We start from the raw sequence: 57,006 nt of genomic DNA on the forward strand, positions 1-57,006 counted from the left end.
GGGTGAGGGCCAAGCACCAGCGCTTCAAGACCCGCCTCGAGGCGATCAGCGCGCAATACGGCATCTTCAGTCAGGTGCGCGGCATGGGCATGCTGATCGGCAGCGTGCTGAGCGAGCCCTGGAAGGGCAGGGCCCGTGACGTGCTGGTCGCCGCCGAGCAGGAAGCCCTGATGGTGCTGCAGGCCGGCACCGACGTGGTGCGTTTCGCGCCGAGCCTGGTGATCGAGGATGCCGACATCGACGAGGGTATGGCGCGTTTCGAGCGGGCCATCGCCCGGCTGGTCCGCGGCTGATTGGCGAAAGGCACGGGCCGGGTTCCCGGCCCACCCCGAGGAGTGACGTCTCATGCTGGTGATGCGCCCTGCGCAAATGGCCGATCTGGCTGAGGTTCAGCGTCTGGCCGCGGACAGCCCGGTCGGCGTCACTTCGTTGCCCGACGACCGTGAGCGCCTGGCCGAGAAGATCGCCGTATCCGAGTCCTCGCTCGCTGCGGAGGTCAGCTTCAATGGCGAGGAGCGTTATTTCTTCGTGCTCGAAGAGGCGGGCAGCGGGCGGCTGCTCGGCTGTTCCGGGATCGTCGCCTCGGCCGGCTATTCCGAGGCCTTCTACAGTTTTCGCAACGAGACCTTCGTGCACGCCTCGCGCGAGCTGAAGATCCACAACAAGATCCATGTGCTATCGATCTGCCATGATCTGACCGGCAGCAGCCTGCTGAGCAGTTTCTACATCGAGCCGACACTGGTGCACACGTCCTGGGCCGAACTGATCTCCCGCGGCCGCCTGCTGTTCATGGCCAGCCATCCCGAGCGCTTTGCCGAGGCCGTGGTGGTGGAGATTCTCGGGCCGAGCGACGAGCAGGGCGACTCGCCGTTCTGGGACGCGGTCGGCCGGCATTTCTTCGACATGAGCTACGCGGCGGCCGAGCGCCTGTCCAGCCTGCGTAGCCGCACTTTCCTCGCTGAACTGATGCCGCATTATCCGATCTATGTGCCGCTGCTGCCGGATGCTGCCCAGGAAGCCATGGGCCAGGTCCACCCGCGCGCGCAGATCAGTTTCGACATCATGACCCGCGAGGGTTTCGAGACCGAGCACTACATCGATATCTTCGACGGCGGGCCGATCCTGCATGCGCGCACCTCCAGCGTCCGCTCGATCGCCCGCAGCGCCGTGGCGCCGGTGGCCATCGGTGCCGGTGCTGGAAGGGGGCGGCTCCATCTGCTCAGCAACGGCGGCCTGCAGGACTTTCGCGCCGTCTTGGTCGAGCTGGACTGGACGCCTGGCCAGCCGCTGCTGCTGAGTGCCGAGACGGCGGCGGCCCTCGGTGTCGGGGAAGGCGGCAGCCTGCGTCTGGTGGCCCTGTGAGCAGCCTTGCGTTCGTGATCCTTGTGGAGAAAGCATGATCGTCCGTCCCGTGCGCACCGCCGACCTGCCTGCGCTGATCGACCTAGCCCGCAGCGCCGGCGCCGGTAGTGGTCTGACTTCGCTGCCCTCCAACGAGGAGCGCCTGGCGCAGCGCGTCGCAATGGCGGAGCGGAGCTTTCGCGGCGAAGCCGAGAAGGCCGATGCCGATTACCTCTTCGTGCTGGAAACCGACCAGGGACGGATTGTCGGCATCGCCGGGCTGACCGCCGCCGTGGGCCTGCGCGAGCCCTGGTACAACTACCGGGTTGGCTTGACCGTCAGCGCTTCGCGGGAGCTGGAGCTGTACCGGGAGATTCCCACGCTGTTCCTCGCCAACGACCTGACCGGCAATTCCGAACTCTGCTCGCTGTTTCTCCAGGCCGAGCATCGCAATGGGCTGAATGGCCGCCTGCTGGCAAGGTCGCGCCTGCTGTTTCTCGCCGAGTTCCGCACGCTGTTCGCCGACAAGGTAATCGCCGAGTTGCGCGGCATGTCCGACGCCAACGCCCGTTCGCCGTTCTGGGAAAGCCTGGGGCGGCACTTCTTCCGTATGGAGTTCCGCCAGGCCGACTACCTCACCGGCGTCGGCAACCGTGCCTTCATCGCCCAGCTGATGCCGAGATTTCCGCTCTACAGCTGTTTCCTCTCCGAGGAGGCCCGCGCGGCGATCGGCCGCGTGCATCCGCACAGCGAACCGGCACTGGCGATGCTCCGGGCGGAGGGTTTCAGCTATCAAGGCTATGTCGATATCTTCGACGCCGGCCCGGTGGTCGAATGCGAAACGGCGAAGATCCGTGTCGTGCGCGATAGCCAGACTCTGGTGCTGGCGGTCGGCACGCCGGGAGACGAAGCAGAACCCTATCTGATCCACAACCGCCAGCGTCAGGACTGCCGCATTGCCGCCGCCCCGGCCCGGGTGGCGGCCGGTACTTTGGTGGTCGATCCGTTGACCGCCAGGCGCCTGCAGCTCTGCGCTGGCGCCCAGGTGCGTGCAGTGCCGCTCGCCGGTGGACGATGACCGCGCCCGATAGGCGCTGGCGCCAGGCCGGCGCGTGGAGAGCCTCCACGCCGAAGGCGCTGCATGGTCCGTCCCCGATGACTCGACAAGTGCCGGATGGCCCTCGACAGCCTGACGAAACTGCTGGCATTGGACCCCGTCTATCCTTTTCGAACCGACTGAATCTGCCGCCTGTGGCGGTCTACCCCTGGAGCTGAGCAATGACCGACGCCCTGCAACTTGTTCTCGAAGACACCGATGGCACCCAGCTGGAGACTTCCTGCACCCGTTTTGCGGTGATCTGGCAGGGACGTGAACTCTGGATCCAGCAAGCCAATGGCCAGCTGCTGATCGGCGTGGATGTGGAGGAGGGCGATACCGAGTATGCAAACCTTCTGCTGCGTCCGATGGCCACCAATCTGGTCAGTCTGCAGCTGGAAATGGAGTCGGCTGAGGCAGGCGATGACGACCATGTGCATGGTCCCGAGTGCAATCACTGACCGTTCCTGCATTGCCGGGGCTCCCGTAGTCCGAGTCCGCTGGCAAGGTCCTCCGTACCGGTCGTGGGCAGGCTGTCCGCGCCGTCCGGAGCTCCGGACGGCGCGGACAGCCTGCTGCATCGTCCTCCCCGCGGCACGGAGCGGAGGGCTGCGGGGCCGGTATGGAAGAAAGCTCTACCGTGGCCGTCCGGGGCCGATATAATGCGTCCCTTTGCCAATCTTGCCGTGGCCGCAGTTTTATCGGGATCCATCCATTTATGAAAAGCGCAGAAATCCGTGAAGCCTTCCTCCGCTTCTTCGAAGAGAAGGGGCACACCCGTGTGGCCTCCAGTTCGCTGATCCCGGCGAACGATCCGACCCTGCTGTTCACCAACGCCGGCATGAACCAGTTCAAGGACTGCTTCCTCGGCTTGGAGAAGCGTGCCTACACCCGCGCCACTACTAGCCAGAAGTGCGTGCGTGCTGGCGGCAAGCACAACGATCTGGAGAACGTCGGCTATACCGCGCGCCATCACACCTTCTTCGAGATGCTGGGCAACTTCAGCTTCGGCGACTATTTCAAGCGCGACGCCATTACCTATGCCTGGGAGTTCCTCACTTCGCCGAAGTGGCTGAACCTGCCGGCCGAGAAACTGTGGGTCACCGTCTACGCCAGCGACGATGAGGCCTACGACATCTGGACCAAGGAGGTCGGCGTGCCGGCCGAGCGCATGGTGCGCATCGGCGACAACAAGGGTGCTCCTTACGCCTCCGACAACTTCTGGGCGATGGGCGACACCGGTCCCTGCGGTCCGTGTACCGAGATCTTCTACGACCACGGCGAAGGTATCTGGGGCGGCCCACCCGGCTCGCCCGAAGAGGACGGCGACCGCTATATCGAGATCTGGAACAATGTGTTCATGCAGTTCAACCGTACTGCCGACGGTGTGCTGCACCCGCTGCCGGCGCCCTCGGTGGACACCGGCATGGGCCTGGAGCGGATCAGCGCGGTACTGCAGCATGTCCACTCCAACTACGAGATCGACCTGTTCCAGAACCTGCTGGCCGCTTCTGCGCAGGCCATCGGCTGCGCCAACGACGGCGCACCGTCGCTCAAGGTGGTGGCCGACCACATTCGCTCCTGCGGCTTCCTGGTCGCCGACGGGGTGACTCCGTCCAACGAAGGGCGCGGCTACGTGCTGCGCCGCATCATTCGTCGCGCTTGCCGCCACGGCAACAAGCTGGGCGCCAAGGGCACCTTCTTCCACAGGATCGTCGCCGCGCTGGTCGCCGAGATGGGCGATGCCTATCCGGAGCTCAAGCAGCAGCAGGCGCAGATCGAGCGCGTGCTGAAGAACGAGGAAGAGCAGTTCGCCAAGACCCTGGAGCAGGGCCTGAAAATCCTCGAGCAGGATCTGAGCGAGCTGAAGGGCAGCGTCATTCCGGGCGACGTGGTGTTCAAACTGTACGACACCTACGGCTTCCCGGTCGACCTGACCGCCGACATCGCTCGCGAGCGCGAGCTGTCCGTCGACGAGGCGGGCTTCGAGCGCGAGATGCAGGCCCAGCGCGAGCGTGCCCGTTCGGCCAGCGCCTTCGGTCTCGACTACAACAGTCTGGTCAAGGTCGACGCCGATACCCTGTTCACTGGCTACGACGGCACCTTCGGCCAGGGTCAGGTACTCGCCTTGTTCAAGGACGGCGGCGCTGTCGAACAGCTGCGCGAAGGCGAGGAGGGCATGGTGGTCCTTGATCGTACCCCGTTCTACGCCGAGTCCGGCGGCCAGGTCGGCGACTGCGGCTACCTGAGCGATGCCCATGGCGTGCGCTTCGACGTGCGCGACACCACCAAGGCCGGCGGCGCTCACCTGCATCACGGTGTGGTCGCCGCCGGCAGCCTGCGTGTCGGGCAGGCCCTGGAGGCCCAGGTCGACGGCTCGGTGCGCGGTGCCACCGCACTCAACCACTCGGCCACCCACCTGCTACACGCCGCGTTGCGTCAGGTGCTCGGCGAACACGTGCAGCAGAAGGGCTCGCTGGTCGACAGCCAGCGTCTGCGCTTCGACTTCAGCCACTTCGAGGCGGTGACCCCGGCGCAGCTGAAAGCCTTGGAGGGATTGGTCAATACCGAGATTCGCAAGAACAGTGCGGTGGAAACTGAAGTTACCGATATCGATTCGGCGAAGAAGAAGGGTGCCATGGCCCTCTTTGGCGAGAAATACGGCGACAACGTGCGTGTGCTGAGCATGGGCGACTTTTCTATCGAGCTGTGCGGTGGCATCCATGCCAAGCGCACCGGTGACATCGGTCTGTTCAAGATCGCCGGCGAGGGTGGCGTGGCCGCTGGCGTGCGGCGCATCGAGGCGCTGACCGGCGCCGGGGCGCTGGACTATCTGAACGGCGCCGAAGAGCAGCTCAAGGAAGCCGCGAGCCTGGTCAAGGGCAGTCGCGACAACCTGCTGGACAAGTTGGCCGGTCTGCTGGAGCGCAATCGTCAGTTGGAGAAGGAGCTCGAGCAGCTCAAGGCCAAGGCTGCCAGCGCCGCCGGCGACGACTTGGCCGGCACTGCCGTCGAGGTGGCTGGGGTCAGGGTGCTATCCGCCCGTCTCGATGGCCTGGACGGCAAGGCCCTACTAGCGCTGGTCGATCAGCTGAAGAACAAGTTGGGCAGTGCGGTGATCCTGCTCGGCGGTGAGTCCGACGGCAAAGTGGTGCTAGTGGCCGGCGTGACCCAGGATCTGACTGGCAAGCTCAAGGCTGGCGAGCTGATGAAGCAGGCGGCGGCTGTGGTTGGTGGCAAGGGTGGTGGCCGCCCGGACATGGCCCAAGGCGGCGGTACCGACGCCGGCAAGTTGGGCGAGGCGCTTGCGCTGGTCGCGCCGTTCGTCGAGCGAGCTCTGTAACGGCCTGCCTCTTGCCCTCGGGCAGCGCCGGCCGGCCTTGGCAGTCGGCGCGCTGGAAATGTTTAATGGCGCCCTTCACGGGCTTAGGTAGCTTTTCAAATGGCGTTGATCGTACAGAAATTCGGAGGCACCTCCGTCGGCTCCATCGATCGGATTGAGCAGGTAGCCGAGAAGGTCAAGAAGTTCCGCGAAAATGGCGATGACATCGTGGTCGTGGTGTCCGCCATGAGCGGCGAGACCAATCGCCTGATCGGTCTGGCCACGCAGATCAGCGAGCAGCCCGTACCGCGTGAGCTGGATGTGATGGTATCGACCGGCGAGCAGGTGACCATTGCCTTGCTGGCCATGGCGCTGATCAAGCGCGGCGTGCCGGCGGTCTCCTACACCGGCAATCAGGTGAGAATTCTTACCGACAGTGCTTTTACTAAGGCACGAATCCTGCAGATCGATGATCAGAAGTTGCGCGCCGACCTCAAGGCTGGTCGCGTAGTGGTGGTCGCCGGTTTTCAGGGCGTCGACGAGCACGGCAATATCACCACCCTCGGGCGTGGGGGCTCCGACACTACAGGGGTTGCCTTGGCTGCGGCCCTCAAGGCCGACGAATGTCAGATCTATACCGATGTCGATGGCGTTTACACCACCGATCCGCGTGTAGTGCCCAAGGCTCGGCGCCTGGACAAGATCACCTTTGAGGAAATGCTGGAAATGGCCAGCTTGGGCTCCAAGGTGCTACAGATTCGCTCGGTGGAGTTCGCCGGTAAATACAATGTCCCGCTGCGCGTGCTGCACAGTTTTCAGGAGGGTCCGGGTACCCTCATTACCATCGATGAAGAGGAATCCATGGAACAGCCGATCATTTCCGGCATCGCCTTCAATCGCGACGAAGCCAAGCTGACCATTCGCGGTGTGCCGGATAATCCCGGTGTGGCGTTCAAGATCCTCGGGCCGATCAGTGGGCTAATATCGAAGTGGACATGATCGTGCAGAACATTGCGCACGATAACACCACCGATTTCACCTTTACCGTGCACCGCAATGATTACCTGAACGCCATGCGCGTATTGGAGAATACTGCGCGCGAAATTGGTGCGCGCGAGGTCATCGGTGATACCAATATCGCCAAGCTTTCCATCGTCGGTGTCGGCATGCGTTCCCATGCGGGTGTCGCCAGTCGTATGTTCGAGGCCTTGGCCAAGGAAGGGATCAATATCCAGATGATCTCGACTTCGGAAATCAAGGTTTCCGTGGTCATCGAGGAAAAGTATCTGGAATTGGCGGTTCGTGCTCTGCACACCGCGTTCGAGCTGGACGCTCCTGCCCGCCAGGGCGAGTAAGGAGTGATTGGCGAAGGCGCGGAATACCCGCGCCTTCGTCGTTTTACCTGGGTGAAGAGAGCTTTCCTTTCGCCGGCCCTGGTCAATACTTGGGTGTATATTCCTGGAGTTAGGCTGGGAATATCACCATTTTATTTTTTTGCAGACTGTTGTCCTGTTGACTTCCCATAAAAGGAGAAAGGAATGCTGATTCTGACTCGTCGGGTCGGAGAGACCCTGATGGTGGGTGATGATGTGACGGTCACCGTGCTGGGCGTGAAAGGTAATCAAGTACGTATTGGCGTCAATGCACCGAAAGAGGTCGCTGTGCATCGCGAAGAAATTTACCAGCGCATCCAGAAAGAAAAAGATCAAGAGCCAAGCCACTAATTTTTCTCAATTTTTGGCTTTGCAAACGGGGCAAAGGTGGGTATGATTCGCCCCGTATTGCGGAGGGGTGGCCGAGAGGCCGAAGGCGCTCCCCTGCTAAGGGAGTACACCTCAAAAGGGTGTCGGGGGTTCGAATCCCCCCTCCTCCGCCATTAATGTGTTGTAGGGTGTTTTGCGGTATTCGGCAGGCTTTTAAGAGTGGTCGAATGTTCCGCTTGAACATAGAGTAAAGATCCCTATAATGCGCACGCTTAGCGCACTCATAGCTCAGCTGGATAGAGTACCCGGCTACGAACCGGGCGGTCGGAGGTTCGAATCCTCCTGAGTGCGCCATAAAAAGAGGCTGTGCCGAGAGGCATGCTTCAAAACCAGAGGTGATCTGGTCGACCAAGCACCAAATGCACTCATAGCTCAGCTGGATAGAGTACCCGGCTACGAACCGGGCGGTCGGAGGTTCGAATCCTCCTGAGTGCGCCATAAAAAAGGGCCTGCAGAAATGCAGGCCCTTTTCATTTTCGGCTCTTGATGCTGACGCAGTTATGTTCATCGAAGTCGATCTGGCGCGTATGGCCTGCGTTATTCCGATAGTAGTAGCTGGTGCGGCCGTTACGGCTGGAAATCCTGTCCGGCTTGCCGAGAGCACTTTCAACGTCTGCGCGAGGCATGCCTGAGCGTATTTCTTTTCTGACCATCGCCTTGCGGCGATCCCGGCCGGTGATATGGTTGCCACAGCCATCGTCTTGCTGGCCGATAACGACCACCTCCTGAAGATTACCCTGTTTTTCGGTGCGGGATGTGCGGCTTGGAGGTTCTCTCGCCATGAGGGTTGGGGCCCCATTGCTGGGGGTGGCGTTGAGGGCGTTTTGCAGGTGTTGTTGCTGGCCTGCAGGGCAGTCGTGATGAGTAAAGGTGATGTGGCCTTCTGAGTTTGCGCAGCGATATATGGGGGAGGCGGCGATTTGGGGGGAGAGATAGGCGAGAAGCGCTGCTGCTGAGGCGCGCATCAGTAATCCGTGCATCTGGAGGTCCTCCTTGGTCTGGGGTGTCAGGCTAGCGCTTGGCAGAAGGTGTCGATGTGTTTCGTGTCTCCTTGCGGGCGTGAGATCATGCAGAGATTCGTATCGCAAACGCTTGTTCTAGCCAGTATTCCAGCGAGTGCAAAGCCATCGAGCGGTGTTATCATTACGCCTGTCAGCCCCGCCGGGGCTCGTGGAAACCCACCATGGACTTACCCAGTAGTTATTTCAAAATCCGATCCGTGCAATCGCGTATTGACTGATTGATGCCCTTGGCGTGCTCCGCTGCTGGGGGTGGAGCTTGCCATGACTGAAGTTGAAGCCAAGAAACAGCAGGAAAGTCTGCAGGAGCGTCTCGCCCAAGTTGTAGATCTGCTGCACCGGCACAGGCTGGTTGAAAACCTGACGCACCGTCAGGAGGGGGTGCACCATGATCTTGTCGAGGATCTGGTGCATCGGCAAAACTTGGTGGAACTGCAGCGCAAGCTCGACGAACTGCATCCAGCGGATATCGCCTATATCCTCGAAGCCCTGCCTCTTGGTGACCGCCTGAGTATCTGGCAACTGGTCAAGGCGGAGCGCGACGGCGACATTCTTCTCGAAGTATCCGATGCGGTTCGCGAGACTCTGATTGCCGATATGGACGATCATGAGCTGATTGCTGCTGCCAAGGAGATGGGCGCCGACGAGCTTGCCGACCTGGCGCCTGAGTTGCCGCGCGATGTAATTCACGAGCTGATGGAGTCTCTCGATGCCCAGCGGCGCGAGCGGGTGCGTTCGGCGCTCTCCTACGAAGAGGATCAAGTCGGTGCGCTGATGGACTTCGAGATGGTTACCATCCGTGAAGATGTCAGTCTGGAAGTTGTATTGCGCTATCTGCGCCGCTTGAAGGAGCTGCCCGGGCATACCGACAAGTTGTTCGTGGTGGATTATGACGGGATGCTGAAGGGGGTGCTGCCGATCAAGCGCTTGCTGGTCAGCGATCCAGAGCGGCAGGTCGCCGAAGTCATGGCCCTCGATCCGGTGCGCTTTCAGCCTGAGGAGGATGCCTACGATGCTGCCCAGGCCTTCGAACGCTATGATTTGGTTTCTGCACCTGTAGTGAACAAAGATGGCAAGCTGATTGGTCGCCTGACCATCGATGCCATGGTTGATCTGATTCGCGAGGAGGGCGAAAGTGAAGTATTGAATATGGCCGGCTTACGCGAGGAGGAAGATATCTTCGCCTCGGTGTGGAAGTCGGTTGGCAACCGCTGGGCATGGCTCGCGGTAAACCTGGTGACCGCTTTCATTGCCTCTCGAGTGATCGGCCTGTTCGAAGGGGCTATCGAGAAGCTCGTGGCTCTGGCAGCTCTGATGCCGATCGTTGCCGGTATCGGTGGCAACTCCGGCAATCAGACAATCACCATGATTGTTCGTGCCATGGCTTTGGGGCAGATCAGTACGGGCAACACGGCCCGTCTGTTGATTAAGGAGTTGGGAGTGGCGCTGATCAATGGCCTGATCTGGGGCGGGGTGATCGGCATGGTGGCAGGCGTCCTGTACGACAGCTGGTCGCTAGCTGCGGTGATGACGGGCGCGATGACCCTAAATCTGCTGATGGCTGCTCTGATGGGAGTGTTAATCCCCATGACGTTAGCCAAGTTGGGGCGTGATCCGGCTATGGGGGCTAGTGTGATGATCACTGCCATGACCGACAGTGGAGGTTTTTTCATCTTTCTAGGATTGGCCACATTCTTTTTGCTTTGACGCAACGCTGATGCGAGACGGAGGTGGGTCGCGTTCGGTATCTGCCAAGGCTACCTGCGGATTAGATTGCCGGGGGTAACTTGGGAGGTTGGCAAGGGGGGCGGGGCTTCGGGTCTTGAGGTGAGGTTGGGATTTGGAGTCGAAGTTTTGTAAGACGAAGCACACGCTGCGCCCAATCAAAACAGGCCTATGGATATAGGCCTGTTCCCTGCATCAGATTCCGACGACTCAGCCAAAACCTTCGAGTGAAGGCAGCGGATGTCGATCATGTGGCTACTGCTCGGCAGCCAAGCCTTCAGTCGCGAGTTCGCTGTCTTGTGCGATCAGGGCGACCAAAGCATTCTGCTGGCGTCGGGTCAGTTGCCGGAAGCGCTGCAGAAGCTCCCGTTCATGCAGGGAGAGTTCGGGGCTATCCAGTCGCAGGCTCAGATCGTCGCCCAGAGCGTCTTCCTGAAGCAGGCTTTGCTCCAAGCGTGCAATGATCTCCGAGTTCATGCTGCGATGGTGATTGCGTGCCACATCCGCGATGCGCTCACGCATGCCGTCGGGTAGACGAACGACGAATTTGTCTGCTGTGCGGCTGGAGTAGATTGCCTGTTTCATAGGTTGCATAGTTTCGACCGGTGAGTTGTTATAGAGTGCTGGCAATTAGCTTGCAAGGATGTTTTCGGTATGACCCTGGCTCGCTGAAGTGGTTCACTCTTTTCAATATTTGAGTCAATGGATTGAGATGAGCCGATTTGCATCTTTCATTGGCATCAGATTTCCTTCCATGACCACGCTGTGCCAAGCCCAAGAGTCGACTGCGCGAATGGCCGGTTGTTCCGTGGCTCTTTCCGTTTTTATGCAGCATGCATGACAAAAGGTACTTTCGTGGCTAAAATGGCGGCCCAAAGCCCTTGGGTTTATTGCGCAATGTCCTTGAGGCTGTATTTGTGAGTGGTAAAGCAGCTAGCGAGCACAGATACGCAAAGTTCGATGATTTTTTTGTCCCCTTAGTTCAATGGATAGAATAAGCCCCTCCTAAGGGCTAGATGCTGGTTCGACTCCAGCAGGGGGCACCACTTCTCGTTTTCTCAAACTCCTAATTTCTCGAGTGTTGTATTACTCGTGCTTGGTTCTTGGATGTCGCGCTAACCCAATAGCGTCTGGCCTTAGGATGTCATCGCCGATGGATGTGGCGCTTGTGCCCAAGTCTTGCAGCCTTGTGGCTGGGTTGAACTCCTTGACATGTGAGGCCAAGTAGACAGCTTGAACTCCTCGGTAGTGCCTGCGTACTGTGTACGGACTGCTGTAGAAGGGGAAGTCTGTCATGATCAAGCCTCAGCAGGCTCTCGCCGAGCGTCTGACTGGTGTCGAAGAGGTCGCGTGCGTCACCCCGATCTTAATGGAGTGCCGCGCGGCAAGGTAATGACCTCCGCGGGCTTTCTTGGGGGGCAGCGCCTGCAGTTGGCCCGCGGGGTGCTATTGCAGTGTGTCATGGGGGATATCCGCCAACCCGTTTCTATGGCAGTGACGATGGCGATCTACTCTTGGTTCCCGACCTACAGCGGATTTATTTGCTGCCTTGGTGCGAACGGCCTCGGGCGCTGGCGATTTGCGATGCCGAGGAGCTCGAGGGGGGTGGTTCGCCGCTGTCTACTCGTGCCCTGCTCAAACGAATATTGGCAGCCTATGCTTGCCTGGGCTGGCAACCGGTAGTGGCCACCGAGCTGGAGTTCTTCGTCTTCGCTCCGCATGGCGACTCGCATTTGCCATTCCAGCCACCGATCGGACTCGATGGCCGGCGCGAGGCCGGCTTTTCGGCCTTCAGCATTTCCTCCAGCAACGGTCTGCAGCCGTTCTTCGACGATGTCTATCGCTGCATGGCGGCGCTCGAGCTACCACGCGACACTTTCATGCACGAAATGGGTGTCAGCCAGTTCGAGATCAACTTGTTACATGGCGATCCCCTGCGTCTGGCCGACCAGACCTTCCTTTTCAAGCACCTTCTCAAGGAGGTGGCACTCAGGCACGGGCTGATGGCGGTATGCATGGCCAAGCCGCTGGCCGGGGTTCCCGGCAGCTCAATGCATATCCATCAGAGCCTGGTGGAGCAGGACAGCGGAAAGAGCCTGTTCAGTGACGACTGTGGAGAGCCGACACCGGCTTTCCATCACTTTATCGGCGGCCTGCAGCGGGCGCTCGCCGAATTCACCTTGCTGTTCGCTCCGCATGTCAATTCCTATCAGCGGCTATGCCATCCCTATGCTTCGCCGAACAATGCCTGCTGGTCCTACGACAATCGTGCGGCAGGCTTACGCATTCCGGCCAGCTCGCCGGCAGCACGGCGGGTGGAGAACCGTCTGCCGGGTGCCGATGCCAATCCCTACCTGGCCATTGCTGCCAGCCTGGCTGCCGGCCTGTTCGGACTGCAGCAGCAGGTGGAGCCGAGTGCGCCGCTGCAGGGCGAGTTTCAAGTGCCGGAGGCCCTGATTCTGCCGAGCAGCATGCCGGTCGCGCTGGCCCGTCTCGAGCGTAGCCAGTTGGCACGAGAAATATTTGGCGATGAGTTCATCGAAGGTTATGTTGCCAGCAAGAGCCTGGAGCTGATGAGTTTTCTTGAGGAAATTACCCCTTGGGAACGCCGTATTCTGGCAGGCCAGGCCTGAGTTTCTTGATCGGCCTCTTCGTTGCTCCTCCTGTGCAGGGGAGAATGCCGTCGATCAGTGCCGAGCGACCTCAAGCTGTGAAGGGCGTTCAATCAGGCGTAGTGTATGGGGCGATACGGCATTTGCGCCTGGCCTGGTGATATGTCCGGTGGCTGGCGGCGGGCGCGTGCGAAGGGGAGGCTGGCATGAGCCTGTCGATTTCCTTGCATCTCTTGGCCCATGCCTTGGCCCCTGGTCAGGTGAAGCCTCGGCTGATTCCGGCGTTGGGCGAAGATGGAGCGTGCGACCTGCAGCGCCTGCTGGTGGAGCGTGCCTTGAATCTGCCGGTGAACGACTTCCAAGATCGCTTTCTCTGGCTCGACGAGGGGCCTGACGATGCCTTGGGCTCGATGGCCGAAGCCTGCGGTTGGGCAGTCGTCGAGCAGCCGGCGGGGGATCTGGGTGAGCGGATGCGCCGCATCGCCACTCTTGGCCTCTGTACCACCGATGCAGTAATTCTGATTGGCAATGATTGTCCCGCGTTGGACAGTGACTACCTGCATGCCGCTTGTACGGCTTTGCGCGAGCGGGATGTCGTGCTCGGGCCGGCCGAGCACGGCGACTATGTCCTGCTCGGCTTGCGGCGAGTCGATCCGTTGTTGTTCGAGGCGATCCCCTGGGGCTGTGAGGACGTATTGCCAATCACCTGCGAGCGCCTGCGTCAACTTGGGTGGAAACACTGCTTGTTGCCGCGGCTGTGGGAAGTGGAGGGACCTGAGGATTTGTTGCGTCTGGCCGAGTTGGGCATTCGTCTGGATTAGGCTGTAGGTATGTGTCAGTGTCCCGCCAGTGCAGCTATCGAGCCGGGTGCATCCTTTGTAGAATGCGGACCCTCACTCAAGCATATCTGTGCGGACGGACCGGAATTTTTTCCTGACACTTGCCTCAGATATCCAGAACCACCTGCGTTCCGCTCGCCTGTTCGCGCTGTCGGAGTTCCTCCATCGTGATTACTGCATACGCTTTCCGTTCGACTCGACGCCGGAGCGGTTTCGATACGAGCGCTGCGATTCTCGATGGCGCTTCCAGTAGTCTTTTCAGTTCAGACACCCGATAACATGTGGCGCAATATAAAAATTTTATTGATCGATGATAATCCCGGCCGACGTCGGGATATGTCGGTCATCCTCGACTTTCTCGACGAGCAGTATCTGGCGTGTTCCAGTACGGAGTGGCAAGAGCGGGTCGGAGCACTGGCCTCCAGCCGGGAATTGCTGTGCGTGCTGTTGGGCGCGGTCGAGGCCCTGGGCGGGGGGGCGAACTGCTCAAGACGCTTCGTAATTGGGACGAGACCCTGCCTGTGCTACTGCTCGGCCAGCATCTGCCGGGGAATTGGTCGCAGGAAGTACGGCGCCAAGTGCTGGCCAGCCTGGAAATGCCGCCCTCCTACAACAAACTGCTCGACTCCCTGCATCGTGCCCAAGTTTACCGTGCGATGCCTGGCCAGGGGCGCGGGCTGTCGCGCGAGCCCAATCTCTTTCGCAGCCTGATCGGCACTAGCCGGGCGATCCAGCAGGTGCGTCAACTGCTGCAGCAGGTAGCCGATACCGATGCCTGCGTGCTGCTGTTGGGCGAGTCCGGGACCGGCAAGGAGGTGGTGGCGCGTAACCTGCATTATCACTCGCGGCGCCGTGAAGCGCCCTTCGTTCCAGTCAACTGCAGTGCCATCGCCGGGGAAATGCTGGAAAGCGAGCTGTACGGGCATGAGAAGGGCGCTTTCAGCGGTGCCTTGAGCACTCATGTCGGGCGTCTCGAGCTGGCCCATGGCGGTGTCCTGTTCCTCGAAGAAATCGATGCCATGCCGCTGGCGGTACAGGCGCGATTGCTGCGCGTGCTGAAGGAGGGCGTCTTCGAACGCCTGGGCAGCCCACAGACGCAGACCGTCGATGTGCGTATCATCGCCGCAAGCCACAAGAATCTCGAGGCGATGGTCGGCGAGGGCAGTTTCCGCGAGGACCTCTACTATCGACTCAGCGTCTTTCCTATCGAGATGCCACCCTTGCGCGAGCGAGTAGAAGATCTGCCATTGCTGCTGAACGAGCTGATTGCGCGGTTGGAGCATGACAAGCTGGGGTCCATTCGCTTCAACTCGGCGGCGATCATGTCGTTGTGTCGGCACGACTGGCCAGGCAATCTGCGTGAGCTGGCCAATCTGGTGGAGCGCATGGCGATCATGCATCCCTACGGTGTCATCGGTGTTCCGGAATTGCCGAAGAAATACCGCCATATCGAAGGTGAGGACGAGCAGGACGACGAGGGCAGAGCGTTCGCGGTCGGGCTGCCTGATCCGGCCACTCTTGCTCTGCTGCCACCGGAGGGGCTGGATCTGAAGGATTATCTGGCTGCCCTCGAGCAGACGCTCATCCAGCAAGCGCTGGACGATTCTGCCGGCGTAGTGGCGCGTGCCGCCGAGCGCCTGCGTATCCGCCGTACCACACTGGTGGAGAAGATGCGCAAGTACGGCATGACCCGGCGCGAGGACGGCGAAGATCAACTGGCTCTGGAGAGTGCCGCAGCCTCCGGCCACCGCTCGGCGGTTGCTCCGCCGGGAGCCGAGTGTTAAATCTCGCTGCAGCGACGACACATATCTGAGGAGCACCGCATGGCTATCACTTCGCAGCCTTCGGCAGATGGACAAGAACTGACCATTTTCATCCAGGGACGCTTCGATTTTGGCGCCCACCAGGAATTCCGGGATGCCTACGAGCGGGTGAACGTCACGCCGAAGCGCTATGTCGTCGATCTGCAGGGCGCAACCTATCTGGACAGCTCGGCGCTCGGCATGCTGCTGCTGCTGCGTGATCATGCCGGCGGCGAGCGGGCGCAGATCCGCTTGATCCATTGCAGTCCGGATGTGCGCAAGATCCTGTCGATTTCCAATTTCGAACAGCTCTTCCATATTGCCTAGGGCCGTCCCGTGCAGTCGCCCTTGTGCATCCTGATCGCCGAGGACAGTCCTGCGGACCGGATGCTGCTGGCGACCATCGTCGGCCGTCAGGGCTATCGCGTGTTGACTGCCGGCAACGGTCTCGAGGCGGTCATGATGTTCGCCCGCGAGCGTCCGCACATGGTTCTGATGGACGCCCTGATGCCGGTGATGGATGGCTTCGAGGCGGCTCGACGGATCAAGCAGATGGCCGGCGAGGAGTTGGTGCCGATCATCTTTCTCACCTCGCTGACCGAGAGCGAGGCGCTGGTTCGGTGCCTGGAGGTCGGTGGCGACGACTTTATCGCCAAGCCCTATAACAGCGTCATTCTGGATGCCAAGATCAAAGCCATGGACCGCCTGCGCCGGCTGCAGGCCACGGTGCTGGAGCAGCGCGACCTGATTGCCCGGCACAACGAGCATCTGGTCAACGAGCAGCGCGTGGCCAAGGCGGTGTTCGACAAGGTGGCCCATTCCGGCTGTCTCGATGCGCCGAACATCCGCTACTTGCAGTCCCCTTATGCACTGTTCAACGGCGACCTGATGCTGGCGGCTTTCAAGCCCTCCGGCGGCATGCATGTGCTGCTCGGCGACTTCACCGGACACGGCCTGCCGGCGGCGATCGGCGCCATGCCTTTGGCCGAGGTGTTCTACGGCATGACCGCCAAGGGCTATTCGCTGGCGGAGATCCTTCGCGAGATGAACGCCAAGCTCAAGCGCATCCTGCCGGTGGGGGTGTTCTGCTGTGCCGTCATGCTCAATCTGAGTTTCCAGCGGCGGGTCGTGGAGATCTGGAACGGCGGCCTGCCTGACGGCTATCTCAGGCGGGGCGGCAACGGCGAGCGGATTCCCCTGCGTTCCCGCCATCTGCCGTTGGGTATCCTCGACGCCTCGTGTTTCGACGACCGCTACGAGATCTACCCCATGGAGGCGGGCGACAGGATCTTCCTGCTGTCCGACGGGGTGCTCGAAACCTGCAACCTGGGCGGCGAGTGTTTCGGCGAGGAGCGGCTGCTCGAGGTGTTCGTCGCCAATCAGCAGCCGGATTTGTTGTTCGGTGAGATCCAGCAGGCGCTCAACGCCTTCCGCGGCGAGGCACAGGATGATGTCAGCCTGATCGAGGTCAGCCTGATGGAGGAGGGGCAGTTGCCGCATTCGCCGCTGATCTTCTCCGACTCGGGGCAGAATGCCCCGCTGGACTGGTCGATCAGCTTCGAATTCCGCGCCGAAACCCTTAAGCGCTTCAACCCACTGCCCTACCTGCTGCAACTGCTGCTCGAGGTGCAGGAGTTGCGTGCCCAGGGTAGCGTGCTCTACACGGTGCTCGCCGAGCTCTATTCCAATGCCCTGGAGCACGGCGTGATGGGCCTCGACTCGTCGCTCAAACGCGATGCTCAGGGCTTCGCCGAATATTACCGCGAGCGCCGCACACGACTGGCGAACTTGGCGGATGGCTATGTGCGCTTTCATCTCGATCTGCGCCCGGAGGATGCAGGCGGACGTCTGAGCATTCGCGTCGAGGACAGCGGGCCGGGTTTCGATGTACAGCGCATGCTGGAGCGGCACGGTTCCATGGAGCATCTGAGCGGGCGCGGCCTGAAGCTGGTGCGCCAGTTGGCCGACCGATGCAGTTGGGCGCCGGACGGGCGCAGTGTGTGCGTGGAGTTTTCCTGGCCCGCTCGGCATAATCCAGCGGAATGCCCACTGGTTCAGGAGTGACTTGGCGTGTCCGAGCATCTCGACCATAGCGTTCAGGCAATGCTGCAGGAGGTCATGGAGGATGAGTATCCGGTCCTGCTGGATACCTTCCTGAGCGACTCCGAGGCGCGCCTGCAGGCCCTGCGCCAGGCCTATGCGGTTCAGGATGCCGAGGCCCTGCGTCGGGCTGCGCACAGCTTCAAGGGCAGTTGCGGCAACATGGGCGTGCCGTTGCTGGCCGAACTGTGCCGGCAGCTCGAGGAGCGGGCCCGGGCCCGAGACCTGGCTCCCATGCTTGCACTGCTGACCCAAGCGGAGCAGGAGTTTGCCCTCATCCGCCCCCTGATCGAGTCCGAACGACAGCGTCGTCGCTGACGCCCAAGCTCAAGCTGGAGAAAGAACATGCCCATGACGATGGATGCGGTGTTGCAGCGAGCACGCCCCGTGCTTCCGGTGCTGGTGATCGAGGATGTCGCGCTGGCGGTGGACCTGGCGCAAGCGCTGCATGCCGGTGGTATCCAGGTACTGGAGGTGACGCTGCGCACTCCGCGCGCCCTGGATGCGTTGGCGGCGATCCGCCAGGCGCTGCCGGACCTGTTGGTCGGTGCCGGGACCCTGATCCACAGCGAGCAGTTTCTCGAGGCGCGCGACGCCGGCGCGCAGTTCGTCGTCAGCCCCGGCTGCACCGAGCGCTTGGCAGCGGCCGCAGACGACTGCCGGCTGCCCTACCTGCCGGGGGTGATGACGCCCTCGGAAGTCCTGCAGGCTCTGGAGTTCGGCTATCGCTCGCTGAAGCTGTTCCCGGCCAACGGCACTACCAGCGTGAAGATGCTGAAGAGCTTCAAAGAGCCGTTCAGCGGCATCCGCTTCTGTCCCACCGGCGGGGTGACCCCGGATAATCTGCTGAGCTTCCTGGGCCTGCCCAACGTCGCCTGCGTGGGCGGCACCTGGGTCGCGCCTGCCAGCCTGATTCGTGCCCGTGCCTGGGATCAGATCAGCCAATTGGCCCGCGAGGCCTGCGAACAGGCGGCCAGCCTGGAGCAGCATTCTTGAGCTGGCAGTGGCCTGCGCCCTTCGTCGTTGACATCGAAGTGTTGTCCGAACACATCGATGGGCTCGGCCATGTCAACAACGTGGTCTACGTCGGCTGGCTGGAGGAGTGCGCCTGGCGCCATTCGCAGAGCCTGGGCCTGGGGCTGGACGAGTACCGGCGCCTGGACCGGGCGATGGCGGTGTTGCGTCATGAGATCGACTACCTGGCCAGCGCCCGCCTGGGCGAGCGCCTGCAGATGGGGACCTGGATCGTTGACGCCGGCCGTGGCTTGAAGATGACCCGCCGTTTCCAGCTGTTGCGCCCGCTCGACGGTGTCACCCTGCTGAGCGCGCAGACCACCTTCGCCTGCATCGAGTTGTCCAGCGGCCGGCCTCGGCGGATGCCGGAGGCCTTTGCCGAGCGCTATGGTCGGGCCCTGGTCGACGCCTAGCTTTCCACCCTCTTGTTTGTCTGAAACGTGCCGGAATCCCTTCCATGCAAATCGCCCTGGCTCCCATGGAGGGATTGGTCGACGAACTGCTTCGCGACCTGTTGACCCGCGTCGGAGGCATCGACTGGTGCGTGACCGAGTTTGTCCGGATCTGCGACCGTCTGCTGCCGTTCACCCAATTCGAGAAGCTGGCCCCGGAGATGCAGCGTGGGTGGCGGACCCGTACGGGCACGCCGGTGCATCTGCAGTTGCTCGGTTCCGACCCTGTGTGCCTGGCCGAGAACGCCGCTTTCGCCGCCGAACTGGGCGCACCGGTGATCGACCTCAACTTCGGTTGCCCGGCGAAGACGGTGAACCGCTCGCGGGGGGGGCGGTGCTGCTCGACGAGCCGGAACTGCTGCATGCCATCGTTCGCGAGGTGCGCCGGGCGGTGCCGGCACAGGTGCCGGTGACCGCCAAAATGCGCCTGGGTTACACCCGTCCGGAGGGCGCCTTGGACTGTGCCCGGGCGCTGGTCGAAGGCGGGGCGGCGCAACTGGTGGTGCATGCGCGGACCAAGGTCGAGGGTTATCGGCCGCCAGCCCATTGGGAATGGGTGGCGCGAGTGCAGGAGGCTGTCGCCGTGCCAGTCTATGCCAATGGCGAGATCTGGACGGTAGAAGACTGGCGGCGCTGCCGGCAGGTCAGCGGGGTGGAGGATGTCATGCTCGGCCGCGGACTGGTTTCCTGCCCCGACCTGGCCCGGCAGATCGCTGCGGTCCGGGTCGGATGCACGCCCGAGCCGCTGCAGTGGAGCGAGGTGCGCTCTCTGGTGAACGAGTTCTGGCGGCGTGCCCGGCAAAGGATCGCGCCGCGCTATGCCCCGGGCCGGCTCAAGCAGTGGCTGGGCATGCTGACCCGCAGCTATCCGGAGGCGGCCGCGCTGTTCGCCGAACTGCGTCGGGAGAACGATTGCGCCCGCTTGGATGCCCTGCTGGGCGTGGATTTGCACGGCGACCTTGCGCTTGTGGCGGAGTTTTGCCCAGCCTTGTAATTACGTGGTCATGCCGGCAGCCCGCATGATCAGGCGCAGCCCGTAGGCGAGTATGGCCAGGCAGGACACACTGGCCGTCCAGATCAGCACGAGCCAGAGGATACGGCGCGGCCATTTCGAGTCCTGACGGCGACTTCGGCATTTCATTGCGAATCACTCCTTGCCATATGGATCTTGCTTCTGGAGTGACCAGTATGGTCGGGCGACGGTGCTGGCTTTTCCTGCAGGGCACAGTCTGAAAAAAGCGCTTCTGCCTCTTGAAATCCTCCTGGCGGACTCCATCTAGGGAAGTGTGGGATGCCGAAGTCGGGTCCCGCCACGCAACACTCGCTGATTAATCGGGAGACGAATGATGACTACTCTTTCCATGGCCCCCTTGTTCCGCCAATCCATTGGTTTCGACCGCTTCAACGACCTGTTCGAGTCCGCCCTGCGCAACGAGGCAGGCAGTTCCTATCCGCCCTACAACATCGAGAAGCACGGCGACGACCAGTACCGCATCGTGATCGCCGCGGCCGGCTTCCAGGAAGCTGATCTGGAACTGCAGGTGGAGCGCGGAGTGCTGACTGTCAGCGGCGGCAAGCGCGAAAGCCAGTCCAAGGAGGTCACCTACCTGCACCAGGGCATCGCCCAGCGAGCCTTCAAGCTGTCGTTCCGCTTGGTCGACCATATCGAGGTCAAGGGCGCCGAGCTGCGCAATGGCCTGCTGAGCATCGAACTGGTCCGTATCGTACCGGAGGAGGCCAAGCCCAAGCGTATTCCGATCGGTGCCGAGCGGCCGGCGCTGGAAGGCTGACCGCTGCTGAGCAACGAAAAAGGGCGCCATCGGCGCCCTTTTTCGTTGCTCAGGAAGAAGGCGTGTCGCGTGCCTCGTCGAGCAGCGCCATGAAAGCCTTGGCCGCGTTGGACAGGGTCCGCTCGGTGTGCAGGATGTAGCCGAGCTGGCGTGACAGGTGGAGGCCGGGGAGCATCAGGGGTTTCACCTGGTCGTCCAGCATGGTACGCGGCAGCACGCTCCAGGCGATACCGATGGATACCATCATCTTGATCGTTTCCAGGTAGTTGGTGCTCATGGCGATGCCGGGCGTCAACCCCTCGCGTTCGAACAGGCTCCGGACGATGTGGTGGGTGAAGGTGTTGCCGCCGGGGAACACCGCCGGATGCCGGGCCACGTCGGCCAGGCTCACCCGGGCGTCGCGCGCCAGCGGATGTTCCGGGGCGGCGACGAAGTCCAGCGGATCGTCCCAAACCTTCACCGCCCGCACCGGTGCCGCCGTTTCCGGGGCCAGGGTGATCACTGCCAGTTCGGCGCGGCCGTGGAGGATCTCCTCGTAAGCCACTTCCGAATCGAGAAAGCGGATATCCAGCGTGACCTGCGGATGGGCACGCGTGAAGGCGCGTAGCAGCGGCGGCAGGCGGTGCAGGCCGATATGGTGGCTTGTTGCTAGGGTCAGCCGACCGCTGACATCGCCGCTGAGGTTGTTCAGCGCCCGCCGGGTGTCTTCCAGCACGCTGAGGATCCGGTAAGCGCGCGGCAGCAGTGCCCGCCCGGCCTCGGTCAGCCGCACCTCGCGGCCAAGGCGATCGAACAGGCGCACCTGAAGCTGCTGCTCGAGTGCGGCGATGCGCTTGCTCACCGCCGGCTGGGTCAGGTGCAGGTGTTCGCCGGCCTCGGAGAAGCTGCCGGTTTCAGCGACGGCGATGAAGGCGTTGAGGTTGGCGAGGTCCATCCGGAACAGCTCTTGGGTAGGGGCTTGATATATCGCTTGCTGCATTCCTTGTGGGAATGCGGCGGATAAAAAATATGAATTTGAGTTATTCCCTGCAAGCCCCTAGCATCCCCGTCACGCATTGGGGCAGCTTGCCCCTGCAGAGAAACTAATGAGGAAAGTCCGATGGCCGGCAAAACGCTCTACGACAAGCTCTGGGACATGCACGAGGTGAAGCGGCGCGATGATGGCTCGTCGCTGATCTACATCGACCGGCAGATTCTCCACGAAGTGACCTCGCCGCAGGCCTTCGAGGGGCTGCGCCTGGCCGGGCGCAAGCCGTGGCGCGTGGACGCCAACATCGCCACCCCGGACCACAACGTGCCGACCACCCAAGACCGCCAGTCCGGCGTCGCCGCCATCGCCGACGAGACCTCGCGCATCCAGGTGCAGACCCTGGACGAGAACTGCGATGAGTTCGGCATCGTCGAGTTCAAGATGAACGACCCGCGCCAGGGCATCGTCCACGTGGTCGGCCCGGAGCAGGGCGCCACCCTGCCGGGAATGACCGTGGTCTGCGGCGACTCGCACACCTCCACCCACGGCGCCTTCGGCGCGCTGGCCCACGGCATCGGCACCTCTGAGGTCGAGCATGTACTCGCCACCCAGTGCCTAGTGGCCAAGAAAATGAAGAACATGCAGGTGCTGGTCGAAGGCAAGCTGTCCTCCGGCGTCAGTGCCAAGGACATCGTGCTGGCGGTGATCGGCAAGATCGGCACCGCCGGCGGCACTGGCCATGCCCTGGAGTTCGCCGGTAGCGCCATCCGTGAGTTGTCCATGGAGGGTCGCATGACCCTCTGCAACATGGCTATCGAGGCCGGTGCTCGGGTCGGCATGGTAGCGGTGGACGACAAGACCATCGACTACGTCAAGGGCCGTCCCTACGCGCCGCAAGACGTGGACTGGGACAAGGCAGTCGTCCAGTGGAGGGATCTGGTGTCCGATGCCGACGCCCGGTTCGATACCGTGGTCGAACTGAAGGCTGAGGAGATCAAGCCGCAGGTCACCTGGGGCACCTCGCCGGAGATGGTCCTGCCGGTCGACGCCAACGTACCGGATCCGGAGGCCGAGAGCGACCCGGTCAAGCGCGACTCTATCGTCCGCGCGCTGAAGTACATGGGCCTGTCGGCCAACCAGCCGATCGGCGAGATCAAGGTCGATCGCGTGTTCATCGGCTCCTGCACCAACTCGCGGATCGAGGACCTGCGCGCCGCCGCCGAAGTGGCCAAGGGACGCAAGGTCGCTGCCAGTGTCAAGCAAGCGCTGGTGGTACCGGGTTCCGGGCTGGTCAAGGAGCAGGCGGAGAGAGAAGGGCTGGACAAGGTCTTCATCGAGGCCGGCTTCGAGTGGCGCGAGCCGGGTTGCTCGATGTGCCTGGCGATGAACCCGGACCGCCTGGAGAGCGCCGAGCACTGCGCCTCCACTTCCAACCGCAACTTCGAGGGCCGTCAGGGCGCCGGCGGGCGTACCCATCTGGTCAGTCCGGCCATGGCTGCCGCCGCGGCGGTCGCCGGCCACTTCGTCGATGTGCGTGAAATGCTCCAGGCCTGAGGAAATAACCGATGAAAGCCTTTACCCAACACACCGGTCTGGTCGCACCTCTCGATCGCGCGAATGTCGATACCGACCAGATCATTCCCAAGCAGTTCCTCAAGTCGATCAAGCGCACCGGCTTCGGTCCCAACCTGTTCGACGAGTGGCGCTATCTGGATGTCGGCCAGCCGGGTCAGGACTGCTCGGGCCGTCCGCTGAACAAGGAATTCGTGCTGAACCTGCCGCGCTATCAGGGTGCCAGCGTGCTGCTGGCCCGCGAGAACTTCGGCTGCGGCTCGAGCCGCGAGCACGCGCCCTGGGCTCTGGAGGAGTACGGCTTTCGCACGGTGATCGCGCCGAGCTTCGCCGACATCTTCTTCAACAACAGCTTCAAGAACGGCCTCTTGCCGATCATCCTGCCGGAGGCGGAGGTGGACGAGCTGTTCAAGCAGTGCGAGGCGGCCGAGGGTTATCGGCTGACCGTCGATCTGGCCGCGCAGACCGTGACCCGTCCGGACGGCAAGGTGCTGTCCTTCGAGATCGATCCGTTCCGCAAGCACTGCCTGCTCAACGGCCTGGACGACATCGGCCTGACCCTGCAGGATGCCGATGCCATCCGCGCGTTCGAGGAAAAGCACCAGCAGGCCAGCCCCTGGCTGTTCGGTGCGATCAAGTAATTCCTTTCCCCGCAGGGGCGGGTGAGTCCCGCTCCTGCCGTTCGACATTCAAGGACATGCAATGAGCAAGCAGATTCTGGTTCTTCCGGGTGACGGCATCGGCCCGGAAATCATGGCCGAAGCGGTCAAGGTCCTGCAGCTGGCCAACGAGAAGTACCAGCTGGGCTTCGTGCTGAGCTACGACGAGCTGGGCGGCGCGGCGGTCGACAAGTACGGCGTGCCGCTGGCCGACGAGACCCTGGAGCGCGCCCGCAAGGCCGACGCCATCCTGCTTGGCGCGGTAGGTGGACCGAAGTGGGACGCCATCGACCCGGCCATCCGTCCGGAGCGTGGCTTGCTGAAGATTCGTTCGCAGCTGGGGCTGTTCGGCAACTTGCGTCCAGCGCTGCTCTATCCGCAGCTGGCTGAGGCCTCCACCCTCAAGCCGGAAGTGGTCGCCGGCCTGGACATCCTGATCGTTCGCGAGCTGACCGGCGGCATCTACTTCGGCCAACCGCGCGAGAGCAAGGTGCTCGACAACGACGAGCGCATGGCCTACGACACCCTGCCGTACAGCGAGAGCGAGATCCGCCGTATCGCCAGGGTCGGCTTCGACATGGCTCGCGTGCGTGGCAAGAAGCTGTGTTCGGTGGACAAGGCCAACGTGCTGGCCTCCAGCCAGCTGTGGCGCGCGGTGGTCGAGGAGGTTGCCAGGGACTACCCGGACGTCGAGCTGTCGCACATGTACGTCGACAACGCCGCCATGCAGCTGGTGCGTGCGCCCAAGCAGTTCGACGTAATCGTTACCGACAACATGTTCGGCGACATTCTGTCGGACGAAGCCTCCATGCTCACCGGTTCGATCGGCATGTTGCCGTCGGCCTCGCTGGATGCCAGCAACAAGGGCATGTACGAGCCGTGCCACGGCAGTGCGCCGGACATCGCCGGCAAGGGTATCGCCAACCCGCTGGCCACCATTCTGTCGGTATCCATGATGCTGCGCTACAGCTTCGGCCAGGTTGAGGCAGCCAACACCATCGAGCAGGCGGTCAGCAACGTCCTGGACCAGGGTTTGCGCACCGGCGACATCTGGTCGGAAGGCTGCCGGAAGGTCGGTACTCGCGAGATGGGCGATGCGGTAGTCGCGGCGCTCGCCAAGTTGTAAGCTTCCGGCTCGCATTAGGCGGGCCACTTCTATACAGGTGCAGTTGCAATGAAACGTGTAGGTCTGATCGGTTGGCGCGGCATGGTCGGTTCCGTGCTCATGCAGCGAATGCTGGAAGAGCGGGATTTCGACCTGATCGAGCCGGTGTTCTTCACCACCTCCAGCGTGGGCGGCCAAGGGCCGTCGGTCGGCAAGGAAACCGCGCCGCTGAAGGATGCCTACAGCATCGAGGAGCTGAAGACCCTCGATGCGATCATCACCTGCCAGGGCGGCGACTATACCAGCGAAGTCTTCCCCAAGCTGCGCGAGGCCGGCTGGCAGGGCTACTGGATCGATGCCGCCTCCAGCCTGCGCATGGCCGACGATGCGGTCATCGTGCTGGACCCGGTCAACCGTCGAGTCATCGACCAGTCGCTGGATGCCGGCGTCAAGAACTACATCGGCGGCAACTGTACCGTCAGCCTGATGCTGATGGCCTTGGGCGGCCTCTACGAGGCCGGCCTGGTCGAGTGGATGAGCGCCATGACCTATCAGGCCGCTTCCGGAGCCGGTGCGCAGAACATGCGCGAACTGATTCGCCAGATGGGGACCATCAATGCGGCGGTGGCCAACGAACTGGCCGATCCGGCCAGCGCCATCCTCGAGATCGACCGCAAGGTCGCCGAAGTCCAGCGCAGCGCCGAGTTCCCGGTGGACCACTTCGGTGTGCCGCTGGCCGGCAGCCTCATCCCCTACATCGACAAGGAGCTGCCCAACGGGCAGAGCCGCGAGGAGTGGAAAGGGCAGGCCGAGACCAACAAGATCCTCGGCCGCATCAAGAGCCCGATCCCGGTCGACGGCATCTGCGTGCGGGTCGGCGCGATGCGCTGCCATAGCCAGGCGCTGACCATCAAGCTGAACAAGGATGTGCCGATCGCCGATATCGAGGGGCTGATCAGCCAGCACAATCCCTGGGTGAAGTTGGTGCCGAACCATCGCGATGCCAGCATGCAGGAGCTGAGCCCGGCAGCCATCACCGGCACCCTGACAGTGCCGGTCGGTCGCCTGCGCAAGCTCAACATGGGCTCGCAGTACCTCGGTGCCTTTACCGTTGGCGACCAACTGCTGTGGGGCGCGGCCGAGCCGCTGCGGCGCATGCTGCGTATCCTGCTGGAGCGTTGACGGCCTTTCCATACGTCATGCTTGACGAAAAGCGCTGCGGCTTTGCCGCGGCGCTTTTCGTTATGAGTCTCCGCTTGTGGGCGGGGCACCGTCTGCTTGTTCTCTCTTGAGCTACGCCTAGCGTGCGCTTCCCGTGCAGGAGATTCTTGTGAGTTCAGCCATCGATATCGCTGTAGTCGGGGCCACCGGTACCGTCGGTTCAGTGCTCGTCGAAATTCTCGAGGAACGTGGCTTCCCCGTCGGTCAGCTGCACCTGCTGGCCAGCGCGGCCTCCGCTGGTAAGTCGGTATCCTTCAAGGGTCGCAACCTGCGAGTCAGGAGTATCGAGGCATTCGATTTCACCCAGGTGCGCCTGGTCTTCTTCGCGGCCGGCGAGGCCGTGACCTGCCAGTATGCCTCGCAGGTCCGGACTGCCGGTTGTGCGCTGATCGACTTGAGCGGCGCCCTGCCGTTGCAACAGGCACCGCGGGTGGTGGCAGAGGTCAATCCCCAGTTGCTTCAGGGGCTCGCCGCACCTTGCCAACTGACCAGCCCGGCATCGCCGGTCGTAGCGCTGGCATTGGCGTTGGCGCCCTTGCGTCCGTTCGTGCACTGGCAGCGTCTGAGCGTGACGACCTGCTTGCCGGTGTCCAGCGTTGGCCGCGAGGGTGTGGCGGAGTTGGCCAGGCAGACGACTGAGTTGCTCAACGGGCGTCCGCTTGAGTCGTGCCTGTTCGAGGGGCAGATTGCCTTCAATCTGCTGGGGCGGATCGGTGCGACCGATGCGGCTGGATATTCTTCTCTGGAGAGGCGTCTGGTCGAGGAGCTTCGGCAGGTATTGGCGGTGCCTGAATTGAAGGTCGCCGCTACCTGCACGATGGCGCCGGTATTCTTTGGCGACAGCTTGAGCCTAGTCGTGCAGGCAGCTCAAGCCATCAATCTGCCTGCCGTGCAGGCTGCCTTGGCGCAGGCGCCGGGCGTTGAACTGATCGAGCCGGGCCATTGTCCGACGGTAGTCGGCGATGCGGTCGGACAGGATGTTGTCTACGTTGGTCGGTTGCGCGGCGGGCTGGATGATGAGTGTGAACTCAATTTGTGGATTGCGTCAGATAACGTGCGGAAAGGTTCCGCACTTAATGCCGTGCAACTGGGCGAGTTATTGATAAAACAAGGCCTCTAAAAGATACTGGCCCGCATTCGAATACCTATTCCTGCATGGCACAACTGACATGGCCGGCGTGCTGTCGGGCGCATCTAAGGTGCGCGGGCATCAAGTATCAGGCTCCTTTCTCTGCTCGGGAAATTACTCAAGGGATGCGTTATGGTTCGGGTTCGCAAACTGGCACTGGCAATCGCAGCGGCCTCGGCGCTGTCTTCGGGCGTAGCCCATGCATTGAGCCTTGGAGAGGTGACCCTGCGTTCCGCGCTAAATCAGCCGCTGGTTGCTGAAATCGAACTGCTGGAGGCGCGTGATATTGGTTCCGAAGAGCTCGTCCCGCTCTCGCTTCTCCTGAGGAGTTCAATAAGGCCGGAGTCGACCGCCAATATTTCCTGAGTGACCTGAAGTTTACGCCGATAATCAAGCCCAATGGCAAAAGTGTCATTCGAGTTACCTCAAGCAAGCCAGTACGTGAGCCTTATCTGAACTTCCTGGTGGAAGTTCTCTGGCCCAGTGGGCGGCTGTTGCGTGAGTACACGCTATTACTCGATCCGCCGTTGTATTCGTCCCAGACGGCTATGTCTGCCACGCAGAGGCCTCTGGCCGAGCAGCAGACCGGTGCCGTTCCGCGTGCCCCGGCTGCCACTGCAATACCGCCCGCCCCTGCACCCTCCCGTCCGGCGAAGCCCAGCACGCAGCCGGCCGCCAAGGAATACAAGACCACGGCCAACGATACGCTGTGGAAGGTTGCCGAGCGCGTGCGGACCTCGGGCACTGTCCATCAGACTATGTTGGCGATTCAAGATCTGAATCCGCAGGCCTTCTTGGATGGCAACATCAACCGCTTGGTCAGGGGGCAGGTACTGCGCTTGCCTGACGAAGAGCAAATTCGCCGTCGTTCGAAAAGCCAGGCACTGGCCGAGGTCGCCGCGCAGAACGCCGCTTGGCGTGGGCGCCGTGCCCAACCTGCTGTCGCTGCGACCAGGCAACTGGATGCGACTCATCGCGCTGAGCCCGATGCCGCACCAGCGCGCGTGGAAACTGGCGATAGCCTGCGCTTGGTTGCTGCTGACAATGGTAAAGCTGTCGTCGGCAGCGACAAGGGAGCCGATGGCAAGGCTTCCGCCGAAAAGTTGGCGCTGGCGAAGGAAAATCTCGATACGACTCAGCGCGAGAACGCTGAGCTCAAAAGCCGCATGGACGATTTGCAGAGCCAACTGGACAAGTTGCAGCGCCTGATCACACTAAAGGATGAGCAGCTTGCTAAGCTGCAAGCAAACTTGGCGCAGCCGGAGCAGTCCATCGAGGCAACTGCTAAGCCGGCGGCAGCTCAGCCGTCAACGGCTACCCCGCCGGTGGCTGCGAGTGTCACTCCTGCTCCAGCTTCGGTGGGAGCAACGGTTCCCAGTGTGGGGGGGAGCATTCCGGCTGCTCCATCAACCGCCGCACCGGCCGCTCAATCTGGAGGTACTGCTTCCATTCAGCCTGCGGTTGTAGTGGAAACTCCGGCACCGCCGGCAACTCAGCCAGTTGCCGCTGTGCCGGCCACTCAGCCCGAAGTTACCGTTCCCGTTCAGCCTGCAGCTGTATCGGAAATCCCTGCATCGTCGGCAGCCGAGTCGGTTGCTGCTGTGCCGGCGGCACAGTCGATCCCAACGCCCCAACCCCAGCCGGAACCGGCCAAGCCTGTGGCACCGAAGCCCGTACGTTCTGTCACTGCGGCAGAGCAGCCAATCGGGCTGGTAGACTCGATCTTGGACAGTCCTTTGCTGCTTCCGTCACTGGGCGGCGGCGCAGCGGCAGCGCTATTGCTGGGCTTGCTGGTGGCCCGTCGGCGCGCTGCGAAGAAGACAGATCTTGTCGAGAATGATGAAGACGAGGTGGTAATGGCCGACACGCGGCTAGACACCGGCTTGTCCAGAATGGCCGTCGAGTCTCCGCTGCTGGAAGATGCGCCCAAGGTCGGACAGGCGCGGGATGTGTTGGACGAGGCCGAAGACCATATCGCTTATGGCCGTTTCAATGAGGCTGCTGCGTTATTGGAGGTTGCCTGCGGCGCTCAGCCCAAGCGCAGCGATCTACGTCTCAAGCTGATGGAGGCTTATGCCGAGCTTGGCGATCGTGAGGGTTTCGCTCGCCAAGAAAAGCTATTACGCGAGAGCGCTGGTGCGCAGCCTCAGGTCGATCACTTGAAGATGAAATATCCTTCCATGGCAGGTTTTGCAATCGCTGCCTTGGCAGGCACTGGCCTGGCTGCCGGGTTAGCTGCTCCTGAAGAGGAGGAAGCCCCGCCCACGCCGGCACACGAATCCGAGTCTGGCGTCCCCGTCTTTGCTGCCGATATCAATCTGAGTTTGGATGACTTGGAGGCCGAGCTGGAAAGAGATCTCCAGGGGGCTGGCCAGGGGAATGCCTCTCTGAGTTTGGACGACTTGACGCTTGATGAAGCACTGCAGTCAGCCCCCCCTGGGGCCAAATCTTTGGCCGAAGACTTCTCCTTTGACTTGGAGCTTCCCGAAGAGGTTTCTGGTCCTAAGTTGGAGAAGGATCTGAAGGAACTCACCTTGGATCTGGAGATGCCGGTCGGCCTGGACGCTTTTGAAGACAAGGATTTTCTCGGTCTTGGCTCGGAGTCCCTCGATGCGTCTGCCGCCGCGCTGGCCAAGACCACTGTTTCGGAGGATGCACTGTTGGAGGATGGATTGTTCGACAGCTTTGATCTGGCTGCGGAGAGTTCTTTCTCTGATGATGCTGATCTGGCTGCTCCGACGTTTGAGTTGCCAGTTGCTGACAAGATACAGGAGGCAGCCCCGGGCCTCATGGCTCAACTGGACGATCTGGATGTCGAATTGGAACAGTTGGCTGCAGGCTTGGGCGAGCCGAATGGTGCAACGCAGCCGGTAGCGCATTCGCTTGGCGAACTGGTGGAGGGCGAGGACTTCGACTTTCTGGCCGATGCAGACGAGATCGCCACCAAGCTGGATCTGGCTCGTGCCTATATCGACATGGGGGATACCGAGGGTGCCCGGGATATTCTTGATGAGGTCCTGCAGGAAGGAAGCGAAACCCAGCGACAGGAAGCGCATGAAATATCCGCTCGCCTAGTCTGATCAATGCCTGAAAAAATCCTACCGAGTGCGGCAGCCGAAGTGGCTGCCGCTGGCTTTTGCAGGGTGGCCTTGGGAGTCGAGTACCGGGGCTCCCGCTACCATGGCTTCCAGCGCCAGAATCCCAGGGTGGCCTCGATACAGGCGGCGCTTGAGTCGGCCTTGTCCAAGGTTGCCGGTGGCGCTCCGCTGAGCGTGGTATGTGCTGGGCGTACTGATGCACTGGTGCATGCCAGTGGCCAGGTTGTGCATTTTGACACCTCGATCGAGCGCAGCATGCATGCTTGGACCATGGGGGCCAACATGAACCTGCCACCAGATATCAGCGTCACCTGGGCCAAGAAAATGCCGGAGCATTTCCATGCGCGCTTCAGTGCAATGGCTCGGCGTTATCGGTATGTCATCTATAATGATCCGATACGCCCGGCACACATGGCTGAGGAAGTCACTTGGAACCACCGGCCGCTTGACATAGAGCGCATGCGCTTGGCCGCCCAGGTGTTGATCGGCTGCCATGATTTCAGCGCCTTTCGCGCCAGCCAGTGCCAAGCTAAGTCGCCGATCAAGACGGTTCATCATCTGCAATTGCTCCAGTATGGTCGCTTGATCGTGCTGGACATTCGTGCCAATGCCTTTCTGCATCACATGGTGCGTAATATTGCTGGTGTATTAATGACCGTGGGTGCAGGTGAGCGGTCTGTCGAATGGGTGCAGGAAGTACTGGATAGCCGCCAGCGGCGTAAGGGTGGGGTGACGGCACATCCCTACGGCCTGTATCTGGTGCAGGTCGACTATCCGGATGAGTTTGAGCTACCGCAGCGCTATTTGGGGCCTCACTTTCTTTCCGGTCTCTCGGACTGCCGGCAAGCTTGATTGGCTTTCGGGGCGGACTTGCAGCAGTTACTCCTTTTGTTACCATTTGGAATCCTTCCTAGGGTGTAAACAAATTGGCAGCCGTTCGCAGCAAAATCTGTGGAATTACCCGAATCGAGGATGCCCTCGTGGCAGCCGAGGCAGGCGCCGATGCCATTGGTCTGGTGTTCTATCCCAAAAGCCCACGGGCAGTGACGCTGCAGCAGGCGCAGGCGATCCTTGCTGCCCTGCCGCCATTCATGACTACGGTCGGGCTGTTCGTCAATGCCGATCGTGGTGAGATTGGCGAGATCCTTGATGCGCTACCTCTGGATCTTTTGCAGTTTCACGGTGATGAGACGCCAGCCGACTGCGATGGCCATCGCCGCCCTTACATCAAGGCGCTGAGGGTCCGTCCGGACGAAGATATCGCCACGCGCTGTCTCGAATATCGTAATGCCAGTGGGATTCTATTGGATACCTATGTTCCAGGCATGCCGGGAGGAACCGGAGAGGCCTTCGACTGGTCACTGGTTCCGCGACTCCTGCCTAAGCCAGTGATCCTGGCCGGTGGTCTGACCACGCAGAATGTTCGTGCCGCAATTGCCCAGGTTGCCCCTTATGCGGTGGATGTCAGTGGTGGTGTCGAGGTGGGCAGGGGCGTGAAAGATGCCGAGAAGATTCGTGCCTTCATCCGCGAGGTACGGGCTGCTTGAATGGGGGCGGAAAGCAAAGCGCTCCCGGTCCGGGGCTATGGGCAAGGCAGTTAGTTGGGTTGCCATGTGACGGCAAACTTTTCACTGCCGTCCATTAGCGAGTCGCTGATGGCGTGAGATTGACTTCCGCTGCGCATCGGCTCTGCTGTTCATGACGGCGTCATCTGGTGTCCGTCGTTCAAGTAGCCGCTAGCTGGTATGGCAGTGGATTCGACCCGGTGCTGGATCACTGGGAAGAGCTCCGCCAGCTGGTGGATATATTCATGAATTCGCTCAAAAACAGGCATGGGGCCATGAGACGACATGTGTCGGGTCCCCAAGCTGCGGAGAACATCAAGCATGAGCAACTGGTTGGTAGACAAGCTGATCCCCTCGATTATGCGTTCTGAGGTGAAGAAAAGCTCGGTTCCCGAAGGCCTCTGGCACAAGTGTCCGTCCTGCGATGCGGTGCTGTACAAACCTGAGCTGGAAAAGACCTTGGAGGTCTGCCCCAAATGTGATCACCACATGCGCATCGGTGCGCGCACTCGGCTGAATATTTTTCTCGATACTGAGGGACGTGAGGAGATCGGTGTAGAACTGGAGCCGGTGGATCGGCTGAAGTTCCGCGACAGCAAGAAGTACAAGGATCGTCTTGCTGCAGCGCAAAAACAGACCAACGAGAAGGATGCGCTGATTTCCATGAGTGGCACCCTGCAGGGCATGCCAGTGGTCGCTTGTGCCTTCGAGTTCTCCTTCATGGGCGGATCCATGGGCGCCATCGTTGGCGAGCGTTTCGTGCAGGCGGCCAATGTGGCTCTTGAACAGCGTTGTCCTTTCATCTGTTTCGCTGCGTCCGGCGGGGCGCGCATGCAGGAGGCGCTGATTTCGCTGATGCAGATGGCCAAGACTTCTGCGGTCCTGGCGCGTTTGCGCGAGGAGGGTATTCCATTTATTTCGGTGTTGACCGATCCCGTCTACGGTGGCGTTTCCGCTAGCCTAGCCATGCTAGGCGATGTGATTGTCGCCGAACCCCAGGCGCTGATTGGCTTTGCCGGCCCGCGGGTGATCGAGCAGACCGTGCGCGAGAAATTGCCCGAGGGGTTTCAGCGCAGTGAGTTCTTGCTGGAGCACGGTGCCATCGACCTGATCATTCCCCGCCAGGAGTTGCGTTCGCGTCTGGCTCGTCTGCTCGCCCAATTGACGCACTGGTCCACTTCCAGCGCGGCAACCGCCGAAGCAGCCATGGAAACGGCTACCGATATAGCCATAGATACTGCCACGGCATGACTGGCCGCAGCCTTGCCGACTGGCTCGCGTATCTTGAGCGACTGCATCCCACTGCCATCGACATGGGCTTGGAGCGCTCGCGCGAGGTGGCGCGCCGGCTGGGGCTCGGGCGGCCGGCGGCACGAGTGGTGACGGTCACCGGGACTAATGGCAAGGGCTCCACTTGTGCTTTCCTCGCTTCGTTGATAGGCGTGCAGGGGCTGAGGGTCGGCCTCTACAGCTCTCCCCACTTGCTGCGCTACAACGAGCGAGTGCGCATCGATGGCCGCGAGGCTGACGATACCGAGTTGTGTCGAGCCTTTGCCGCTGTGGAGGCAGCACGTGGTGAAATCTCTCTGACTTATTTCGAGATGGGTACCCTTGCAGCGTTCTGGTTGTTCGCGCAGGCCAGGTTAGACGCCGTCGTGTTGGAGGTGGGGCTCGGTGGACGTCTGGATGCGGTCAATCTGATCGATGCCGATGTGGCAGTAGTCACCAGCATCGCTTTGGATCATGCCGAATGGCTGGGCAATACTCGTGACTCGGTGGCTTTCGAGAAGGCTGGAATCTTTCGCTCCGGGCGGGCGGCTGTCTGCGGCGAGCCGGATCCGCCGGCAACTCTGCTCGAGCAGGCTGCGTTGCTGGGGGTCCCTTTCTACAGGCGTGGTCCCGATTATGAGTTGACACTCAGGGGCGATACCTGGGACTGGCGCGGCTGCAGCGCGGCAGATGGTAAGCTTGAGCTGCGGGGATTGCCACGGATTGAGTTGCCGTTGGAAAGTGCGGCGCTGGCGTTGCAAGTTTATGCCTTGCTCGACCTGCCTTGGCAGGCCGGGCAGATTGCACAGGCATTGAGCGCCACCTACCTAAGCGGGCGTCTCGAACGGCGCCAGGTTCGCTGGCGGAACAAGCAGCTGTCCTTCCTGCTGGATGTCGGGCACAACCCTCATGCCGCTACTTATCTGGCACGATACCTTTCCGCACGGCCGTCCACAGGGCAGCGTCTGGCAGTATTCGGCCTGCTCGCCGACAAGGATCTCTCCGGTGTGCTGGAGCCTATGTTACCGCAAGTTCGGCACTGGGCAGTGGCTTCACTTCCGAGTTCGCGCAGTCTCTCTGCTCAAGAGCTTGCGGATGCTTTGCAGCAGCGTGGGGCGCCGGTTGCCGCTTGTGCCAGTATCGCCGAGGCATTGCAGATACAATGCCAGCGAGCCGCCGAGTGTGATGAAATCTTAGTGTTCGGCTCTTTTTATTGTGTTGCCGAGGCGCTGGAATGGTTGAGTCGGCAGGAGGAGAAAGGGATGGCCTGGCTGGATAAGAGGCTCAAGCAGCGGATGATCGGCGCCCTAGTGCTGCTGGCACTGGCGGTGATCTTCCTGCCCATGCTGTTTACTCGTGAGGATGAGGTGCGGCAGGTGGTGGTCGAGGCGCCGCCCATGCCGAAGGCTCCGCTTGTGCCGCCTGCTGAGGTGGAGCCGGTTGCGGTTCCGGAGCCGGTGATTCTGCCCGAGGAGTCACAGCCTTCCACAGCGGTTGCCAGTACATCGGTTGCTGCCGCATCGACGACTGTTCCACCCGTCCCGGCAGCTTCTGCCAGTGCTCCGATCAAGACCCTGGCGGCTAATCCAACTCCGCCACCACTACAGGGTAAGGCGGCCGAGGTCAGTCGCCTGGATGCCAACAGCCTGCCAGCCAGTTGGTCGATCCAGTTGGCCAGCCTGTCCAATAGTGCCAATGCTCAAGCTCTGCAGAGGACTTTGCGCAGCCAAGGCTACAACGCTTACATCCGTCATGTGGATGGGATGAATCGGGTTTACGTCGGCCCAGTTATCGAGCGGGGTGAGGCCAATCGCCTGCGTGATCAACTCAAGCGCCAGCACAATCTTGGTGGCTTTGTCGTGCGTTTTCAGCCTGAGCGTGGTTGATCAGCCAACTTCACTGGCCGCGTCGCAGGACTTTGGGCGGCAGCCATGTCTGGGCCCGGCTGATGGGCTCAGGTTCTTACTCGGACAGGAGGGGCTCTGCTAGAATGCAGCGCCTTTTCCATTCATGGGTTGAACCGTGGCATTCACCTGGGTCGATTGGGCGATCATCGTGATCGTCGCCGTTTCCAGCTTGATCAGCTTGACGCGAGGTTTCGTTAAGGAAGCCCTGTCGCTGGTCACCTGGATAATCGCCGGCGTCATCGCCTGGATGTTTGGCGGGGCACTCTCGCAGCATCTGGTCGGCTACATCGCCACTCCCTCGCTCCAGGTCATTGCCGCTTGCGCGATTCTCTTCGTGGCGACCTTGCTGGTCGGTGCCTTGGTCAACTTCCTCATCGGCGAACTGGTACGCGTTACCGGCCTGTCTGGTACGGACCGTGTGCTTGGCATGGTTTTCGGTGCCGCTCGGGGAGGGCTGCTGGTGGTGCTGCTGGTCGGCCTGCTCAGTCTGGCTCCGGTGCAGCAAGATGCCTGGTGGCAACAGTCAATCCTGCTACCGCATTTCCTGATAGTCGCCGACTGGTCGAAAAACCTTATCCTCGGGTTGTCCAACCAGTGGTTTGCCAGCGGGATAAGCGTGCCGCGCTGAGCCTCCGAAAGACAGATGGGGCCGCCCTCGGGCTGGCGCCCGGAATTAGCCTGAACTACTAGCAGGGGTTGCGTCACATGTGTGGCATCGTCGGTATTGTCGGTAAGTCCAACGTCAATCAAGCGCTGTATGACGCGCTTACCGTCCTTCAGCATCGCGGCCAGGACGCTGCCGGTATCGTCACCTGCCATGAGGGCCGGTTGTTCCTGCGCAAGGACAATGGCCTGGTTCGCGACGTATTTCAACAGCGGCACATGCAGCGTCTGGTCGGCCACATGGGTATTGGCCATGTGCGCTACCCCACGGCCGGCAGCTCTAGCTCGGCCGAGGCTCAGCCGTTCTATGTCAACTCTCCCTACGGGATCACCCTGGCACACAACGGCAACCTGACCAATGTCGATCAACTGTCCCGGGAGATCTACGAGTCCGATCTGCGCCATGTAAACACCAGTTCCGACTCCGAGGTACTGCTCAATGTTTTTGCCCATGAGCTGGCCGTGCGTGGCAAGCTGCAGCCAACCGAAGAGGATGTGTTTGCTGCGGTTTCCGGGGTGCATCGCCGTTGCCGGGGCGGCTACGCCGTGGTGGCAATGATTACCGGCTATGGCATCGTTGGTTTCCGCGACCCCAATGCGATTCGCCCGATCGTTTTCGGCCAGCGTCAGACCGACGAAGGTGTTGAGTACATGATCGCCTCGGAAAGCGTCGCCCTCGATGTGCTTGGCTTCAGCCTGATCCGCGACCTTGCGCCAGGCGAGGCGGTCTACATCACTGAACACGGCAAGCTGTTCACTCGCCAGTGCGCGGAAAGCCCGAAGTATTCGCCGTGCATCTTCGAGCATGTCTACCTGGCGCGCTCCGACTCCTTCATGGACGGCGTCTCGATCTACAAGGCGCGGCTGCGGATGGGCGAGAAGCTGGCCGAGAAGATCCTCCGTGACTGCCCCGAGCACGATATCGACGTAATCATTCCGATTCCCGACACCAGCCGTACCGCAGCGCTGGAGTTGGCCAACCACCTGGGGGTGAAGTTTCGCGAGGGCTTCGTCAAGAACCGCTACATCGGTCGTACCTTCATCATGCCGGGACAGGCGGCGCGCAAGAAGTCTGTGCGCCAAAAGCTCAACGCTATCGACCTTGAGTTTCGCGGCAAAAACGTCATGCTGGTGGACGACTCCATCGTGCGTGGCACCACCTGCAAGCAGATCATTCAGATGGCCCGCGAAGCCGGTGCCAAGAAGGTCTATTTCTGCTCGGCGGCGCCAGCGGTGCGTTACCCCAACGTCTATGGCATCGACATGCCCAGCGCCCACGAACTGATCGCTCATGGCCGCAGCACTGAGGAAGTGGCCGAACTGATCGGCGCCGACTGGTTGGTTTACCAGGATCTGCCCGATCTGATCGATGCGGTAGGTGGCGGCAAGGTGAAGATTGACAACTTCGATTGTGCCGTCTTCGACGGCAAGTACGTTACCGGCGATATCGACGAGACTTATCTGGAGCGCATCGAGAAAGCCCGCAATGATGCTAGCAAGGCCCGCAACAATGCGGTCAGTGCGATCATCGATCTGTACAACAACTGAGCGGCAAGCGAGCAGGCTTGGGGCTCCGAGCGGCAACGGCCGCTCTCATGCGAGAGGAAAGGATATGACGATCGAGTGGGATGCCGGGCGGCTGGACAGCGACCTGGAGAGGGCCGGCTTCGATACTCTGGCCGTGCGTGCCGGCCAGCACCGTACTCCCGAGGGTGAGCACGGCGAGGCCCTGTTCATGACCTCCAGCTACGTGTTCCGCAGCGCCGCCGATGCGGCTGCCCGTTTTGCCGGCGAGCAGCCCGGCAACGTCTATTCCCGCTATACCAACCCTACGGTGCGCACCTTCGAGGAACGCATCGCGGCGTTGGAAGGCGCCGAGCAGGCGGTTGCCGTGGCGTCCGGCATGGGCGCCATCCTGGCCATGGTGATGAGCCTGTGCAGCGCCGGTGACCATGTGCTGGTATCGCGCAGCGTATTCGGCTCGACCATCAGCCTGTTCGACAAGTACTTCAAGCGCTTCGGCATCGAAGTCGACTATCCGCCGCTGGCCGACCTGGACGCCTGGGCCGCGGCCTGCAAGTCGAACACCAAGCTGTTCATCGTCGAGTCGCCGTCCAATCCGCTGGCCGAGCTGGTCGACATCGCTGCCCTGGCCGAGATCGCTCACAGCAATGGTGCATTGCTGGCGGTGGACAACTGTTTCTGCACGCCGGTGCTGCAAAAGCCGCTGACCCTGGGTGCCGATATCGTCATTCATTCAGCAACCAAATACATCGACGGTCAGGGGCGTTGCCTCGGTGGTGTGGTGGCTGGCAGCGCCAAGCTGATGCAGGAGGTGGTCGGCTTCCTGCGCACCGCCGGTCCCACTCTCAGCCCGTTCAATGCCTGGCTGTTCCTCAAGGGCCTGGAAACTCTCAAGGTGCGGATGTTGGCTCACTGCGCCAGCGCTCAGGCTTTGGCCGAGTGGTTGGAGCAGCAGCCACAAGTGGCCAAGGTCTACTACGCCGGCCTACCCAGTCACCCGCAGCATGAGTTGGCCAAGCGCCAGCAGAGCGGTTTCGGCGCGGTAGTGAGCTTTGAGGTCAAGGGTGACAAGGCGGTCGCCTGGCGGGTCATCGACAATACCCGCATGATTTCTATCACCACCAATCTAGGCGATACCAAGACGACCATTGCCCATCCGGCTACCACCTCCCATGGTCGCCTGACTCCGGAGGCACGAGCCGCAGCCGGGATTAGCGACAGTCTGATTCGCGTGGCGATCGGGTTAGAGGCGATAGAGGATATCAAGGCCGACCTGGCCCGAGGATTAGCCGCATTGTGATTGATTTGAGCGTGGAGGCCAGCAAGCCGCAGAGCAACGGCAAGGTTGCCCTGGTCACGGGGGCGGTGCGCGGCATCGGGCTGGGCATCTCGGCCTGGCTGATTGCCGAGGGCTGGCAGGTGGTTCTGGCCGACATAGACCGCAAGCGAGGCTCCGCAGTGGCCAAGACATTGGGTAGCAATGCCTGGTTTGTCGGCATGGACGTCGCTCAGGAAAGTCAGGTGGCGATGGGGGTGGCCGAGGTGCTCGGCCAATTTGGCCGTCTCGATGCATTAGTCTGCAATGCCGCTATTGCCGATCCTCATAATCCACCGCTCGATGAGCTGAAACTCAATCACTGGAATCAGGTGCTGGGAGTGAACCTGACCGGCCCGCTGCTGCTGGCCAAGCACTGCTCGGCATATCTGCAGGCGCATCGCGGCGCCATGGTCAACATTGCTTCGACCCGGGCGCACCAGTCCGAGCCGAACTCCGAGGCTTACGCGGCCAGCAAGGGAGGGCTGCTTGGGCTCACCCACGCGTTGGCGATCAGTCTCGGACCCGATGTCCGGGTGAATGCCGTCAGTCCCGGCTGGATCGATTCGCGCAGCCCAAGCGAGCGTCAACAAGCACCGCTGTCCGCGCAGAGTCATGCCCAGCATCCTGCCGGTCGTGTAGGGACGGTCGAGGATGTCGCTGCCTTGGTCGCCTGGCTATTGTCGGATCGGGCCGGCTTCGTTACCGGCCAAGAATTCATTATCGATGGCGGTATGACGCGTAAAATGATCTATTTGGACTGATTGCTCGGTCAGTCAGGACTTCTTTCGTCTCGGAAGAGGTGTGCCCTGTTTTAGTGCTGTTGCGGAGCGTCTTGTGCCATGGTGTATCTTTCCTTCGCCATGATATGAGCGTGGCTGCCTTATAGTTCTTGATTCGTCCTTGCGAAGAAAAAACCAGGCAGGCTGTTGACTTAGCGCGGATTCGTGGGTAAATTGCGCGCCACCTCGCAAGGCGATGGCTGATTAGCTCAGCTGGGAGAGCACCTGCATCACACGCAGGGGGTCGGCGGTTCGATCCCGTCATCAGCCACCAAAGCTTGCGAAAATGGGCGAAAGCCCAGCCGACATGCAGCGGTAGTTCAGTCGGTTAGAATACCGGCCTGTCACGCCGGGGGTCGCGGGTTCGAGTCCCGTCCGCTGCGCCACATACGAAGCCTCCAGATAGAGATATCTGGAGGCTTTTTTATTGAACTTGTTTTTTAATTCAACGGTCATCTGATTTGTCTAGGCTTTTTGGCATGGACTTTGTTTATTGTCTTTCCAAATAACCAGCCGATCAGGAGCGATTTCCTATGGATGACTATCAAGAAGAACTTCTCGAATTCCATGCTGCCGAGCGGGATCCGGCAGAGCCGGCCGAAGACGCCACTGAAATGTAAGTGCTCGCCTAGGTTCTGTTGACGCAAGCCCAGTGCTAAAACTGGGCTTTTGCCATGACTGACAGAAGCCGTCTGAGCGATACCGACGGGTCCCGTATCCAAAGTCTGCTGAGCGCCACGAAGGGGATCCGGCTGACCCGCACTCTCGGCTGTCGCCGCTTTGTCGAGGCGGTGCTCTGGATACTACGCAGCGGCGCTCAATGGCGGATGCTGCCTCGTTGCCTCGGCTCCTGGAACAGCGTTTTCAAACGCTTCACCCGCTGGTGCCGGCTCGGCATCTGGGACCGGCTTCACTCGGTACTGGCTCGGGACGCCGACCTTCAGCGCGTCTGCATCGGCAGCTCCGTCGTGCGTGCCCATGCCTGTGCAGCCGGGGCGGCCAGCAGTACTGCGGCCCAGGAGGCACTGGGGCGTTCGCGAGGAGGCTTCAGCAGCAAGATCCATGTGTTGACCGATGCGCTGGGGTTACCGATTCGCTTCATCCTGACGGAAGGCCAAGCGGCCGATATCAGCCAGGCGATCCCACTCATGGCGGGGATCGCCACGTCGGCACTGCTGGCCGACAAGGGCTATGACGCCAACCCGCTTCTGGCCTGGCTGAAGGAGCGCCAGATCCAGGCCGTCATTCCCGCCAGGCGGAACCGCATCGAGCAACGCTCCTGCGACTGGCATCTCTACAAGGAGCGGCACGTGATCGAGTGCCTGTTCGGCAAGCTGAAGCACTACCGGCGGATCACCACTCGCTATGAGAAGAGGGCCAGCCATTTCAAGGGAATGCTGGCTTTTGCGGCTGTTTTGCTATGGCTGCGCTGATACGTCAACAGAACCTAGCATGCCAAGATTTACTGCTCTTTCGTAGGTAGCGCTACGAAGGGCGTCAAAGCAATCGGAATGTTCAGCAACTGGGTACCGGAGGTCGCTTTTCCTTGAGCGGCAGTCGCTACTCCGCAGCAGTGCGTTAGGTCCTCGAGTGGCCACAGGCGGCCCCGCAGGGCCAGCTCTACTCCAGTCTGCATGCTGGCTTCTTCTATCACGCTAGGGGGCTGGCATCCTCGGCGCCTGACCAGGAGCTTCATCCTGTCTGTGTGAACTTCTTGCAGTGTGGCCGGCACATCAGCCTTTGTCGGGCAGGCTTGTACATAAAGCGGGCCGAGCAGGTTGCCGTCTGGACCGAAAACCGGAGCTACGTGATAAAGGTGGCCCTTGCCAGTGTGCAGCTTGCCGTTCTCCGCGTGTGGTTCAGGCAGGAGTAGGGAGCCTGCCAGCAGGGTAATACGGTATTCCCGAGCCAGAGAGCTAAACAGCTGCTGGTAGTCGCTGGCCGTCCTTTCCGCCTTCATGCGTAGCAGGGTTTCCCCCATTCCGGGGAAGCCCTCGCTCTGCAGCCAGGTCCAGGCCAAGCGATGTGGGTTGTCCAGAATCAGCCATGCCTGCGCTTCGGAAAGGCTTCGAGCGCTATAGAACTCGCTCCTTTCTCCGCCGAGCAACAGCCAAGTTCCGATCTGATCGGGTAGGACGACCACGGTGTGTTCGTTGAGCAGTCTTCTGCCACGTGCTCTGTCCAGTGTGGCGGCGAGCTTCAAGCGCAGATGCTTTGGGCTTCGGTAGTCGCTGGGAAAAAGTTCGGGGCGAATGATCAGCAGATTGGCCTTGATCTCTGCCGTGTTCTCTTCGTGGACAAGCATGCTGCGCAGGTCAGCCAGGTAATGTCCGGTCGAGCGTGGAGCGCTCCAGTTTGCATAAGTGCCAAGGAGAGTCGCGAAGAGTAGCAGGGCCGGAATGGACTGGAGTCTGCGCATGGGCCGGATGACAGCGAGAAAGTCTGCTCAGGGTAGGGAGAGGCACCAGGAATGCCAAGCTGGCACTGGCGTTTGCGGAATTGGGAGGGTGGCCTTATGTCAAAAAGCTACTATTTGGTGCTTCACAGTTTCGCCCTGCGCTCGCCGGGTGTAGGCGTCGCTCCGAGTGAGTGCCGATTGCTTCACGTTGCCGTCGGGCCTCTTTTACCTAGACTTGGCTGGCCTTGTGGAGCAGCCGGCCCGACAGGCTGAAGCCATGAATCAGGAAAACACGATAAAGGATCAAGCCGTGCAGAAAAAACTGAAAATGGTTGAGGCCGTGATGTTCTTCAATGAGCATGGGGTGTGCCGGGAGATGCTTTTACCGGAGTTCGAGGCCGTGCTCGATGGTGTGGTTGGTCTGCCGGATCTGGCTGATCAGCAGGTCCGTCTTGCTTATTTGCTGATTTCTCCAAGACTTGAGGTGCGGGCTGCTGTCTTCTTTTATCTGGATTTCGACGAAGACGGCGCCGCCGATCCCGGCTGGAATATCCCTTTAAGGCAACTGTCCGAGCGGGCTGAGCCGGGGCCTGATCTCGGAGTAGGACCGATCCGTCTGGTCTGCCGCAGCCAATGTCCAGTGCCTTGGCATCAGATGCATCTGTGGGACCCCGATTCCCGGGCTTTGCTTTCGCTGCGTGATGCAGCCAAACGCAACCAGCTTGGTCTGCTCAGTGAAGAGGATGGCGTAGCCTCTGCTGGCAGACTGTTGCCAGCAGGTGGCGGCCAAGGGGCGTCCGATGCCGCGGTTCCGTCCGGCAAGGGCTGGAGTGACGAGCAACGCCAGAAAACTGCCCGCCTGATCAAGCGACAGCGCCTGCATATCCGCGATTTGAACCGCTATCACGAGGAGACGCTGGGAAAATTGAAGCAAGCTGCCGAGCGTCAAGCCAGGGGCCTGCGCGACGAGATCCAGCAGTTACGTGCACAGCTGCATCAGCCGCAGGCGCTGAAGGCCTGCCTTGAAGCGCAATCCGAGTCCTTGGCACGGGCAGAGGCCGAGGTGGCCCGCTTGCTGGATTTCCAGGCACGTGAGCGTGGTGTGCAGGCGGATGAGCAGCTACGCCTCCAGCAGGTACTGCAGGGACGAGTAGGCGATCTCGAAGCTGAGCTGGCCGCTTGTGCAGAGCGCGAAAGGCAGAGGCAGGAGGAAATTCTCAGGTTGAGGAACGAACAGGCGCAGTTGGCGGCCCAGGGGGTCGAGCAGGTGCTCGTGAAGCTAACCAGTCTGGGCCTGACCTTCGTGGTTTATCATCCTGGCGCGGGCCACCTGACCATTCCATTGCAGGACATCGCCCGCTATCAGGAGAATCCCATGGCCTACGCGGCAGCCAAGTGCTCGGTCAGCGAAGAGCGGTATCGCCAGTGGCTGAACCACTTCCAGCAGCCGCTCTGTGAGGCTGAGCTGTCCGGAGGCAGGCGTTGCGCCCTGCCGATCGACCGGATCGACAGCCCCCAGCGGTTCGTTGCCGGCGAATCCAACTGCTGCTCTCGGCACAAGTCGGACAGCCGCTTGCGCTACGCCAATTGACTCCGTGCTGAATATCCACTGGTCGCCGCAGGCGCCACTGCAACCCCTGATGCTCGACTGGCTGGCCGCCGCCGGTGTCGAAGTGGCCGTGCTGCGGCTCGACTTGATCGATCCGCTGATTTCCGGCAACAAGTGGTACAAGCTGGCGCCCCACCTGGCGAGGGCTGGGCACCAGGGAGCGGCAGGACTGATCAGCCTGGGTGGTTCCCATTCCAATCATCTGCATGCGCTGGCGGCGGCAGGGCAGCGTTTTGCCTTCCCTACGGTCGGGCTGCTGCGTGGCGAACCCTGCGAAACGCCGACCGTCCGCGATCTACAGGCTTACGGCATGCGTCTGCACTGGCTCGGTTACGGTGGTTATCGGGCACGTCACCGCGCGGGCTTCTGGGATATCTGGCGCGAGCGCTATCCCCATCTGTATCCGGTGCCCGAAGGTGGTGGCGGCCTGACCGGCGCGCAGGGCTGCAAGGTGTTGCAGGACATGCTGCAATCCCGGTTGGAAGCGCTCGACTGGCCCGACTATCACGGCTGGTGGTTGGCTGCTGGTACGGGGACCACATTGGCCGGTCTGGTCCTTGCCGAGGCCGGTGCACACCCTGTGCATGGCGCTCTGGCGGTACCGGCGAGTCATGGTGTGGCGCAACAGGTCCGGACGATTCTCGCCGAGGCCGGCGTGACCGATGCCGGCTATCGCCTGCTGGACGCCAGCCGTGGCGGCTTTGCCCGGCTCGACACGGCACTGGCGCGTTTCATCCTCGATAGCGAACAGGAAGGAGGGATTCCTCTGGATCCTGTCTATACCGGCAAGGCCCTGTTGGCACTGCGCGAGCAGGTCGCGTGCGGCGGTATTCCCCGCGGTAGTCGGCTGGTTTTCGTGCACACTGGTGGGCTGCAGGGGCGACGGGGGTTGGCCGAGCGTCTGCAGGCACTGAACGCCTGCGGCTGACGTTGTTGGATTAGCATGGGGCTGGCCAGCTGTCGTCGACTAGAAATACCCGTTCTGCCTCGATCCATTCGCCAGCTTTGTTCGGTATCAGCCGGGTCAGCAGGTAGGCTGGCATGGCAGACCCCAGGCCCGCGTACCAGGTTTGCAGTGTTTCCCGGGGCCAGAGATCAGCGGTTGCGACGCGGGCCGGGGCCAGCCAGGCGTGGTGGGGCAGGGGCTGCCAGTGCTCTGTGGGAGCGCTGGCCAGAAAGTTAGGCCAGTCGCGTTGCACCAGCCAGCGACCGTGAAGGTGCGCCGGATTGGCGCCGGCAGGGGGCGGGCAGCCGTCCGGCCAGGGATAGAACAGATAGCCGCCGAGCCAGCAACTGGCCTGTAGGTCGTCGATCCCGAGTCGATCCAGTATGGCTCGTGCCGGCGGGCTGCTCGATAGCGGTAGCTGATGCCGGTCGAGGCGTTCCAGCTTGAGATCGAGCCGGTCGCGGCGGCCGGGACCGATCCAGTGAGCCGGATGGCGGTTCGGAGCGGCGGCCGGACCTAGATAGAGCTTGACCGCCAGCTCCAAGTGATGCGTCCCTTCGGCATCCAGCAACAGCAGGTCCAGCTCGCCCAGGGTACGGCTTTCCTGGCGGATCGGCAGGTTGGCGGCGAGTAGGCGGATCCCCGGTGCCTGGTTCAGGGCGAACTGCCAGAGTCGCTCGTAGTAGAGGCCCAGGCGGCGCGTCGGCTGTCGTGCCAGCCAGGCGTCCAGCGGCGCGCTGCAGGCGTCCAGCGCCTGCAGCCAATCGGCCAGGCCACCCGGGTTGCGCGCCCAGCCGCTGGCTGTCAGCGGATGACGCTGCGGCCAGGAGGTGGCGGCGAGCAGGGGGGCGACAGCAGAGTCCAGGCGAGATCGCGCACCTGCGGCTGGCGTAGGCATGCAGGAAGGTCGGCAAGGCCGCCGAAAGGCCCTGTTTCCCCCCCTGTGGAGGTGGTTTGCCGCTCTGCCTGGCTTTCCCGCATAATCGCCTCTTGCCTGTAATCGTAGCCCCCGCAGGAGCCCCATGGAGCACTTTCGCAATATTGGCATCATCGGTCGCCTGGGCAGCACCCAGGTGGTGGAGACTATCCGCCGACTGAAGAGGTTTCTTCTCGACCGACACCTGCACGTGATTCTTGACGAGGGGATTGCCGAACTCCTGCCAGGGCATGGTCTGCAGGTGTCTTCACGCAAGCAGCTGGGCGAAATCTGCGACATGGTCGTCGTCGTCGGCGGCGACGGCAGCATGCTCGGCGCGGCGCGTGCCCTGGCCCGCTACAAGGTGCCGGTACTCGGCATCAACCGCGGCAGCCTGGGGTTTCTCACCGACATCCGACCCGACGAGCTGGAAGCCCGGGTCGCCGAGGTGCTCGACGGCCAGTACACCGTGGAGAGCCGCTTCCTGCTGGAGACCCAGGTGCGCCGCAAGCTGGAGCCGATCGGCCAGGGCGATGCGCTGAACGACGTGGTACTGCATCCGGGCAAGTCGACGCGGATGATCGAGTTCGAGTTGTACATCGACGGCCAGTTCGTCTGCAGCCAGAAATCCGACGGCCTGATCGTCTCCACGCCGACCGGCTCCACTGCCTACGCCCTGTCGGCCGGCGGGCCGATCATGCATCCCAAGCTGGATGCCATCGTCATCGTCCCCATGTATCCGCACACCCTGTCGAGCCGACCGATCGTGGTCGCCGGCAACAGCGAACTGAAGATCGTGGTCTCGCCGAAAATGGACATCTATCCCCAGGTCTCCTGCGACGGGCAGAACCATTTCACCTGCTCGCCCGGCGACATCGTCACCATCAGCAAGAAGCCGCAGCGGCTGCAGCTGATCCATCCGCTGGACCACAACTACTACGAAGTGTGCCGCACCAAGTTGGGCTGGGCAGCCGTCTGGGCGGTGGCAGTTGATGCTCGTCGATCCGCTGCGCAGCTACGACCTGATCGGTGACGTGCATGGCTGCGGTCATAGCCTGGAGGCCCTGCTCGAGCGTCTCGGCTATCGGCGTCAGGGCGGCGTATGGCGTCATCCGTGGCGGATGGCACTGTTCGTCGGCGACATCGTCGATCGCGGCCCGCGTATCCGCGAGGCCCTGCACCTGGTGCACGACATGGTCGAGGCGGGCCAGGCGCTGTGCGTCATGGGCAACCACGAATACAACCTGCTGGGCTGGTCCACCGAGGCGCCGCCCGAAAGCGGCCAGCAATACGTGCGCGAGCATACCGCGCGCAACGAGCACCTGATCCATGAGACCCTCACGCAGTTCGCCAATCATCCGGGCGACTGGCGGGCCTTTCTCGACTGGTTTTACGAGCTGCCGCTGTTCGTCGATGCCGGCCGTTTCCGGGTCGTGCACGCCTGCTGGGACAGCAGCCTGATTGAACCGCTGCGCCGGCAGTACCCGGATGGGCGGGTCGACGAGCCCTTCCTGAAGGCTTCCGCCCTGCCCGACACCTTCGCCCACCAGGTTTTCGAGCGTCTGCTGCGTGGCATCAACATGCGCCTGCCCCACGGCATGACGCTGACCGGGCGGGACGGTCTCGTCCGCGAGACCTTCCGTACCAAGTTCTGGGCAGACGAGCCGCAGACCTACGGCGACATCGTCTTCCAGCCCGATGCCTTGCCCGAGCCTGTCGCGCAGATGCCGATCTCCCACGCGCACCGGGCGGAATTGCCCTTTTACGACGCCGACCAGCCGCCGCTGTTCGTCGGCCACTACTGGCGCCGCGGGCAGCCTTCGCTGATCCGTCCCAATCTGGCCTGTCTCGACTACAGCGCGGTGATGTTCGGCAAGCTGGTAGCCTATCGGCTGGATCAGGAAACCCGGCTCGATCCCGGCAAGTTCGCCTGGGTGGAGGTGGAGCGCCCGGAGGCTCCCCATGAACACAGCGATTGAGGCCCTGCGCCTGCCGCTGGGAACGGATCTCAGCGGTTTCGTCGCCTTGTTGCGGCGTCTGGGCGTACCCCACCGGGTCAGCGAGGAGGGTGGCGAGCAGGTGCTCTGGGTTCCCGATTCCCGCCTGGTCCGGGAGGTGGGCCTGCTCTATGCGCGTTTTCCCGAAGGCGATCCGCAGGAAGCGTTGCCGGTGCCGCCGCGCCGCAGTACTGCCGGCTTCTTCCGCCAGTTATGCCATAGCCCGCTGACTTCCCTGATGCTGCTGGCCACCTTGCTGGTGGCGGCCCTGACCCTGCTCGGGAGAACCTCGCCGCCGTCGGCTGGCTGACCTTCCAGGAGTTCCACATCCAGGGCGACTACCTGTATTTCGTTCCCCTGGCGGAAAGCTTGGCGGCCGGGCAGTGGTGGCGCCTGTTGACGCCGATGCTGATCCACTTCGGCTGGCTGCACCTGGCGATGAACGCGCTCTGGTACTGGGAGCTGGGGCGGCGCATCGAGGGTCGCCAGGGCGCGCTGATGCTGCTGCTCCTGACCCTGCTGTTCGGCCTGGCCTCCAACGCTGCGCAGTATTGGTTCGGCGGCCCGGCGCTGTTCGGCGGCCTGTCCGGAGTGCTCTACGGACTGCTCGGTCACTGCTGGATCTTCCACCGGCTCGCGCCCGACGCGGCCTATCGCCTGCCGCCGGGCGTGGTGGTGATGATGCTGGTCTGGCTGCTGGTCTGCCTGTCCGGTCTGGTCAGCGCTCTGGGTCTGGGCGCCATCGCCAATGCCGCGCATGTCGCCGGCCTGGCCGCCGGTTGCCTGACCGGCGCCATCGGCGGCGCCTGGGCGCGCCGCACACGCTGAGTCCGGAGTTCAGGGCAGGTCGAGCGGGTATTCGACGAACAGCCAGATTTCCTCGAGGTCCTGGCTCAGGTCGCGGCTGGCCCGGTAGATCGAGCCGTACAGGTTGATCGACAGGTCCTTGGCCGCGCCCTCCGGCACCACGTACTGGATCTGGTTGTAGAACTCCCGCTCGCTCGCCGTGCCGTCCTGGCCGGTGTCGACCTTATAGCCGCGTACGTAGGCGGTCTTCCAGGTCAAGCCCGGCACTCCATGGTCGGCGAAGTCCAGCTCGTAACTGAGCTGCCAGGAGCGCTCGTCCTTGCGGTTGAAGTCGGAGTAGAAGGCGTTGGCCAGGTAGTTGGCGTCTCCGCCGTCGCCGAAGTCGAAATCGTAGCCGTGGGTGACCGGCTGGCCGTCGTCGTCAAGATTTTCGAAGCCGCCGATGGAGCGCTGCCAGGCGAGGATGACGGCATGGGATCCCCAGTGGTAGGTGGCCATCAGGCTCCAGATCCGGTTGTCCTCGTCCTTGCCGGTCTGGGTGTAGTCCCGATCGTAGCGGGTTCGGTAGAAGTCGAAATCGAGCTCCACGGAGCGCTCCTCGGCGAGGGACAGCCGCCAGGCGACATTGACGTAGCGCTTCCTGGCCACCGCCTCGATGTCGGAGAAGTACAGGGCGGCGCTCAGCTGATCGCTGAAGGCATAGCTGCCGCCGATGAGCTCGATGGAGTCCAGTTCCCGTCCCGGCACCTCCCAGCCGCTGTGGTTGTTATCGTTCTGAGCCGTGAAGCGTCCGGCGTTCAGGGTCAGACCCTCGATCTCCTCGCTGGTGAGCAGGACGCCGCGAAAGGTCTGCGGCAGCAGGCGGGAGCTATCGTAGGACAGCACCGGCAGGGCGGGGAGTTGATCGCCGTATTTCACCAGCGTGTTGGAGAGATGCAGCTTGAGGGCGATGCCGATCTCGCCCAAGTCTTCTTCGGTATCGCCGTCGCTATCGGTGGGAAAATAGGCGATGTCGCCGTCGTCGCGACTCTTGCCGGTGTCGAGCCGGGCGGCGAAAAGGCCGTAGGCATCCAGACCGACGCCGAGGGGGCCCTGGTTGAAGCCGGAGTCGAAGGTGGCGATGAAGGCCTGGGCCCAGCGCGACTGATCGCGCACGCCGTCCCGATTGTTGCGATAGACGTATCCGTTGCGCAGCATCAGGCGCGCAGTGGCGTCTTCGGCGAATCCCTTCGCCTCGGCCTGCGGATCGGCCACGGCTTGCCGGGCGGGTGTCATGGCCAGGCTTAGGGCAAGCACACTCCATCTGATCGGTGCATGTATCGACATGGCTAGTCTCGCTTTGCCTGCCGGCGCTGTGGCGCGTCGGCAGAGGCCGGGATTCGAGGGCGCTGCAAGCCATCTTTACGCCAGATATCTGGCGCGTAGTTTCGAATCAGACGCATTCAGCTTAGTGATTGCATACCAGCCCGGACGCGGAGATGACGAACGGCAAGACGCCTGTTCGGCAGTCGGCTCAATGGCTTAAGCCTTTGTTAAGGGTGGGGGCACAAGAATGCCCTCAATCCCCCCACCCCGAGGTCTGCAAGATGGAGCTGTCATGGGAACAGCACGAACCGCTGGCGCTGATCGGCCGCCAGCGACCGCTGAGCGTGCACCTGGTCAAGCCATATCCGGACGCGATCAGGCGCCACGCGCTGGAGGCCTTCATCCATGCCCGTTTCGCCGACTACTACGCGGCACGCATCCATCACTTCATGCCTTGCCTGCTGGGCTTCGAGGACGCGGACGGCAAGGTGCAGGCGGCCGCCGGGCTGCGTCCCGCCAGCGGCAGCGAGGGGCTGTTTCTCGAGCGCTATCTGGATGAGCCCATCGAACGCGTCGTCAGCGAGCGCACGGGGCTGCCGGTGGCACGCCAGGAGATCGTCGAGGTGGGCAACTTCGCCGCCCAGGGGCCCGGCGGCGCACGGCTGCTGATCACTGCACTGACCGACCTGGTGGGGGTACAGGGCTTTCGCTGGGTGGTCTTCACCGGGACGGCGATGCTGCTCAACAGCTTCCAGCGCCTGAATCTGCCGCTGGTCGAACTGGGCCCGGCGGACCCGGCCCGCATGGGCGCGGATCTGGCCGACTGGGGCCGCTACTACGACACCCATCCCCAGGTCATGGCGGCGAACGTGGCCGAAACCCACAAGCGCCTGCAGGCCTCCGGCATCTATCAGCGTCTCGGCTATCGGCCGCTGTATCAGGAGATCGCCGATGTCGCTTGCGGTTGAATCCTTCTGGCAAATCCTGGCGGCCCATGGCGAGCGGCCGGCATTGCAGGAGGGCGAGCGGCGGCTGAGTTACCGCCAACTGCTCGACGAGATCGAGATGCGCGGCGGATATCTGCGCCGGATCGGCGCCCGGCGCCTGTCGCTGGAGCTGGACAACGGCATCGAATGGGTGCTGTGGGACTTGGCGGCATTGCGCGCTGGCGTCGTCTGCATCCCCCTGCCGGGATTCTTCTCCGCCGATCAGCAGCGCCATGTGCTGGACAGCGCGGGTGTCGATACGTTGATCGCCGTCGATGCTTCCCGATACGCGCAACAGGGTTTCGAACCGCTGGCCGAGCAGCTCGCGCAGCGTCGCCCACCAGCGTCCGCCGAGCTGCCGGTGGGCACCGCGAAGATCACCTACACCTCCGGCACCACCGGCCAGCCGAAAGGCGTCTGTCTCGACGCCGGCCTGCAGCTTCGCGTGGCGACCAGCATCTGGCAGGCCTGCGGGCCGAGCGGCATCGAGCGTCACCTGTGCGTGCTGCCGCTGGCGGTCCTGCTCGAGAACGTCGCCGGTCTCTATGCGCTGCTGCTCGGCGGCGCGCTGGTCGAGCTGGCGCCGCTGGCTCAGGTGGGCCTCGAAGGGGCCAGCCGCTTCGATCTGCCGCGCTTTCTCGGCACGCTGCAGCGCTGCCGGCCGAACAGCCTGATCCTCCTGCCGCAACTACTGCTGGCCTGGGTGACGGCTCTGGAGGGCGGCCAGCCGCTGCCCGACTCCCTGCGTTTCGTCGCGGTCGGCGGCGGGCGGGTTGCGCCGCAATTGCTGGAGCGCGCCGAGGCTCTCGGCCTGCCGGTGTTCGAGGGCTACGGGCTGTCCGAGTGCGCCTCGGTGGTCTGCCTGAATACCCCCGGACAGCGCCGTATCGGTAGCGTCGGTCGGCCCCTGCCGCATCTGCAGGTGCGCCTGGCCGACGATGGCGAGGTGCTGGTCCGCGGCGCGCGGATGCTCGGCTACCTGGGCGAGCCGGCGCCGGCCGGCGACTGGCTGGGCACCGGCGACCTCGGTCATTTCGAGGGCGATTTCCTGGTCCTGCACGGGCGCAAGAAGCACCAGTTCGTCACCGCCTTCGGGCGCAACGTCAATCCGGAGTGGGTCGAGGCCGAGCTGGTACAGCAGCTGCCGATCGCCCAGGCCTGGCTGCACGGCGAGGCCAGCGCGGCCAACGTGGCAGTGTTGCAGCCGCGCTCGGCCGGGATCGACGACGAGGCGCTGGCGCAGGCCGTGGCGCGGGTCAACGCCGGCCTGCCGGACTATGCCCGCGTCCACCACTGGCTGCGTGCCGAACAGCCGTTCAGCGTCGCCAACGGCCTGGCCACCGCCAACGGCCGGCTGCGCCGGGCGGCGCTGTTCCAGCATTACCGGGCGGCCATCGAGCGTGTGCTGGCCGCTCCCATTTCCTGAAGGAGACACCATGGATTTCCATACGAGACTGCAAGAGCAGACCGCCGCCGAGCGCGAGTACCTGCTGGCGGCGCCGCTCATCGGGCAGGCGTTGCAGGGGCAGCTGGGTCTGACCAGCTACCTGGCGTTTCTCGGCCAGGCCTACCACCACGTCAAGCACACCGTGCCGCTGCTGATGGCCTGCGGTGCGCGCCTGCCCGAGCGCCTGGAGTGGCTGCGTGAGGCGATCGCCGAGTACATCGAGGAGGAGTACGGCCACCAGGAGTGGATCCTCAACGACATCCGCGCCTGCGGCGGCGATGCCGAGGCGGTGCGCCGCGCCACGCCCAACCTGCCTACCGAGCTGATGGTCAGCTATGTCTACGACCGCATCGCCCGCGGCAATCCGGTGAGCTTCTTCGGCATGGTCCAGGTGCTCGAGGGCACCAGCGTCGCCGTGGCCACCCGCGCTGCCGGCTCTCTCCAGGAGTCACTGGGGCTGCCGGCACAGGCGTTCAGCTACCTGACTTCCCACGGCAGCCTCGATCTCGAGCACATCGAGCTCTTCAAAGGCCTGATGAATCGGCTGGATAATGAAGAGGACCAGGCTGCGGTGGTGCATACCGCGAAAGTGGTCTATCGCCTGTATGGCGATATGTTTCGCAGCCTGCCGTTGACGGCCTGAGGAGGGAGAAATGAAGTTGTCCGATTGTCGAGGATTGCTTACCGGAGCCAGTGGCGGTATCGGTCAGGCGCTGGTCGTCCGGCTCTGCGCGGGCGGTGCCCGGCTGCTACTGGTCGGCCGCCATGTCGAGCCCTTGCAGGCCCTGCTGAAACGTTATCCGGCACAGCTGGAAATCGTCCAGGCGGACATCGCCGAAGCCGAGGGGCGCCAGGCGGTGCTGGCCGCGGCCCGGCGCTTCGGCGGCCTGAACACGCTGATCAACGCCGCCGGGGTCAACCGCTTCAGTCTCCTGGAGGATCACGACGAGGAGGCCATCGCCGAGCTGATCGGACTGAACGTCACCGCCACCGTGCAGCTCACCCATCGCCTGCTGCCGCTGCTGCGCCTGCAGGAGCGCGCCCTAGTGGTCAACGTCGGCTCGACCTTCGGCTCCATCGGCTACCCCGGCTTCAGCGCCTACTGCGCCAGCAAGTTCGCCGTGCGCGGCTTCTCCGAGGCGTTGCGCCGCGAACTCGCCGATACCCAGGTCAAAGTGCTGTATGTCGCGCCGCGGGCGACCCACACGGGCATGAACGCCGATCACGTGGTGGCGATGAACGACGAACTGAAGGTGGCCATGGACGATCCGCAGACGGTGGCCGCCGCGCTCGCCCAGGCGATCCAGCGCGAGCAGGAAGAGCTTTACCTCGGCTGGCCGGAAAAGCTCTTCGTGCGCCTCAATGGCCTGTTGCCGCGGGTCGTCGACCAGGCCCTGCGCAAACAGTTGCCGATCATCCAGCGCTTCGCCCGCAGCCGATCCTGAACGTCGCTGCCCATCCCCTCGAACGGAGGCACCCCATGAGCAAATCCATCCTGCGCGGCCTGTTGCTGGGCGGCGCGCTGGCCTTCAGCCTGCCCGGCTTCGCCCTCAGCGAGGCCGGCACCCTGAGCTTGCAGCATCTGCAGAACCGCTGGGCCGAGATCAACTACCAACTGCCCGAGGCGCAGCGCGAGGTGGCCTTCGAGCGTCTCGCCGGCGAGGCCGAGGCAGCGCTCGCCAAGGAGCCGGAGGCACCCGAGCTGCTGATCTGGCGCGGCATCATTCTCAGTACCTGGGCCGGCGCGAAAGGCGGGCTGGGCGCGCTGGATCTGGCCAAGCAGGCCAAGGCGAGCCTCGAGCAGGCCCTGAAGGCCGATCCCAGGGCGCTCGACGGCTCGGCCTATACCAGCCTCGGTACCCTTTATTACCAGGTGCCGGGCTGGCCGCTCGGCTTCGGCGACGACGAGCGTGCCGAGACGCTGCTCAAGCAGGCCCTGGGTCTGAATCCGGATGGTATCGACCCCAACTACTTCTACGGCGACTTCCTGTACCGCGAGAAGCGCTACCCCGAGGCGTTCGCGGCGTTGCAGAAGGCGCAGGCCGCACCGCCGCGGCCGGGACGCGGCGTTGCCGACGCCGGCCGGCACAAAGAGGTCGAGGCCTTGCTCGGCAAGGTGCGCGCCGAGCTGAAGTAGAAACGGAAGAGGATGGAGCAGGGCATGCGCATTCTGCTGGTGGAGGACGATGTGGCGCTGGGCGAGGGTATTCGCACCGCGCTCAAGCCCGAAGGCTATACGGTCGACTGGCTGCAGGACGGCCTTGCCGCACTGCATGCCTTGGAGTGCGAGAGCTTCGATCTCTGCGTGCTCGATCTCGGCCTGCCGCGGCTGGACGGTTTGGAACTGCTCCAGCGCCTGCGCGCCCAGGGCAACCCGTTGCCGGTGCTGGTGCTGACCGCGCGGGACGCCACCAGCGAACGCATTGCCGGGCTGGATGCCGGCGCCGACGACTATCTGGTCAAGCCGTTCGATGTCGCCGAGCTGAAGGCGCGCCTGCGTGCGCTGCTGCGGCGCAGCTTCAACCGCTCGCAGCCGGCGCTGGAGTACCGCGGCATCCGACTCGACCCGCAGAGCCAGGCGGTCAGCTACCAGGGGCGGGACATCGCCCTGGCGCGCAAGGAGTTCCTCCTGCTGCACGAGCTGCTGGCGCAGCCGGGCCGGGTGCTGACCCGCGACCGGCTGCAGCAGGCGCTCTACGGCTGGGACGAGGAAGTGGAAAGCAACGCCCTGGAGGTGCATGTCCACCACCTGCGGCGCAAGTTCTTCCCCGAACTGATCCGCACGGTGCGCGGCGTCGGCTACATGGTGGACAAGGCCTGATGCGCTCGATCCGCACCCGCACCCTGTTCCTCGTCCTCGGTGTGCTGACCCTGTCCCTGTCGATGATCTCCTACAAGAGCTACCGGGATGCCCTGCACGAGATCGAGGAACTGTTCGATGCGCAGCTGGCGCAGAGCGCCCGGCTGCTCGCCGGGCTGGTCGGCCGCGAGATGGCCGAGCGCGAACGCGAAGGCGTGCAGGTCATGCTCGACCAGGCGCTGGCCATGCAGACCCTGCCGGGCGGGCACGCCGCGCTGTCGCTGGGGCATCGCTACGAAGGCAAGCTGGCCTTCCAGGTGTTCGACGAGCAGGGCCGGCTGATGCTGCATTCGGCCAGCGCCGAACACGCCCTGTTCGCCGAACTGCTGGCCGGGCTGCCGGCGAGCCGGACCGGCGACGAGCGGCTGATCGGCTATCACCTGCTGGAAGCCGAGCCGTTCCGTTGGCGGGTCTTCGTTCTCCACGACCAGATCGACCGGCGCTGGATCCTGGTCGGCGAGCGCGAGGACGTGCGCGGCGAGCTGGCGGACAAGATCGCCAAGCGCAGCCTGGTGTCGGATCTGTTCAGCCTGCCGCTGCTGGCGCTGCTGGTCTGGCTGGCGATCGGCTGGGGGCTGAGTCCGCTGGAGCGCATGGTCGCGCTGATCAAGGCGCGCGATCCGAACAACCTGGCGCCGCTGCTGCTGGCGCCCCTGCCGCGGGAGCTGGAGCCGGTGGTGGCGGCGCTCAACCGCCTGCTGCTGCAGCTCACCCAACTGCTGGAACGCGAGCGCCAGCTGCTCGCCGCCGCGGCCCACGAGCTGCGCACGCCGCTGGCGGTGCTGCGCATCCATGCGCAGAACGCCCTCGAGGCGCCGGACCCGACCGACCGCGACGAGGCGTTGCGCCAGTTGGGTGGGGGCGTCGAGCGGGCGACCCGGGTCGTCGGCCAGTTGCTGGCGCTGGCCCGCCTGGAGCCGGCGGCCGTGCAGTTGAACATGACGCGCCTCGACCTGGCCGCCTTCCTGCGCAGCGAGCTGGCCGAGCTGACGCCGCTGGCGCTGGCCAAAGGGCAGGAGCTGACCCTGGAAACCGTCGGCGCTGGCGGTCACGAGTTGCTCGGCGATGCGCCCAGTCTGGCGATTCTGGTTCAGAACCTGGTCGCCAATGCCGTGCAGTACACCCCGGAAGGGGGCTGCATCCGGCTGCTGCTCGAAGCCGCTGCGGACAGCCTCTGGCTACGCGTGCAGGACAGTGGCCCGGGCGTTCCGCCGGCGCTGCGCGAGAAGGTCTTCGAGCGCTTCTTCCGCGGGAGCGACGGCCAGGGCGCCGGGCTCGGCCTGTCCATCGTGCGGCGGGCGGTGGAGCTGCACGGCGGCACGATCTCCCTGGGCGAGTCGCCCTTCGGCGGGCTGGAGGTTTCCGTTCGTCTGCCCCGTTAGCTATGCTGCGTCACTCGGCGGGCGCTGTCGCCCGCGGATGATGAGCGGGCGCGGTAATTCTCCTGCGGCTTGCTAAGATCCACTCGGAATCCGAACAAGGAGATCGGTCATGTTCGTCCTGGATTCGCGTTTGCAACAAGACACCCTGCCCATCGGCGATTTCCCGCTCTGCCGTCTGCTGCTGATGAACGATGCCCACTACCCCTGGTTCGTGTTGGTGCCGCGGCGGGAAGAGGTCGTCGAGCCGTTCCAGCTCGATGCCGAGGATCAGCGGACTTTCTGGCAGGAAACCACCGAACTGGCGGAAATCCTCAAGGACACCTTCGGCGCCGACAAGATGAACGTGGCCGCCCTGGGCAACCAGGTCGCCCAATTGCACATGCACGTCATCGTGCGCCGACGAAGCGACGCCGCCTGGCCGACGCCGGTATGGGGACGGCATCCGATGCAGCCCTACACCGACGAGCAGGCCGCCGCCATCCGCGACAAGCTGCGCCTGGTATTGACCGGAGATTTCCGTTTCATCGAGGAATGAACATGGACCTGGAGACGCGCATCAACGATCTGGAAACCCGCCTGGCCTTCCAGGACGACACCATTCAGGCGCTGAACGATGTGCTGGTCGCCCAGCAGCGGGTGGTCGAGCGGCTGCAGATGCAGCTGGAGTCGCTGGCCAAGCGTCAGCAGGAACTGATCGAC

Annotated in this window: 46 protein-coding genes, 6 tRNA genes and 10 pseudogenes (2 of these 62 cut by a window edge); 55 read left to right on the top strand and 7 right to left on the bottom strand. The window is 62.7% G+C overall.

Translation table 11 applies throughout. The features are described 5' to 3' along the window. From Atro_RS20165 to Atro_RS20210, 10 genes and pseudogenes are all read left to right on the top strand, one after another. Nucleotides 1-293 (top strand): annotated as a pseudogene (locus Atro_RS20165) (aspartate aminotransferase family protein) (it extends 926 nt beyond the left edge of the window). Between the two features lie 52 nt (nt 294-345). After that, nucleotides 346-1,362 carry an arginine/ornithine succinyltransferase subunit alpha gene (gene aruF, locus Atro_RS20170; RefSeq protein WP_497925230.1) on the top strand — a complete coding sequence of 339 codons (1,017 nt, stop codon included), beginning with the start codon at nt 346-348 and terminating at the stop codon, nt 1,360-1,362. A gap of 34 nt (nt 1,363-1,396) precedes the next feature. Beyond that, on the top strand, nt 1,397-2,419 hold the full coding sequence (gene astA / locus Atro_RS20175; RefSeq protein WP_497925232.1) for an arginine N-succinyltransferase: 1,023 nt from the start codon (nt 1,397-1,399) through the stop codon (nt 2,417-2,419). 200 nt (nt 2,420-2,619) lie between these two features. Then, on the top strand, nt 2,620-2,898 hold the full coding sequence (locus Atro_RS20180; protein ID WP_497925234.1) for a topoisomerase II: 279 nt from the start codon (nt 2,620-2,622) through the stop codon (nt 2,896-2,898). 257 nt (nt 2,899-3,155) lie between these two features. Next, the gene (gene alaS, locus Atro_RS20185) at nt 3,156-5,780 is read left to right on the top strand and encodes an alanine--tRNA ligase (protein ID WP_497925236.1); all 2,625 of its coding nucleotides are present in this window, start codon (nt 3,156-3,158) and stop codon (nt 5,778-5,780) included. Nucleotides 5,781-5,879: 99 nt separating this feature from the next. Beyond that, nucleotides 5,880-7,114 (top strand): annotated as a pseudogene (locus tag Atro_RS20190) (aspartate kinase). A gap of 183 nt (nt 7,115-7,297) precedes the next feature. Next, nucleotides 7,298-7,483, top strand: a complete 186-nt coding sequence (gene csrA, locus Atro_RS20195; RefSeq protein ID WP_003283978.1) for a carbon storage regulator CsrA — start codon at nt 7,298-7,300, stop codon at nt 7,481-7,483. 61 nt (nt 7,484-7,544) lie between these two features. After that, nucleotides 7,545-7,635 (top strand) — tRNA-Ser (locus tag Atro_RS20200). Between the two features lie 104 nt (nt 7,636-7,739). Further along, nucleotides 7,740-7,816 (top strand) — tRNA-Arg (locus Atro_RS20205). Nucleotides 7,817-7,883: 67 nt separating this feature from the next. Next, nucleotides 7,884-7,960: transfer RNA gene (locus Atro_RS20210), tRNA-Arg, on the top strand. A 32-nt stretch (nt 7,961-7,992) separates the two neighbouring features. On the opposite strand, the gene Atro_RS20215 is transcribed toward Atro_RS20210, so the two are convergent. Beyond that, nucleotides 7,993-8,502: a DUF4124 domain-containing protein gene (locus tag Atro_RS20215; protein ID WP_497925244.1), complete on the bottom strand. Its 510-nt coding sequence runs from the start codon at nt 8,500-8,502 to the stop codon at nt 7,993-7,995. Between the two features lie 303 nt (nt 8,503-8,805). On the opposite strand from Atro_RS20215, the gene mgtE reads away from it, so the two are divergent. Then, nucleotides 8,806-10,248, top strand: a complete 1,443-nt coding sequence (gene mgtE / locus Atro_RS20220; RefSeq protein ID WP_497925246.1) for a magnesium transporter — start codon at nt 8,806-8,808, stop codon at nt 10,246-10,248. A 273-nt stretch (nt 10,249-10,521) separates the two neighbouring features. Here mgtE and Atro_RS20225 read toward each other — a convergent pair whose 3' ends face one another. Beyond that, the gene (locus tag Atro_RS20225) at nt 10,522-10,860 is read right to left on the bottom strand and encodes an Arc family DNA-binding protein (RefSeq protein WP_497925249.1); all 339 of its coding nucleotides are present in this window, start codon (nt 10,858-10,860) and stop codon (nt 10,522-10,524) included. Nucleotides 10,861-11,237: 377 nt separating this feature from the next. Between Atro_RS20225 and Atro_RS20230 the strand changes: the two genes are divergently transcribed. The 10 genes and pseudogenes from Atro_RS20230 to Atro_RS20275 all read left to right on the top strand — a co-directional run bounded on the left by Atro_RS20230 (nt 11,238) and on the right by Atro_RS20275 (nt 20,079). Further along, nucleotides 11,238-11,312: transfer RNA gene (locus Atro_RS20230), tRNA-Arg, on the top strand. A gap of 248 nt (nt 11,313-11,560) precedes the next feature. Further along, nucleotides 11,561-12,899, top strand: a pseudogene (locus Atro_RS20235) (glutamine synthetase family protein). A 185-nt stretch (nt 12,900-13,084) separates the two neighbouring features. After that, entirely contained in the window at nt 13,085-13,699 is a 615-nt protein-coding gene (locus tag Atro_RS20240) for a TIGR04282 family arsenosugar biosynthesis glycosyltransferase (RefSeq protein ID WP_497925251.1), read from the top strand. Nucleotides 13,700-13,996: 297 nt separating this feature from the next. Then, a pseudogene (locus tag Atro_RS20245) lies at nt 13,997-15,501 on the top strand (sigma-54-dependent transcriptional regulator). 39 nt (nt 15,502-15,540) lie between these two features. Further along, nucleotides 15,541-15,846, top strand: a complete 306-nt coding sequence (locus tag Atro_RS20250; protein WP_012701966.1) for an STAS domain-containing protein — start codon at nt 15,541-15,543, stop codon at nt 15,844-15,846. Nucleotides 15,847-15,855: 9 nt separating this feature from the next. After that, nucleotides 15,856-17,583 (top strand): ATP-binding SpoIIE family protein phosphatase, encoded by a 1,728-nt coding sequence (locus Atro_RS20255; RefSeq protein ID WP_497925254.1) that lies wholly within the window; start codon nt 15,856-15,858, stop codon nt 17,581-17,583. 39 nt (nt 17,584-17,622) lie between these two features. Further along, a complete protein-coding gene (locus Atro_RS20260; protein WP_497927719.1) occupies nt 17,623-17,937 on the top strand; it encodes an Hpt domain-containing protein in 315 nt (104 codons plus the stop codon). A 27-nt stretch (nt 17,938-17,964) separates the two neighbouring features. Then, the gene (locus Atro_RS20265; protein ID WP_497925256.1) at nt 17,965-18,615 is read left to right on the top strand and encodes a bifunctional 4-hydroxy-2-oxoglutarate aldolase/2-dehydro-3-deoxy-phosphogluconate aldolase; all 651 of its coding nucleotides are present in this window, start codon (nt 17,965-17,967) and stop codon (nt 18,613-18,615) included. Beyond that, nucleotides 18,612-19,046 carry an acyl-CoA thioesterase gene (locus Atro_RS20270; protein ID WP_497925259.1) on the top strand — a complete coding sequence of 145 codons (435 nt, stop codon included), beginning with the start codon at nt 18,612-18,614 and terminating at the stop codon, nt 19,044-19,046. Before Atro_RS20265 ends, Atro_RS20270 begins: the two co-directional genes overlap by 4 nt. 44 nt (nt 19,047-19,090) lie before the next feature. Beyond that, nucleotides 19,091-20,079, top strand: a pseudogene (locus Atro_RS20275) (tRNA dihydrouridine synthase). Here the strand turns inward: Atro_RS20275 and Atro_RS20280 are convergent. Continuing rightward, nucleotides 20,080-20,226 carry a DUF2474 domain-containing protein gene (locus tag Atro_RS20280; protein WP_497925263.1) on the bottom strand — a complete coding sequence of 49 codons (147 nt, stop codon included), beginning with the start codon at nt 20,224-20,226 and terminating at the stop codon, nt 20,080-20,082. It abuts the pseudogene before it with no gap. A gap of 205 nt (nt 20,227-20,431) precedes the next feature. Here Atro_RS20280 and Atro_RS20285 point away from each other — a divergent pair, with 205 nt between their 5' ends. Next, nucleotides 20,432-20,875 (top strand): Hsp20 family protein, encoded by a 444-nt coding sequence (locus tag Atro_RS20285; protein ID WP_497925265.1) that lies wholly within the window; start codon nt 20,432-20,434, stop codon nt 20,873-20,875. A 49-nt stretch (nt 20,876-20,924) separates the two neighbouring features. Here Atro_RS20285 and Atro_RS20290 read toward each other — a convergent pair whose 3' ends face one another. Further along, a complete protein-coding gene (locus Atro_RS20290; RefSeq protein WP_497925268.1) occupies nt 20,925-21,809 on the bottom strand; it encodes a LysR family transcriptional regulator in 885 nt (294 codons plus the stop codon). Nucleotides 21,810-21,974: 165 nt separating this feature from the next. On the opposite strand from Atro_RS20290, the gene leuC reads away from it, so the two are divergent. The 19 genes and pseudogenes from leuC to Atro_RS20385 all read left to right on the top strand — a co-directional run bounded on the left by leuC (nt 21,975) and on the right by Atro_RS20385 (nt 41,087). Next, complete coding sequence (gene leuC / locus Atro_RS20295; protein WP_497925270.1) at nt 21,975-23,399, top strand: 3-isopropylmalate dehydratase large subunit; 1,425 nt, start codon at nt 21,975-21,977, stop codon at nt 23,397-23,399. 11 nt (nt 23,400-23,410) lie between these two features. Then, nucleotides 23,411-24,058 (top strand): 3-isopropylmalate dehydratase small subunit, encoded by a 648-nt coding sequence (gene leuD / locus Atro_RS20300; RefSeq protein ID WP_497925275.1) that lies wholly within the window; start codon nt 23,411-23,413, stop codon nt 24,056-24,058. Between the two features lie 61 nt (nt 24,059-24,119). Then, entirely contained in the window at nt 24,120-25,202 is a 1,083-nt protein-coding gene (gene leuB / locus Atro_RS20305; RefSeq protein ID WP_497925278.1) for a 3-isopropylmalate dehydrogenase, read from the top strand. A gap of 48 nt (nt 25,203-25,250) precedes the next feature. Next, a complete protein-coding gene (gene asd / locus Atro_RS20310; RefSeq protein ID WP_497925280.1) occupies nt 25,251-26,363 on the top strand; it encodes an aspartate-semialdehyde dehydrogenase in 1,113 nt (370 codons plus the stop codon). 148 nt (nt 26,364-26,511) lie between these two features. Next, nucleotides 26,512-27,522 (top strand): aspartate-semialdehyde dehydrogenase, encoded by a 1,011-nt coding sequence (locus tag Atro_RS20315; protein ID WP_497925282.1) that lies wholly within the window; start codon nt 26,512-26,514, stop codon nt 27,520-27,522. Between the two features lie 141 nt (nt 27,523-27,663). Continuing rightward, nucleotides 27,664-27,998 (top strand): annotated as a pseudogene (locus Atro_RS20320) (type IV pilus assembly protein FimV); the annotation flags it as partial. 27 nt (nt 27,999-28,025) lie between these two features. Next, nucleotides 28,026-30,611 carry a FimV/HubP family polar landmark protein gene (locus Atro_RS20325; protein WP_497927720.1) on the top strand — a complete coding sequence of 862 codons (2,586 nt, stop codon included), beginning with the start codon at nt 28,026-28,028 and terminating at the stop codon, nt 30,609-30,611. A gap of 3 nt (nt 30,612-30,614) precedes the next feature. Beyond that, a complete protein-coding gene (truA, locus tag Atro_RS20330) occupies nt 30,615-31,481 on the top strand; it encodes a tRNA pseudouridine(38-40) synthase TruA (RefSeq protein WP_497925285.1) in 867 nt (288 codons plus the stop codon). Nucleotides 31,482-31,555: 74 nt separating this feature from the next. Continuing rightward, a complete protein-coding gene (locus tag Atro_RS20335) occupies nt 31,556-32,176 on the top strand; it encodes a phosphoribosylanthranilate isomerase (protein WP_497925288.1) in 621 nt (206 codons plus the stop codon). Nucleotides 32,177-32,515: 339 nt separating this feature from the next. Then, nucleotides 32,516-33,445, top strand: coding sequence for an acetyl-CoA carboxylase, carboxyltransferase subunit beta (gene accD, locus Atro_RS20340; protein ID WP_497925290.1), 930 nt, complete (start codon nt 32,516-32,518; stop codon nt 33,443-33,445). Further along, a pseudogene (gene folC / locus Atro_RS20345) lies at nt 33,442-34,725 on the top strand (bifunctional tetrahydrofolate synthase/dihydrofolate synthase); the annotation flags it as partial. The gene accD and the pseudogene folC, both read left to right, overlap by 4 nt. A gap of 135 nt (nt 34,726-34,860) precedes the next feature. Further along, nucleotides 34,861-35,349 carry an SPOR domain-containing protein gene (locus tag Atro_RS20350; protein WP_497927721.1) on the top strand — a complete coding sequence of 163 codons (489 nt, stop codon included), beginning with the start codon at nt 34,861-34,863 and terminating at the stop codon, nt 35,347-35,349. 136 nt (nt 35,350-35,485) lie between these two features. Then, nucleotides 35,486-35,998, top strand: coding sequence for a CvpA family protein (locus Atro_RS20355; RefSeq protein ID WP_497925292.1), 513 nt, complete (start codon nt 35,486-35,488; stop codon nt 35,996-35,998). Between the two features lie 77 nt (nt 35,999-36,075). Then, nucleotides 36,076-37,581: an amidophosphoribosyltransferase gene (gene purF / locus Atro_RS20360; RefSeq protein ID WP_497925294.1), complete on the top strand. Its 1,506-nt coding sequence runs from the start codon at nt 36,076-36,078 to the stop codon at nt 37,579-37,581. Nucleotides 37,582-37,645: 64 nt separating this feature from the next. After that, nucleotides 37,646-38,857 (top strand): O-succinylhomoserine sulfhydrylase, encoded by a 1,212-nt coding sequence (locus Atro_RS20365; protein WP_497925298.1) that lies wholly within the window; start codon nt 37,646-37,648, stop codon nt 38,855-38,857. Further along, nucleotides 38,854-39,636 (top strand): SDR family oxidoreductase, encoded by a 783-nt coding sequence (locus tag Atro_RS20370; RefSeq protein ID WP_497925301.1) that lies wholly within the window; start codon nt 38,854-38,856, stop codon nt 39,634-39,636. Before Atro_RS20365 ends, Atro_RS20370 begins: the two co-directional genes overlap by 4 nt. 216 nt (nt 39,637-39,852) lie before the next feature. After that, nucleotides 39,853-39,928, top strand: a tRNA-Val gene (locus Atro_RS20375). A gap of 35 nt (nt 39,929-39,963) precedes the next feature. After that, a tRNA-Asp gene (locus Atro_RS20380) sits at nt 39,964-40,040 on the top strand. Nucleotides 40,041-40,328: 288 nt separating this feature from the next. Beyond that, nucleotides 40,329-41,087 (top strand): IS5 family transposase, encoded by a 759-nt coding sequence (locus Atro_RS20385; protein WP_497925302.1) that lies wholly within the window; start codon nt 40,329-40,331, stop codon nt 41,085-41,087. 29 nt (nt 41,088-41,116) lie between these two features. Here Atro_RS20385 and Atro_RS20390 read toward each other — a convergent pair whose 3' ends face one another. Then, the gene (locus Atro_RS20390) at nt 41,117-42,073 is read right to left on the bottom strand and encodes a hypothetical protein (RefSeq protein ID WP_497925305.1); all 957 of its coding nucleotides are present in this window, start codon (nt 42,071-42,073) and stop codon (nt 41,117-41,119) included. A 256-nt stretch (nt 42,074-42,329) separates the two neighbouring features. Here Atro_RS20390 and Atro_RS20395 point away from each other — a divergent pair, with 256 nt between their 5' ends. Continuing rightward, nucleotides 42,330-43,643, top strand: coding sequence for a chromosome partitioning protein ParA (locus tag Atro_RS20395; protein WP_497925306.1), 1,314 nt, complete (start codon nt 42,330-42,332; stop codon nt 43,641-43,643). A 49-nt stretch (nt 43,644-43,692) separates the two neighbouring features. Continuing rightward, on the top strand, nt 43,693-44,589 hold the full coding sequence (locus tag Atro_RS20400; protein ID WP_497925308.1) for a 1-aminocyclopropane-1-carboxylate deaminase/D-cysteine desulfhydrase: 897 nt from the start codon (nt 43,693-43,695) through the stop codon (nt 44,587-44,589). A 10-nt stretch (nt 44,590-44,599) separates the two neighbouring features. On the opposite strand, the pseudogene Atro_RS20405 reads toward Atro_RS20400, so the two are convergent. Beyond that, nucleotides 44,600-45,588, bottom strand: a pseudogene (locus tag Atro_RS20405) (DUF1853 family protein). A gap of 41 nt (nt 45,589-45,629) precedes the next feature. Here Atro_RS20405 and Atro_RS20410 point away from each other — a divergent pair. From Atro_RS20410 to Atro_RS20420, 3 genes and pseudogenes are all read left to right on the top strand, one after another. Next, nucleotides 45,630-46,516 (top strand): annotated as a pseudogene (locus Atro_RS20410) (NAD(+) kinase). Beyond that, nucleotides 46,516-47,502: a metallophosphoesterase gene (locus tag Atro_RS20415; RefSeq protein WP_497925310.1), complete on the top strand. Its 987-nt coding sequence runs from the start codon at nt 46,516-46,518 to the stop codon at nt 47,500-47,502. The pseudogene Atro_RS20410 and the gene Atro_RS20415 overlap by 1 nt, the downstream one beginning before the upstream one ends. Further along, nucleotides 47,486-48,348: pseudogene (locus tag Atro_RS20420) on the top strand (rhomboid family intramembrane serine protease). Before Atro_RS20415 ends, Atro_RS20420 begins: the two are co-directional and overlap by 17 nt. Nucleotides 48,349-48,357: 9 nt before the next feature. Here the strand turns inward: Atro_RS20420 and Atro_RS20425 are convergent. Continuing rightward, nucleotides 48,358-49,602 carry an OprD family outer membrane porin gene (locus Atro_RS20425; RefSeq protein WP_497925311.1) on the bottom strand — a complete coding sequence of 415 codons (1,245 nt, stop codon included), beginning with the start codon at nt 49,600-49,602 and terminating at the stop codon, nt 48,358-48,360. A 311-nt stretch (nt 49,603-49,913) separates the two neighbouring features. Between Atro_RS20425 and Atro_RS20430 the strand changes: the two genes are divergently transcribed. The 9 genes from Atro_RS20430 to Atro_RS20470 all read left to right on the top strand — a co-directional run. Beyond that, nucleotides 49,914-50,600, top strand: coding sequence for a thermostable hemolysin (locus tag Atro_RS20430; RefSeq protein ID WP_497925313.1), 687 nt, complete (start codon nt 49,914-49,916; stop codon nt 50,598-50,600). Next, on the top strand, nt 50,584-52,044 hold the full coding sequence (locus Atro_RS20435; protein WP_497925315.1) for an AMP-binding protein: 1,461 nt from the start codon (nt 50,584-50,586) through the stop codon (nt 52,042-52,044). Before Atro_RS20430 ends, Atro_RS20435 begins: the two co-directional genes overlap by 17 nt. Before the next feature lie 10 nt (nt 52,045-52,054). Then, nucleotides 52,055-52,708 (top strand): iron-containing redox enzyme family protein, encoded by a 654-nt coding sequence (locus tag Atro_RS20440; protein ID WP_497925317.1) that lies wholly within the window; start codon nt 52,055-52,057, stop codon nt 52,706-52,708. A gap of 10 nt (nt 52,709-52,718) precedes the next feature. Then, nucleotides 52,719-53,510, top strand: a complete 792-nt coding sequence (locus tag Atro_RS20445; RefSeq protein WP_497925319.1) for an SDR family oxidoreductase — start codon at nt 52,719-52,721, stop codon at nt 53,508-53,510. 35 nt (nt 53,511-53,545) lie between these two features. Then, on the top strand, nt 53,546-54,202 hold the full coding sequence (locus tag Atro_RS20450; protein ID WP_497925322.1) for a tetratricopeptide repeat protein: 657 nt from the start codon (nt 53,546-53,548) through the stop codon (nt 54,200-54,202). Between the two features lie 24 nt (nt 54,203-54,226). After that, nucleotides 54,227-54,886, top strand: coding sequence for a response regulator (locus Atro_RS20455; RefSeq protein ID WP_497925324.1), 660 nt, complete (start codon nt 54,227-54,229; stop codon nt 54,884-54,886). Then, entirely contained in the window at nt 54,886-56,307 is a 1,422-nt protein-coding gene (locus tag Atro_RS20460; protein WP_497925325.1) for an ATP-binding protein, read from the top strand. Before Atro_RS20455 ends, Atro_RS20460 begins: the two co-directional genes overlap by 1 nt. A gap of 109 nt (nt 56,308-56,416) precedes the next feature. Beyond that, nucleotides 56,417-56,842, top strand: a complete 426-nt coding sequence (locus tag Atro_RS20465; RefSeq protein WP_497925326.1) for an HIT domain-containing protein — start codon at nt 56,417-56,419, stop codon at nt 56,840-56,842. Continuing rightward, nucleotides 56,839-57,006, top strand: the 5' portion of a protein-coding gene (locus Atro_RS20470; protein WP_497925328.1) for a SlyX family protein. It continues 48 nt past the right edge of the window; only the first 168 of its 216 coding nucleotides appear in the window; it begins with the start codon at nt 56,839-56,841; its stop codon lies beyond the right edge, outside the window. The genes Atro_RS20465 and Atro_RS20470 overlap by 4 nt, the downstream gene beginning before the upstream one ends.

Source organism: Azotobacter tropicalis (assembly GCF_059739045.1).

Coding starts and splice junctions, on each gene's coding strand:
- Atro_RS20460 (WP_497925325.1), top strand. CDS start 54,886: ATGCGCTCGATCCGCACCCGCACCCTGTTCCTCGTCCTCGGTGTGCTG.
- Atro_RS20435 (WP_497925315.1), top strand. CDS start 50,584: ATGTCGCTTGCGGTTGAATCCTTCTGGCAAATCCTGGCGGCCCATGGC.
- leuB (WP_497925278.1), top strand. CDS start 24,120: ATGAGCAAGCAGATTCTGGTTCTTCCGGGTGACGGCATCGGCCCGGAA.
- Atro_RS20285 (WP_497925265.1), top strand. CDS start 20,432: ATGACTACTCTTTCCATGGCCCCCTTGTTCCGCCAATCCATTGGTTTC.
- Atro_RS20385 (WP_497925302.1), top strand. CDS start 40,329: ATGACTGACAGAAGCCGTCTGAGCGATACCGACGGGTCCCGTATCCAA.
- Atro_RS20440 (WP_497925317.1), top strand. CDS start 52,055: ATGGATTTCCATACGAGACTGCAAGAGCAGACCGCCGCCGAGCGCGAG.
- Atro_RS20280 (WP_497925263.1), bottom strand. CDS start 20,226: ATGAAATGCCGAAGTCGCCGTCAGGACTCGAAATGGCCGCGCCGTATC.
- leuC (WP_497925270.1), top strand. CDS start 21,975: ATGGCCGGCAAAACGCTCTACGACAAGCTCTGGGACATGCACGAGGTG.
- truA (WP_497925285.1), top strand. CDS start 30,615: ATGCCTGAAAAAATCCTACCGAGTGCGGCAGCCGAAGTGGCTGCCGCT.
- Atro_RS20260 (WP_497927719.1), top strand. CDS start 17,623: ATGCTGCAGGAGGTCATGGAGGATGAGTATCCGGTCCTGCTGGATACC.
- aruF (WP_497925230.1), top strand. CDS start 346: ATGCTGGTGATGCGCCCTGCGCAAATGGCCGATCTGGCTGAGGTTCAG.
- leuD (WP_497925275.1), top strand. CDS start 23,411: ATGAAAGCCTTTACCCAACACACCGGTCTGGTCGCACCTCTCGATCGC.
- Atro_RS20425 (WP_497925311.1), bottom strand. CDS start 49,602: ATGACACCCGCCCGGCAAGCCGTGGCCGATCCGCAGGCCGAGGCGAAG.
- accD (WP_497925290.1), top strand. CDS start 32,516: ATGAGCAACTGGTTGGTAGACAAGCTGATCCCCTCGATTATGCGTTCT.
- Atro_RS20265 (WP_497925256.1), top strand. CDS start 17,965: ATGCCCATGACGATGGATGCGGTGTTGCAGCGAGCACGCCCCGTGCTT.
- purF (WP_497925294.1), top strand. CDS start 36,076: ATGTGTGGCATCGTCGGTATTGTCGGTAAGTCCAACGTCAATCAAGCG.
- Atro_RS20225 (WP_497925249.1), bottom strand. CDS start 10,860: ATGCAACCTATGAAACAGGCAATCTACTCCAGCCGCACAGCAGACAAA.
- Atro_RS20350 (WP_497927721.1), top strand. CDS start 34,861: ATGCCGAAGGCTCCGCTTGTGCCGCCTGCTGAGGTGGAGCCGGTTGCG.
- mgtE (WP_497925246.1), top strand. CDS start 8,806: ATGACTGAAGTTGAAGCCAAGAAACAGCAGGAAAGTCTGCAGGAGCGT.
- Atro_RS20365 (WP_497925298.1), top strand. CDS start 37,646: ATGACGATCGAGTGGGATGCCGGGCGGCTGGACAGCGACCTGGAGAGG.
- Atro_RS20395 (WP_497925306.1), top strand. CDS start 42,330: ATGAATCAGGAAAACACGATAAAGGATCAAGCCGTGCAGAAAAAACTG.
- Atro_RS20430 (WP_497925313.1), top strand. CDS start 49,914: ATGGAGCTGTCATGGGAACAGCACGAACCGCTGGCGCTGATCGGCCGC.
- Atro_RS20465 (WP_497925326.1), top strand. CDS start 56,417: ATGTTCGTCCTGGATTCGCGTTTGCAACAAGACACCCTGCCCATCGGC.
- Atro_RS20215 (WP_497925244.1), bottom strand. CDS start 8,502: ATGCACGGATTACTGATGCGCGCCTCAGCAGCAGCGCTTCTCGCCTAT.
- Atro_RS20390 (WP_497925305.1), bottom strand. CDS start 42,073: ATGCGCAGACTCCAGTCCATTCCGGCCCTGCTACTCTTCGCGACTCTC.
- Atro_RS20180 (WP_497925234.1), top strand. CDS start 2,620: ATGACCGACGCCCTGCAACTTGTTCTCGAAGACACCGATGGCACCCAG.
- astA (WP_497925232.1), top strand. CDS start 1,397: ATGATCGTCCGTCCCGTGCGCACCGCCGACCTGCCTGCGCTGATCGAC.
- Atro_RS20415 (WP_497925310.1), top strand. CDS start 46,516: ATGCTCGTCGATCCGCTGCGCAGCTACGACCTGATCGGTGACGTGCAT.
- Atro_RS20250 (WP_012701966.1), top strand. CDS start 15,541: ATGGCTATCACTTCGCAGCCTTCGGCAGATGGACAAGAACTGACCATT.
- Atro_RS20290 (WP_497925268.1), bottom strand. CDS start 21,809: ATGGACCTCGCCAACCTCAACGCCTTCATCGCCGTCGCTGAAACCGGC.
- Atro_RS20400 (WP_497925308.1), top strand. CDS start 43,693: ATGCTCGACTGGCTGGCCGCCGCCGGTGTCGAAGTGGCCGTGCTGCGG.
- asd (WP_497925280.1), top strand. CDS start 25,251: ATGAAACGTGTAGGTCTGATCGGTTGGCGCGGCATGGTCGGTTCCGTG.
- Atro_RS20240 (WP_497925251.1), top strand. CDS start 13,085: ATGAGCCTGTCGATTTCCTTGCATCTCTTGGCCCATGCCTTGGCCCCT.
- alaS (WP_497925236.1), top strand. CDS start 3,156: ATGAAAAGCGCAGAAATCCGTGAAGCCTTCCTCCGCTTCTTCGAAGAG.
- Atro_RS20445 (WP_497925319.1), top strand. CDS start 52,719: ATGAAGTTGTCCGATTGTCGAGGATTGCTTACCGGAGCCAGTGGCGGT.
- csrA (WP_003283978.1), top strand. CDS start 7,298: ATGCTGATTCTGACTCGTCGGGTCGGAGAGACCCTGATGGTGGGTGAT.
- Atro_RS20455 (WP_497925324.1), top strand. CDS start 54,227: ATGCGCATTCTGCTGGTGGAGGACGATGTGGCGCTGGGCGAGGGTATT.
- Atro_RS20450 (WP_497925322.1), top strand. CDS start 53,546: ATGAGCAAATCCATCCTGCGCGGCCTGTTGCTGGGCGGCGCGCTGGCC.